Source organism: Chromobacterium alkanivorans (assembly GCF_016937655.1).
Taxonomy (GTDB): Bacteria; Pseudomonadota; Gammaproteobacteria; order Burkholderiales; family Chromobacteriaceae; genus Chromobacterium; species Chromobacterium alkanivorans.
On the sequence record NZ_JAFHKL010000016.1, the window covers coordinates 55355 to 104736 of the forward strand.

Annotated in this window: 60 protein-coding genes (1 of these 60 cut by a window edge); 42 read left to right on the top strand and 18 right to left on the bottom strand. The window is 61.4% G+C overall.

The window, feature by feature from the left end:
- The 5 genes in view from JW897_RS21680 to JW897_RS21700 are tightly spaced (at most 15 nt apart) and all read right to left on the bottom strand, a layout consistent with a single transcriptional unit that may run on beyond the window.
- Positions 1-528, bottom strand: partial view of an ExeA family protein gene (locus JW897_RS21680; protein ID WP_205467592.1) — the 5' end (the start) only. The gene continues 666 nt to the left of window position 1, outside the view; only the first 528 of its 1194 coding nucleotides appear in the window; the start codon lies at positions 526-528; its stop codon lies off the left edge, out of view.
- Between the two features lie 10 nt (positions 529-538).
- On the bottom strand, positions 539-2314 hold the full coding sequence (locus JW897_RS21685; protein WP_240352325.1) for a DDE-type integrase/transposase/recombinase: 1776 nt from the start codon (positions 2312-2314) through the stop codon (positions 539-541).
- Positions 2315-2329: 15 nt separating this feature from the next.
- Positions 2330-3292, bottom strand: a complete 963-nt coding sequence (locus JW897_RS21690) for a hypothetical protein (protein ID WP_240352326.1) — start codon at positions 3290-3292, stop codon at positions 2330-2332.
- Between the two features lie 12 nt (positions 3293-3304).
- Positions 3305-3616 (bottom strand): helix-turn-helix domain-containing protein, encoded by a 312-nt coding sequence (locus tag JW897_RS21695; RefSeq protein ID WP_205467594.1) that lies wholly within the window; start codon positions 3614-3616, stop codon positions 3305-3307.
- Positions 3616-4092 carry a hypothetical protein gene (locus JW897_RS21700; protein WP_240352327.1) on the bottom strand — a complete coding sequence of 159 codons (477 nt, stop codon included), beginning with the start codon at positions 4090-4092 and terminating at the stop codon, positions 3616-3618. Before JW897_RS21700 ends, JW897_RS21695 begins: the two co-directional genes overlap by 1 nt.
- Before the next feature lie 108 nt (positions 4093-4200).
- Between JW897_RS21700 and JW897_RS21705 the strand changes: the two genes are divergently transcribed.
- Positions 4201-4476 carry a hypothetical protein gene (locus tag JW897_RS21705; protein WP_205467596.1) on the top strand — a complete coding sequence of 92 codons (276 nt, stop codon included), beginning with the start codon at positions 4201-4203 and terminating at the stop codon, positions 4474-4476.
- Here JW897_RS21705 and JW897_RS21710 read toward each other — a convergent pair.
- Positions 4449-4691, bottom strand: coding sequence for a DNA-binding protein (locus tag JW897_RS21710; RefSeq protein WP_081555693.1), 243 nt, complete (start codon positions 4689-4691; stop codon positions 4449-4451). The two genes, JW897_RS21705 and JW897_RS21710, sit on opposite strands and share 28 nt — an antisense overlap.
- Before the next feature lie 134 nt (positions 4692-4825).
- Between JW897_RS21710 and JW897_RS21715 the strand changes: the two genes are divergently transcribed.
- The 25 genes from JW897_RS21715 (at position 4826) to JW897_RS21835 (ending at position 22344) form a co-directional block, all read left to right on the top strand.
- A complete protein-coding gene (locus JW897_RS21715; RefSeq protein ID WP_205467597.1) occupies positions 4826-5275 on the top strand; it encodes a helix-turn-helix domain-containing protein in 450 nt (149 codons plus the stop codon).
- An 8-nt stretch (positions 5276-5283) separates the two neighbouring features.
- Entirely contained in the window at positions 5284-6192 is a 909-nt protein-coding gene (locus tag JW897_RS21720) for a hypothetical protein (RefSeq protein WP_205467598.1), read from the top strand.
- Positions 6193-6215: 23 nt separating this feature from the next.
- Positions 6216-6728 carry a hypothetical protein gene (locus JW897_RS21725; RefSeq protein WP_205467599.1) on the top strand — a complete coding sequence of 171 codons (513 nt, stop codon included), beginning with the start codon at positions 6216-6218 and terminating at the stop codon, positions 6726-6728.
- Positions 6729-6758: 30 nt separating this feature from the next.
- On the top strand, positions 6759-7781 hold the full coding sequence (locus JW897_RS21730) for a hypothetical protein (protein ID WP_205467600.1): 1023 nt from the start codon (positions 6759-6761) through the stop codon (positions 7779-7781).
- A gap of 623 nt (positions 7782-8404) precedes the next feature.
- A complete protein-coding gene (locus tag JW897_RS21735; protein WP_205467601.1) occupies positions 8405-8809 on the top strand; it encodes a M15 family metallopeptidase in 405 nt (134 codons plus the stop codon).
- Positions 8809-9039 carry a hypothetical protein gene (locus JW897_RS21740; protein WP_205467602.1) on the top strand — a complete coding sequence of 77 codons (231 nt, stop codon included), beginning with the start codon at positions 8809-8811 and terminating at the stop codon, positions 9037-9039. Before JW897_RS21735 ends, JW897_RS21740 begins: the two co-directional genes overlap by 1 nt.
- Positions 9040-9227: 188 nt before the next feature.
- Complete coding sequence (locus JW897_RS21745) at positions 9228-9794, top strand: hypothetical protein (protein ID WP_205467603.1); 567 nt, start codon at positions 9228-9230, stop codon at positions 9792-9794.
- Positions 9794-10006: a TraR/DksA C4-type zinc finger protein gene (locus JW897_RS21750; protein WP_205467604.1), complete on the top strand. Its 213-nt coding sequence runs from the start codon at positions 9794-9796 to the stop codon at positions 10004-10006. The genes JW897_RS21745 and JW897_RS21750 overlap by 1 nt, the downstream gene beginning before the upstream one ends.
- Positions 10003-10344, top strand: coding sequence for a hypothetical protein (locus tag JW897_RS21755; RefSeq protein ID WP_205467605.1), 342 nt, complete (start codon positions 10003-10005; stop codon positions 10342-10344). The genes JW897_RS21750 and JW897_RS21755 overlap by 4 nt, the downstream gene beginning before the upstream one ends.
- Positions 10341-10655 (top strand): hypothetical protein, encoded by a 315-nt coding sequence (locus JW897_RS21760; RefSeq protein ID WP_205467606.1) that lies wholly within the window; start codon positions 10341-10343, stop codon positions 10653-10655. Before JW897_RS21755 ends, JW897_RS21760 begins: the two co-directional genes overlap by 4 nt.
- On the top strand, positions 10655-11224 hold the full coding sequence (locus tag JW897_RS21765; protein WP_205467607.1) for a DUF3486 family protein: 570 nt from the start codon (positions 10655-10657) through the stop codon (positions 11222-11224). Before JW897_RS21760 ends, JW897_RS21765 begins: the two co-directional genes overlap by 1 nt.
- A complete protein-coding gene (locus JW897_RS21770; RefSeq protein WP_240352328.1) occupies positions 11221-12825 on the top strand; it encodes a terminase large subunit domain-containing protein in 1605 nt (534 codons plus the stop codon). The genes JW897_RS21765 and JW897_RS21770 overlap by 4 nt, the downstream gene beginning before the upstream one ends.
- Entirely contained in the window at positions 12822-14288 is a 1467-nt protein-coding gene (locus tag JW897_RS21775; protein ID WP_205467608.1) for a DUF935 domain-containing protein, read from the top strand. Before JW897_RS21770 ends, JW897_RS21775 begins: the two co-directional genes overlap by 4 nt.
- Entirely contained in the window at positions 14281-15114 is an 834-nt protein-coding gene (locus JW897_RS21780; protein WP_205467609.1) for a phage head morphogenesis protein, read from the top strand. The genes JW897_RS21775 and JW897_RS21780 overlap by 8 nt, the downstream gene beginning before the upstream one ends.
- Positions 15111-15635 (top strand): phage virion morphogenesis protein, encoded by a 525-nt coding sequence (locus JW897_RS21785; RefSeq protein WP_338030583.1) that lies wholly within the window; start codon positions 15111-15113, stop codon positions 15633-15635. Before JW897_RS21780 ends, JW897_RS21785 begins: the two co-directional genes overlap by 4 nt.
- Before the next feature lie 532 nt (positions 15636-16167).
- Positions 16168-17289: a peptidase gene (locus JW897_RS21790; protein ID WP_205467610.1), complete on the top strand. Its 1122-nt coding sequence runs from the start codon at positions 16168-16170 to the stop codon at positions 17287-17289.
- Between the two features lie 19 nt (positions 17290-17308).
- Positions 17309-18235, top strand: a complete 927-nt coding sequence (locus tag JW897_RS21795; protein WP_205467611.1) for a major capsid protein — start codon at positions 17309-17311, stop codon at positions 18233-18235.
- Between the two features lie 14 nt (positions 18236-18249).
- On the top strand, positions 18250-18441 hold the full coding sequence (locus JW897_RS21800; RefSeq protein ID WP_205467612.1) for a hypothetical protein: 192 nt from the start codon (positions 18250-18252) through the stop codon (positions 18439-18441).
- A complete protein-coding gene (locus JW897_RS21805; RefSeq protein ID WP_205467613.1) occupies positions 18438-18770 on the top strand; it encodes a DUF2190 family protein in 333 nt (110 codons plus the stop codon). The genes JW897_RS21800 and JW897_RS21805 overlap by 4 nt, the downstream gene beginning before the upstream one ends.
- A gap of 1 nt (position 18771) precedes the next feature.
- Positions 18772-19209 (top strand): gp436 family protein, encoded by a 438-nt coding sequence (locus tag JW897_RS21810; protein ID WP_205467614.1) that lies wholly within the window; start codon positions 18772-18774, stop codon positions 19207-19209.
- A gap of 1 nt (position 19210) precedes the next feature.
- Positions 19211-19675 carry a Gp37 family protein gene (locus tag JW897_RS21815; protein ID WP_205467615.1) on the top strand — a complete coding sequence of 155 codons (465 nt, stop codon included), beginning with the start codon at positions 19211-19213 and terminating at the stop codon, positions 19673-19675.
- Positions 19672-19968: a hypothetical protein gene (locus tag JW897_RS21820; RefSeq protein ID WP_205467616.1), complete on the top strand. Its 297-nt coding sequence runs from the start codon at positions 19672-19674 to the stop codon at positions 19966-19968. Before JW897_RS21815 ends, JW897_RS21820 begins: the two co-directional genes overlap by 4 nt.
- 3 nt (positions 19969-19971) lie before the next feature.
- Positions 19972-21402, top strand: a complete 1431-nt coding sequence (locus JW897_RS21825) for a phage tail sheath subtilisin-like domain-containing protein (RefSeq protein ID WP_205467617.1) — start codon at positions 19972-19974, stop codon at positions 21400-21402.
- 2 nt (positions 21403-21404) lie between these two features.
- Positions 21405-21929, top strand: a complete 525-nt coding sequence (locus JW897_RS21830) for a phage major tail tube protein (RefSeq protein WP_205467618.1) — start codon at positions 21405-21407, stop codon at positions 21927-21929.
- A 148-nt stretch (positions 21930-22077) separates the two neighbouring features.
- Complete coding sequence (locus JW897_RS21835) at positions 22078-22344, top strand: phage tail assembly protein (RefSeq protein WP_048410729.1); 267 nt, start codon at positions 22078-22080, stop codon at positions 22342-22344.
- Between the two features lie 98 nt (positions 22345-22442).
- On the opposite strand, the gene JW897_RS21840 is transcribed toward JW897_RS21835, so the two are convergent.
- Entirely contained in the window at positions 22443-22703 is a 261-nt protein-coding gene (locus tag JW897_RS21840; RefSeq protein WP_081555575.1) for a hypothetical protein, read from the bottom strand.
- Between the two features lie 29 nt (positions 22704-22732).
- Here JW897_RS21840 and JW897_RS21845 point away from each other — a divergent pair, with 29 nt between their 5' ends.
- The 5 genes from JW897_RS21845 to JW897_RS21865 are packed head-to-tail and all read left to right on the top strand — an operon-like array spanning position 22733 to position 28213.
- Positions 22733-25273 (top strand): phage tail tape measure protein, encoded by a 2541-nt coding sequence (locus JW897_RS21845; protein ID WP_205467619.1) that lies wholly within the window; start codon positions 22733-22735, stop codon positions 25271-25273.
- Positions 25273-26199, top strand: a complete 927-nt coding sequence (locus JW897_RS21850; protein ID WP_205467620.1) for a phage tail protein — start codon at positions 25273-25275, stop codon at positions 26197-26199. Before JW897_RS21845 ends, JW897_RS21850 begins: the two co-directional genes overlap by 1 nt.
- A gap of 3 nt (positions 26200-26202) precedes the next feature.
- The gene (locus tag JW897_RS21855; protein ID WP_205467621.1) at positions 26203-26415 is read left to right on the top strand and encodes a tail protein X; all 213 of its coding nucleotides are present in this window, start codon (positions 26203-26205) and stop codon (positions 26413-26415) included.
- Positions 26403-27608, top strand: coding sequence for a phage late control D family protein (locus tag JW897_RS21860; RefSeq protein ID WP_205467622.1), 1206 nt, complete (start codon positions 26403-26405; stop codon positions 27606-27608). The genes JW897_RS21855 and JW897_RS21860 overlap by 13 nt, the downstream gene beginning before the upstream one ends.
- Positions 27605-28213 (top strand): phage baseplate assembly protein V, encoded by a 609-nt coding sequence (locus tag JW897_RS21865; RefSeq protein WP_205467623.1) that lies wholly within the window; start codon positions 27605-27607, stop codon positions 28211-28213. Before JW897_RS21860 ends, JW897_RS21865 begins: the two co-directional genes overlap by 4 nt.
- Here JW897_RS21865 and JW897_RS21870 read toward each other — a convergent pair.
- The gene (locus tag JW897_RS21870; protein ID WP_205467624.1) at positions 28210-28854 is read right to left on the bottom strand and encodes a DUF4145 domain-containing protein; all 645 of its coding nucleotides are present in this window, start codon (positions 28852-28854) and stop codon (positions 28210-28212) included. The genes JW897_RS21865 and JW897_RS21870 overlap by 4 nt on opposite strands.
- A gap of 79 nt (positions 28855-28933) precedes the next feature.
- On the opposite strand from JW897_RS21870, the gene JW897_RS21875 reads away from it, so the two are divergent.
- From JW897_RS21875 to JW897_RS21905, 7 genes are all read left to right on the top strand, one after another.
- The gene (locus JW897_RS21875; protein ID WP_205467625.1) at positions 28934-29281 is read left to right on the top strand and encodes a GPW/gp25 family protein; all 348 of its coding nucleotides are present in this window, start codon (positions 28934-28936) and stop codon (positions 29279-29281) included.
- Positions 29278-30384, top strand: coding sequence for a baseplate assembly protein (locus JW897_RS21880; protein WP_205467626.1), 1107 nt, complete (start codon positions 29278-29280; stop codon positions 30382-30384). Before JW897_RS21875 ends, JW897_RS21880 begins: the two co-directional genes overlap by 4 nt.
- On the top strand, positions 30377-31036 hold the full coding sequence (locus JW897_RS21885) for a phage tail protein I (RefSeq protein WP_205467627.1): 660 nt from the start codon (positions 30377-30379) through the stop codon (positions 31034-31036). Before JW897_RS21880 ends, JW897_RS21885 begins: the two co-directional genes overlap by 8 nt.
- A gap of 2 nt (positions 31037-31038) precedes the next feature.
- On the top strand, positions 31039-31755 hold the full coding sequence (locus tag JW897_RS21890) for a phage tail-collar fiber domain-containing protein (protein ID WP_205467628.1): 717 nt from the start codon (positions 31039-31041) through the stop codon (positions 31753-31755).
- Positions 31752-32474, top strand: a complete 723-nt coding sequence (locus tag JW897_RS21895) for a hypothetical protein (RefSeq protein ID WP_205467629.1) — start codon at positions 31752-31754, stop codon at positions 32472-32474. The genes JW897_RS21890 and JW897_RS21895 overlap by 4 nt, the downstream gene beginning before the upstream one ends.
- 11 nt (positions 32475-32485) lie before the next feature.
- Complete coding sequence (locus JW897_RS21900; RefSeq protein WP_205467630.1) at positions 32486-32716, top strand: hypothetical protein; 231 nt, start codon at positions 32486-32488, stop codon at positions 32714-32716.
- Positions 32717-32873: 157 nt separating this feature from the next.
- Positions 32874-33650: a DNA adenine methylase gene (locus tag JW897_RS21905; RefSeq protein WP_205467643.1), complete on the top strand. Its 777-nt coding sequence runs from the start codon at positions 32874-32876 to the stop codon at positions 33648-33650.
- 350 nt (positions 33651-34000) lie between these two features.
- Here JW897_RS21905 and JW897_RS21910 read toward each other — a convergent pair whose 3' ends face one another.
- From JW897_RS21910 to JW897_RS21945, 8 genes are all read right to left on the bottom strand, one after another.
- Complete coding sequence (locus tag JW897_RS21910) at positions 34001-34291, bottom strand: hypothetical protein (RefSeq protein WP_205467631.1); 291 nt, start codon at positions 34289-34291, stop codon at positions 34001-34003.
- A gap of 555 nt (positions 34292-34846) precedes the next feature.
- Positions 34847-35560: a 5'-methylthioadenosine/S-adenosylhomocysteine nucleosidase family protein gene (locus tag JW897_RS21915; protein WP_048412231.1), complete on the bottom strand. Its 714-nt coding sequence runs from the start codon at positions 35558-35560 to the stop codon at positions 34847-34849.
- Positions 35561-35628: 68 nt separating this feature from the next.
- A complete protein-coding gene (locus JW897_RS21920) occupies positions 35629-36183 on the bottom strand; it encodes a DUF1120 domain-containing protein (RefSeq protein ID WP_205467632.1) in 555 nt (184 codons plus the stop codon).
- Between the two features lie 14 nt (positions 36184-36197).
- A complete protein-coding gene (locus JW897_RS21925; RefSeq protein ID WP_205467633.1) occupies positions 36198-38651 on the bottom strand; it encodes a fimbria/pilus outer membrane usher protein in 2454 nt (817 codons plus the stop codon).
- Between the two features lie 45 nt (positions 38652-38696).
- Positions 38697-39377, bottom strand: coding sequence for a fimbria/pilus chaperone family protein (locus JW897_RS21930; RefSeq protein ID WP_205467634.1), 681 nt, complete (start codon positions 39375-39377; stop codon positions 38697-38699).
- Between the two features lie 151 nt (positions 39378-39528).
- Positions 39529-40185 carry a DUF1120 domain-containing protein gene (locus tag JW897_RS21935; protein ID WP_205467635.1) on the bottom strand — a complete coding sequence of 219 codons (657 nt, stop codon included), beginning with the start codon at positions 40183-40185 and terminating at the stop codon, positions 39529-39531.
- 215 nt (positions 40186-40400) lie between these two features.
- A complete protein-coding gene (locus JW897_RS21940; protein ID WP_205467636.1) occupies positions 40401-41237 on the bottom strand; it encodes an alpha/beta hydrolase in 837 nt (278 codons plus the stop codon).
- Between the two features lie 301 nt (positions 41238-41538).
- The gene (locus tag JW897_RS21945) at positions 41539-42171 is read right to left on the bottom strand and encodes a response regulator (RefSeq protein WP_048412228.1); all 633 of its coding nucleotides are present in this window, start codon (positions 42169-42171) and stop codon (positions 41539-41541) included.
- A 115-nt stretch (positions 42172-42286) separates the two neighbouring features.
- Between JW897_RS21945 and JW897_RS21950 the strand changes: the two genes are divergently transcribed.
- Positions 42287-45238 carry an ATP-binding protein gene (locus JW897_RS21950; protein WP_205467637.1) on the top strand — a complete coding sequence of 984 codons (2952 nt, stop codon included), beginning with the start codon at positions 42287-42289 and terminating at the stop codon, positions 45236-45238.
- A gap of 222 nt (positions 45239-45460) precedes the next feature.
- Positions 45461-45790 carry a DHCW motif cupin fold protein gene (locus JW897_RS21955; protein WP_205467638.1) on the top strand — a complete coding sequence of 110 codons (330 nt, stop codon included), beginning with the start codon at positions 45461-45463 and terminating at the stop codon, positions 45788-45790.
- 7 nt (positions 45791-45797) lie between these two features.
- On the opposite strand, the gene JW897_RS21960 is transcribed toward JW897_RS21955, so the two are convergent.
- Positions 45798-46643 carry a restriction endonuclease gene (locus JW897_RS21960; RefSeq protein WP_205467639.1) on the bottom strand — a complete coding sequence of 282 codons (846 nt, stop codon included), beginning with the start codon at positions 46641-46643 and terminating at the stop codon, positions 45798-45800.
- Positions 46644-46924: 281 nt separating this feature from the next.
- On the opposite strand from JW897_RS21960, the gene JW897_RS21965 reads away from it, so the two are divergent.
- Entirely contained in the window at positions 46925-47632 is a 708-nt protein-coding gene (locus tag JW897_RS21965) for an aspartate/glutamate racemase family protein (RefSeq protein WP_205467640.1), read from the top strand.
- Between the two features lie 247 nt (positions 47633-47879).
- Positions 47880-48308 carry a TOBE domain-containing protein gene (locus JW897_RS21970; protein WP_048413803.1) on the top strand — a complete coding sequence of 143 codons (429 nt, stop codon included), beginning with the start codon at positions 47880-47882 and terminating at the stop codon, positions 48306-48308.
- A 42-nt stretch (positions 48309-48350) separates the two neighbouring features.
- On the opposite strand, the gene JW897_RS21975 is transcribed toward JW897_RS21970, so the two are convergent.
- Positions 48351-49100 (bottom strand): hypothetical protein, encoded by a 750-nt coding sequence (locus JW897_RS21975; protein WP_156187807.1) that lies wholly within the window; start codon positions 49098-49100, stop codon positions 48351-48353.
- Positions 49101-49382: the final 282 nt, after the last annotated feature.

Below are 49382 nucleotides of genomic sequence, written 5' to 3' on the forward strand. Positions count from 1 at the left end.
CAGGATGCGGTCCTCCAGATCGCGCATCAGCGTGGTTTTGCCGGCGCCGGATTCGGCCACCACCGCCAGCAGGCCGCCGTGTTTTGCAGTCTGCAGCATCGCTTCGCGGACATAGCGGATGTCCGGGCTGACGTACATATCCTCGTGCGACTGGATGGCGTCATCGCCAAATGGGTCGCGGAATAAGTTGAAATGCTTGCGGGTCGCTGGAAACAGCGCTTGTTTACGCAGTAACATGGATTCCTCCTGGTTGGACTCTGTAGCGGTTTTCGACGGGGAGACCGAGCGGGCCGCGTTGGCGCGCGGCTCGCTCACCTCTTCAAAGACGCTGTCGATGTCGCCATCGGCCGCGCCGTGCGCCTGCAGATAGCGGATGATGCTTTCCTGCAGATCGGTTTCATCCAGGCTCTTCGGCCATTCGCCGTGATTGACGATCTGGGCCACCGAGGCTTGGGATAGGCCGAGGTGTTCGGCCAGATCGGACTGCTTGCGGCCCACGGCCTGCAGTACGCTTTTCAGCTTCAACATGACACTCTCCTTATGCCGTCTTCACCACGCGAAGCGGCGACTTCATGCCCGCAGAGGGGCTGCATAGCTCGGCCACAATCGCGTCGAGCTGGTCTTCTGGAACACCGGCCGGGTTGCGTTGGGCTAGCCACTGGAAACGATCCGCCGTCCATTCGCCGCCGGCGGCGGTCACGCGCTGTTTCAGCTGCTTGGCGGCTTCGATCAAGGTCAGCGGCGGGAACTCGACCTGAGGCGCGGCCAGCCCGTGTTCGGTGCCACGACGCGGCAGGTAGGCCGGCAGTTCCGCCTCTTCGATATGCTTGTAAGGGTCCAGACGGCCGCCAAAGGGAATCTCCTTGGCTTTGCGCGCGGCCTCGGCCGCCGCCGGGCTGTCGGTGCCGGTGACGATCTGTTCGATCTGCTTGAGCGCGGCCTGGGCCGGTGTCTCGGCGTGCTGTTTGTACGACTCGCCCAAAGTGGCGGCCGTCGTGGCGAACCCGAACTCGTTTTTCAGCACTTCGTTCACGACATGGAACACCTCGCGTCCGTCTTCGCCCACCAGGACGACTTGGGCGGCGTCCTGGCGCCACGGGTTGCGGGTGACCATCAGCTTCTCGCCCACCATCACGTCCGGCACCGTCGACACGTCGTACTCGCGGCCTTGGAATGACACGCGCAGCTTCGGCGATACCTTGCGGCTTTCCGGCTGGGCCACCGCCAGTTCGCGGCACACTTCCACAGCGGGCGCCTTGATCAGTTGGCTGACCTGGATGGCCATCCAGGCCTGGCTGCGGGTTTTTCCATGGCGGCTATGGATGGCGGTGGCGTTGAAATGCATGCGCCACCGCTTGGCCAGCGCGTTGAGCTCGTCCAGGCTGTTGACCGGCTGAAACTTCAGGCCAGGCTCCAGCTTGCGTTCAATGATGTTGCGCGCGTTCTCCACCTGGCCGGTGGCGCGGGCATTGCCCACCTTATGGACAAGAAACTCAATGCCCAGCGCGCGGCATAGATTGCGGGACATCGCGGCGGTGTTGGCCGAGCCGGCGTCCAGCATCAACTTGCGAGGCACGCCGTGCAGCAGATCGGCGCCGCCGCGTTCCTGCATCGCATTGATCAGCACCGAACACAGGTTCTCGCCGGACTCCGCGCCCATCACATACTCGACATAAATCCAGTCGCTGGCGTGGTCGGTGATTTCGTAGCTCCACACCCGGTCACTGGCAATGCGCGCCACGTTCTTCGGCTTGTTCTTGTAGAACTCGGTGTGATCCATCACCCGCAGGCCGTTGGCGCGGATATCGGCCGAGGGCTTCAGGTAATAGAGCACGCACAAGCTGGCGTCGATCTGCCAGACATGGTTCGGGTGCAGGCTGGCCAACTCGGTGACAGGTGCCGGGGCCAGCAGTTGATCCGGGTGCAGGCCATAAGTGCGCAAGGCGCGGGAGATCGTGCTTTCCGACAGCGGCCGCAGCTCGCCGGTTGCGGTATCCAGGAACTCGGCCCGGATCATGCCGTTGGCCCGCAGGGTCTCGATGGCGTCCGCCACCGAGTACAGCCGCTTGCCGTTCTTCCGGGTGGATTCCATCAACAGCGCCGAGATCAGCAGCGCCTCGTCGCGCTCCAGCGCGCTCTGGCCCGCGTCTGAACGGCGCTTGCGCGGCGACGTCAGCGTCAGTTCCTTGATCTTCTTCATCAGCGTGGCGCGAGAGATGCCCAACTCGCGGCAGGCCGCATCGTAAATGGCACCCTTGTCGCCATGCCCGGCTGTGCGGGCGGCCAGGGCCGCAGCCACAACACGTTCGTTCATGACGGCGCTCATGGCTTACCCTTCCGCCCGCAGCAGGTCGAGCTGACCATCATTGGCCGGCAGCACCGGCTCAGGGTCGCGCAGCCAATCCGGTGTTTCCTGCCCGTCCGGGCGCTCCTTAATGCCGAACTCGCTGCGCAACTGCCGGGTGGACAACTCCAGTTGGCCAATCAGGCCGGCCATGAAGTCATCATGCGGCAGCCCGTGTTTTTCGGAGTGCTCAACCAGGGCCTGGAAGGCGGCATGCAGCTTGCCGCGCACCACGGACTCAGCCTCGAACGCAAACTGGCTGGCCTCCTTGCGGATATCCGCACCCTCGACATCCGGCGGCGGCACTTGGACGCGGGCCTTCTTGGTGGACAGCTTGGCCGCCAGCTCGTCGAGCTTGGTGTTTTTGTCGGATAGCAGCCGGGCCTGCGCCTCGGCGTCCTCACGGGCCTCGCGCAGCTTGGCGCGCAGTTCCTTGACGCTCATGGTGGCGATGTCGTCGAGCGTCAGCTCTCCAGTCTGGCCAGACAGCTCCAACTCTTCGATCTGCTCGTCGTCCAGGACCAGCATCTCGAACAGCTTGGTCTGGTTACCTGCGGCTTTCAAAAGCGGCGTTGACGCCGCATTTGAAAACTTGGCGGCAGAAGCCATGAATTTCTGTGCCACACGGACTTCGATGCCTAGTGCATCGATGCGGGGAATGAATTGTCCATGTTCGCAGGCCTCCTTCAATACCCGCAGGCCGCGGCCGACTTCCAGGCAGGCCTCAACGCTGCGGCGCATATTGGCCGCAATGTCGCGTTGGATCAGATCGGGATCAGTGCAGTCGGCGGGCAGTTGATAGCCCAGTTGTGCTGCCACGGCGCGCACCGTCGCCTCTTGCTCGGCGTGCATCACCGCAAGGCGATTAGCGGCTTCGGCCATGGCGGGCAGCGCCGGCAAGGTGTTGTCGGTGGCTTGGGGTTGGGTTTCTGCAGCTTTACGGGCCATGTTCTTCTCCGATTACAGATAGTTGGTTGCCAGGCGGTTCTGGATTTCGTCGATGCGCTGCTTGGCGCTGTCCAGGCTGCGCAGGATAGCCACCGCGTGCTGGGCCAGCTTCACCGAGGGGCGGATGCGGCCGGTCTCGGGGATGCGCTCGACAAAGCCCTTTTCTTCCAACGTGGCAACGTAGCGGGTGATGTTCGACGGCGACAGGTCGGTGGCTTTGGCCAGCTCTCCCGGTGTCAGGCCGTGGGCGAAGTGCCCCAGCAGCACGGTCAGGACTTCCAGCACCTTTTCGGCGCTCTTGGTGGTTTGGCTTGGCGCGCTCATCAATAGCCTCCCAGTTCCAGTTCGGGTTGCAGGTGTTTTTCGACATTGCCGCGATGCCAGGCCAGGCCTTCCATCGCCTGCTGGATGGCCGCCAAGGTATCGGCGGCTTGAGCCTTGCCGGCGTAGAACTGCAGCAGCCTGCCGGCGGCATCGTTCAGCACGCTCTGCAAGGTCTGCATGTCTTCGGCGGAGGCGTTTCGTCCAGACGGAATATCGATCAGCAGGCTGCCGCCGCTGGCGGCCAGCCACCGGGTGGCGTAGTTGATGCCACACACTGTTTCGTAGGCGCGGATCATGTTGGCGGGGATGCGTCCGGTCTGAATCCACTTGTAAACCGTCCAGTGGTCGCTCAGCCCCATGCGGTCGGCAATGCGCTCAACCGACAGGTTATGCCGCTCTTTTGCGTAGTCCTTGCACAGCTCCAGCGCATTGCGCAATGAGCTTGGCTGGACACGCTTCCAATTGCGCTTGGTCATTGGAATACCTCCGGTAAAGCGGCTTCCAAACAAAGTGCGGTTTTGCATCTGTCGCAAGACGTTTGCGCCAAGTAGCATGAAAAGCGGATAATTCGCACAAGGAAGCCAATGATGTCCGCACTGGAACAACGACTGCAGGCCCAGATCACCGCGCAGAATCTGGTGATCGAGATGCTGCTGGATGCCACCTTCAAGGCCGGCGTGCTGGATGCCCAGCAATTGGTCGACAGGCTGGAGCAATATGTGGCGGCGCCGAAGGCAGCCGGCTTAGAGCCCGGAGCTGTGGCGGCGCTGACCGATGAAGTGGATGCGTGGGCGGACATGGTGTTTGACCTATATGGAAATCAGGCGGCCAGTCACGCAGCGGAACGGCGGCGGGTTTGACACAAAGCGTTGGCAGGGTCGGTACAGATTTCTCCGGCCTTCATTCCCAACTTGATGGCAATCTCATGGGCTTGCCCACGGACGCATTTTTTGCGGCCACCCAAAACCTCGAATACCAGGTTGGGAGAGAACTTGTTGGCGATCGCCCACTGGGTGATCGAGATGCCTTTGGACTGGAGCTCGGCACGAGCTTCAGCAGCGGTACGCAGTATCATGTTGGCTCCTGTAGAGGGGCTGATGGCGCTTAATTTGGTGCCGGTTAAGTTGCCGTTCGTGGTGGGACGGTGTGATCTGATTATTGTGCAGAAATCTGCACAAGTCAAATGTATATATGTGCGGAGATTTTCTCTTGATTGATGTAAGGCTTAGAGAAGAGCGGGACCGATTGGGGCTAACCCAAGAGGTCTTTGCTGATGCAGCAGGAGCCAAGCGCCGCACGCTTGTCGACTGGGAGAAAGGTGTCTCCTCTCCAACTGCAGTACAGCTTTCCGCATTGGCTGCAGTGGGAGTCGACGTTCAATACGTCCTGACCGGGCAACGTAAGGGAAGTGGATTCGGGGAGTCTGCGGTGCATCAAGCGGTACTTGATGCCGTCGATTTGCTGTCGTTAGAGAAGAAAGTGGATGCAGCTCAGTTGGCTAAGGCTGTCGTCAAACTTGTGATGAAGTCTGCTCCATCAACCGAAAGCAGCGCTTCGGTGCAGGTTGCTGGAGACTTCAACGGCCAGATGGTCGAAGGAGATGCAATCAATACAGGCACAATGAATTTTGGTGGGAAGCATCGACATAAGAAGAGCTAAGAGGTTGTATGGAGACGAGCAAAAAACAAATCATATACGGCGACTTCAACGGGCAGCTGGCAAATGGCAACATCAATAACCATATCCACCACGACCAAGGACGACCGCTCACAGGCAAAGAGCGAGTAGAGATAAACAATAAAGTCAAGATTCTGCATGAGAAGTATGGTGAGCATGGCGGGCGGACTTGGACGTTTCTGCACAAGACGATTGGGGTCGAAAACGTTGATGCAATGTGCTTGGGGCATCGTGATGCCGCGCATGCCATCGTCGATCTGCTGCTAGAACGCGCGGAGTTGGCGTACCAGCTAAAACAAACAACGAGTGCGCTGCAGCAGCTGACGGAAAAGCATACCTCCTTCTCAGACCAGCTTAAATTTGCACAGCAAGCCAAACACAAGCTTGAGCAGCGGCTTCTTCAACAAGAGAGAGCGCTAAGCGAGGCACAGAACAGCGTTGCCTACCTGAGAAGCCAGCGCACGCCATCTCACTGCACCCAGTGTGCATCAGCAGCGGACATACTTGGACAGACTAGGAAGAACCTTGCTGTTCTGATCGCAATCACTGTGGTTGCCATTGCTGTGTCGGTCTTCTTTGGATATCAGCGTTACTCTTTGGCTGGACAATTGCAGTTCGCCCAGCAGCAACTGGTGCGCTGTGAGTATGGTGGCAGCCTATTCACGGTTGGCAGCATCATCGACAATAAGAATGCCACCGACCTTCGGTGTGTATCTGGCAAAGATGGTTTCGCCCCACAGTGGCAGGCTATTTCTCCCAAGAGCCCACAGACCAAAAGTAAAGCTTTGCCAAAAAAACAAGCCAAGCCCAAGCGCCAACAACGAGTAGAGCCTGAACCGATTCCCGAGATGAATTTAGAACAAACCTCCCCGGCCGATGGTATGGAGAAACTGTTCTAGTAGCCTTTAAAAAGGAAGCTGAGATGCGATTTTTGGGTTTAGCTGCACTGTTCATTGCAGGTCAAACATTTGCAGCCAGTCCGCTGGATGCAAGCAACTACATTCGTGATCTTGATGTGGCGACCAAGGCTGCGGAGCCCATCTTGAAGTCAGGAGATCAGAAGACCATTCATGAGCAGAGCAAGCGTATGAGTAGGCTCAAAGAGGATGGGAAAAAGTTCGGCACCTCTGTCTTTGACCGTCCGTTTGGTCGTTGCTTTGCCGCAGGGGTTCATGCTCAAAGCTGGTGGCTGGCCAAGCTTGGCACGGCCCAAGCTGGCAAAGAATCTGTGCTTGGATCTGTAGCTGGAACGTGGAAGGAATACCAGACGCAGCGTGGCGAGTGCTTAAAAATAGCCAAGACTGGTGGAGAGGCTCCCGCAACAGAGCAAATCGCTTCTACTAGTGAGACACCTCCACGGCTAGGATGTTTGAAGGTATTAGGTATACGTCCTGATGGAAGCGTGGGCACAGTTGCCTATACTTGTAAAAAGTGACTACCCATTCCCTGAAAAGCACGCCTAAAAATGACTGAAAAAGCAAAAATTTCATTTTACAAAATTAAAGAGTGTGGATTTTATCGCCGGGGGGAAAGTACCCCTGCCTTCGGGTCTATCGATGCACTCTTGAGTGATCTGCAACGCTGGAGTTCAAACAAGAACCTGGTTCAAACCAAGGTGTTTGAACCCAGAGATGGGCAGGACATACACCCCGCCTACCTCTTGGATATCAAAAACAGTGGTGATAGTTGGGTCGTTACAACTTGGAATCAAACCCCTGCCAATGAGGCAGGTGTCGCCTCGATAAAAGGAGAGTCTAATGTTGGTAGTGCTGAAGTAGTAATAAATGAAATTGACCCAGGCAGTATCCCTGGGTTTGCTACATATTTCTGGTTTTTGCCTCGGCAAAACATCTTTGCAAGTGTGCGATTTCAACACCTATGGACAGGTCAGAAGTCACTACAGAACTACTTCGACTCTTTTTTGGGTTCGTTCTCTCGGTATGTTGTATTTGATAACACATCAAGTGGTGCCGATGTTGAAGTTATTGGCTACAGGGATGATGAAGATGATCCTCCTATGAACCTGTTTCCAAGGTTCAAAACAGCACTAGAACAAAAGCCTGGGCGCAAAGACTACATTCGTCAAAGAGCACAACGCATTCGAAAAGTTATACGTAAGAGTGTCTTGAGACTTCAGAGAACCCCAGATTTTGCATTGTGGCAAACTTTTCTGCATAAGATGCACATAAGCCCCCCCTCCACTCGAAATGAAAACGTCAAAGTGCAGTATGAGGTCGCTACTACTGTGCAGGTCTCAGATGTGGATGCGATCATTGCTGAGTGGGAAGAACATCATGAGCGAGAGTGGGATGACTATGGTTTTGAGTTCAAGGGTGAGGCTAATAAAACTTATTGGCTTAGCCATAGTCTAGCAAGAGGTGAGTTTGATCTAGACGTGGTACGGGATCACCCTGAAGTTGTAAACAGTGAGTCGCTCTTGTCTGCTTTACATGCAAAGAGGGAGCACATCTTGAGCATTTTGAGATGAAAGTAAGGTGTATGCGCCTAATGGCAAGCATCTTAGTTCTGATACTGCTTGCCCTCGCGTATCAGTTCGGAAGGGCTATACCATTTGTGGAGCAGTGGCCTTTGTTCGAGGCCCTTAGAACTACAGCAGCGATCATCTTTGCAGTAGTTGGAGCATGGCTTGCCATTGTATACCCTGAGCGATTGAAGTTATCTTTTAGACGTGATGACCCAACCCCAAGCTTAGCTAATGGTGGCATCGGCCAACTCTTGTCCCCTGCGGTTCATTCTACGGCGATTCTGTCGATCGTTTTGATCGTAGGAGTCACTGCCCCTGTCTTGAAGCGCATTGCCGTGCTTCATGTCTATAGCGTAGAGATGAGGGGGCTCTCGTACACGCTACTCGTATTTTTAACCTTATGGCAGTTATGGACCGTCATTCTTACTCTGATCCCAGCAGATCGAGTAAAAGACCATGCAGATGCTCAAGATAGCTTCAATAGCACTGTGAGCAGCTATAAAGCTTTAGGCCACAAAGTCGACCCAAAGCGCTCCCCTCCTGAGCAGCATTAAAGAAGATTAAAAGTTCCTCCGAACATGCCACCTGAAAATAGGTGGCATGTTTCATTTTGACAGGAGGAAAACATGGCCAGCCGTCGTATTGAAGACCTGCACCCCGACTTGCAGACCCTCTGCCGCGAGTTCGTGCGCCGCTGTGAAGCTGCCGGGGTCACCGCTCTGATCACCACCACCTGGCGCTCCGGCGCGGAGCAAGACGAGCTCTACGCCCAGGGACGTACCAAGCCGGGTTCCAAAGTCACCAATGCTCGCGCCGGCCAATCGGCCCACAACGCGATGATCCAGGGCAAGCCGGCCGCGCGTGCGTTCGATGTCGTGCCCCTTGTGAATGGCAAGGCAATGTGGGATGCCAAGCACCCGGCCTGGCAGACGATGGGCCGGATCGGCATGGAGCTTGGGCTGAACTGGTACGGCCGTCCTAATGCGCCGTTCCGCGAGTTCCCCCACTTCGAACTGGCGCGGGGTTACTAATGAGCCTAGGCGACCTGTTCACGAACCCCGCATCCAACCGGTTGAGCCATAGCAAACTTTGGGCGAACGTGGCCTGCGGTGCCGCCACCGGCATGTTCATCTACCAAGGGGTAGCCGGCACGCTGACTGCCGAAGTCTGGCTGATCTACCTGGGCGTCGTCGGTGGCTACTCGGCGGCCCGCAGCTGGATCGCCACCCGCCGCGATGCCAAGGGGGGCGCCGATGCTTAAGCTCATTCAGCGGCTGGTGAGCTGGGGGCGGCGCTTGCTCGCGCCCGCGCCCGCTGCGCTCCCGCACCGCGCCATTTTCCTGGCCGTTCCTGTATGCCTCAGCTGGCCGCTGCCGCGCCTGGGTAAAACCGGCGTGGCGGCCATCCGACGCGCCGCAGCCAAGGCTCGCAACCGCTGGAGGGCGCGCCATGTTTGATATCCGCCCCTACATCAAGCCGCTGGCCATCGCTGCCGTTGTTGTCCTGGTCTGGGGCGGCGGCTACTACTCCGGCCAGCAGGTGGCCGCGTCCGCCGCCGCTGCCCGACTGCAAAGCGTCCAGCTCGCGCATGAGCAAGAGCGTTCCCGCACCGCCACGGCCAAGGCGGACGAACTGGCCGCCGCGCTGGCCGACCAGCGGCAGCTCGCCGAGCAGGCCAACAAGCTGGGCTGGAAGCTGTTGCAAACCCAGGGCCAGTTGGCGCAGAGCCAGGCCCAACTCCGCGAAAGGATAACCGATGCGACACGCAATGATGGCCAGGCTTGGACTGGTCTTGGCCCTGACAGCTTGCGCGTCTACCGCGCCGCCCTCGGTTACACCGAGTCGGGTGTGTCCGCAGCCGACACCGGAGATGCTGCAAAAGCCGGTCAAGCCGCCGCCGCCGATGCCGGGATACCACCGGCCGACCTAATCGCTCACGCGGTCGACTACGGCCGCTGGTGCCAGGAACTGGAAGCCAAGTTCGATGCCCACGCCGCACTGCAGGGGGGCCACTGATGGATGACTTTGACCGTGCCCAGGAACTGGAGGCCTTCCAGCGCGAGACGGCCATCGCGGCGGCGCTGAACCGTGGCGGCGCTGAGTCCCTGGCCGAGTGCGACGACTGCGGCAGCGATATCCCGCAGGCCAGGCGCCTGGCGGCGCCGGGTTGCACGCGCTGCATTCATTGCCAGGAGCGTCACGAACAACGACTGCGGGGGTATGCATGACCCTGCAGCTGGAATTCGGCGTGTTGGTGTCTTGGCTGACCGCCTTCTTGGGGCTGCTTATCGGGGCCGGCAAGGTGCTGCTGGCCCAGATTGATCGCCGTCAGAGCGAGCGCGACGCCAAGCAAGAAGAGCAGATCAAGGCGTTGCTGGATCAGATTGGAAAGCAGGCCGAGAGCGTGCACCGGCTCGAACGTGACTTTCTGAAATTCCAAGCCGACCTGCCGCTGGCTTATGTGCGTCGCGAGGACTATGTGCGCAATCAGACGGTGATCGAGGCCAAGCTCGACGCGGTGGCGCTCAAGATCGAAAACATCCAATTGAAAGGGGCTCAACGATGAATGTGGATCAAGCCAAGGTGCGCCGCGAATTGCTGCGCTGGTATCTGCTGCTGGCGTTGTACAACGCACGGCCAGAGGAGGTCTGCGAAGACGTGGTACAGATGACGATGCAGTCGATCTACCCCGACGTAACGGCGCTAGAGGTCCGCAAGGAACTGGATTACTTGGCTGACCGTGTGCTGGTCAGCCTGCGCAAAGAGCCCTCCGGGCGTTGGTGGGGCGACCTGACCCGCTGCGGTGTGGACATCGTGGAGTACACCATCGATTGCGAGCCGGGCATTGCCCGCCCCAATAAGTACTGGGGCAAGTGATGGCGCGTCGCAATAGTGTCGGGCAGTTGCCCCAGTCCGTGCGCGAGTGGCTGGACAAGTCCCTGGTCGAGGGCAATTTCAGCGGCTACCAGCTGCTGGAGGAAGCGCTGCGCGACAAGGGCTTTGCAATCAGCAAGTCGGCGATTCATCGCTACGGCCAGAAAATCGAACGCCGCTTCGCCGCGATCAAGGCTTCGACCGAGGCCGCCCGCATGCTGACGGAAGGCGCGGCCGACGACCAGGACGCCCGCTCCGAGGCGGTGATCGCCCTGGTGCAGACCGAGTTGTTCGAGTCCATCGTCAGCCTGCAGGAAGCCAACGAGGAAGACACCAAGCCGGAGGAGCGCATCGCGCTGCTCTCCAAGGCCGCGAAGAACATCGCCACCCTGGCCCGCGCCAGCGTCAATCAGAAACGCTTCCGCTTGGACGAACAGGCGCGCATTGAGCGGGCCGCGCGCGACGCGCTGCGAGCCGAGCAGGAGGAGAAGCTGGAAGAACTACGCGGCGCCGATGGCATGAGCGAGCAGATGGAGGCTCGCATCCGCCGCATTCTGTTGGGTAAAGAATGATGGCGCAGCCACCGCTCAAGCCGCTGGGCACGCCGCGCAAGATCAACCTGGCCGAGGAGATGGAGCTGGCCGGCGTGGTGGTGCCGCTGGACGTGGCGGACGCCATCCCGGCGGAGGAGCCGGTATTCCTGCCCTACCAGCAACGCTGGTTCGAAGACGAGTCCCCGATCATGTTCGGGGAGAAATCGCGCCGCACCGGCATCACCTGGGCGGAAGCTGGACGCAACGTGGTGAAGGCCGCCCGGCCGCGTCGGCGAATGGGCTGCAATACCTTCTACGTCGGCAGCAAGAAGGAAATGGCGCTGGAGTACATCGCCGCCTGCGCTTTGTTCGCCAAGGCCTTCAACGAGCTGGCCCAGGCCGATGTCTACGAGCAAACCTTCTGGGATGAAGGCAAGCAGGAAGAAATCCTCGCGTACATGATCCGCTTCCCCAAGAGCGGCTTCAAAATCCAGGCGCTGTCCAGCCGGCCGTCCAATCTGCGAGGCCTGCAGGGCGATGTGGTTATTGATGAAGCAGCCTTCCACGACAACCTGGAGGAACTGCTCAAAGCGGCGCTGGCACTGACCATGTGGGGCAACAAGGTGCGGCTGATCAGCACCCACAACGGCGTCGAGAACCTGTTCAACCAGTACATCGAGGACGCTCGCGCCGGCCGCAAGGACTACAGCATCCACCGCATCACCCTGGATGACGCCATCGCCGACGGCCTGTACCAGCGCATCTGCTACGTCACCGGCCAGACCTGGTCGCCGGAGGCGGAAAAGAAATGGCGCGACGACCTGTACCGCAACGCGCCCAATACCGAATCCGCCGATGAAGAGTATGGCTGCATCCCGAAGAACAGCGGCGGCGCCTGGCTGTCCCGAGCCTTGATCGAATCCCGCATGTCGGCCGACACGCCGGTGCTGCGCTGGGAGTGCAAGCCGGGCTTCGAGTTGTTACCCGATCACATCCGCGCCGCCGACTGCCGCGACTGGCTGGAGGCGAACCTGGCGCCGCTGCTTGCCGAGCTGCCGGCGGACGCCATCTCCTTCAACGGCGAGGACTTCGGCCGCAGCGGTGACTTGTCCGTGCATGTGCCGCTGATCCAGCAACAGAACCTGGTGCGGCGGGTGCCGTTCATCCTGGAGCTGCGCAATGTGCCGTTCCGCCAGCAAGAACAGATCGCCTTTTACCTGATGGACAGGCTGCCGCGCTTCATGGGCGGCGCCTTTGATGCGCGCGGCAACGGTCAATTCCTGGCCGAGGTGGCCATGCAGCGCTATGGCGCCAGCCGTATCCAGCAGGTGATGCTGTCCGAAGGCTGGTACCGCGAGCACATGCCGCCGGTGAAGGCCGCGCTTGAGGACGGCGAACTGGTGGACCTGCCCAAGGACGCCGACGTGCTGGCCGACCTGCGCGCCGTCCAGGTGATCAAGGGCGTGCCGCGCATCCCGGACACCCGCACAACGGGCGAAGACAAGGGCAAGCGCCACGGCGACGTCGCCGTCGCTGTGGCCCTGGCGTATTACGCCAGCCGTGAACTCAACAAAGGCTTGGTCACGGTGAAATCGCGCCGCCGCCGAGCCGCCGCCCGCATTACACAGGGGTACCAATGAAAACCAAAGGCCTATGGGTGACGCCCACCGAGTTCGTCCAGTTTGGCGAGCCGAGCCAGTCCCTGTCCGACCAGATCGCCACGCGCGGCCGCAGCATCGACTTTGCCGGGCTGGGCATGTATCTGCCCAACCCGGACACCGTGCTGAAAGCGCTGGGTAAGGACATCAAGGTGTATCGCGAGCTGCGCGCCGATCCGCATGTCGGCGGCTGCATTCGTCGCCGCAAGGCGGCGGTGAAGGCGCTGGAATGGGGGCTGGATCGTGACAAGGCCAAGAGCCGTGTCGCTAAGTCGATAGAGGACATCTTCGCCGATCTCGACCTGTCCAGGATCATCACCGAGATGCTGGACGCGGTGCTCTACGGCTATCAGCCGATGGAAGTCATCTGGGGCAAGGTCGGCGGCTACCTGGTGCCGGTCGATGTGATCGGCAAGCCGGCGGACTGGTTCATCTACTCCCCGGACAACGAGCTGCGCTTCCGCTCGCGCCAGGCCATGATCCAGGGCGAAGAACTGCCGCAGCGCAAGTTCCTGGTGCCTCGCCAAGACCCCAGCTATCAAAACCCCTATGGCTTCGCCGACTTGTCCATGTGCTTCTGGCCGACCACCTTCAAGAAGGGCGGCCTCAAGTTCTGGGTGCAGTTCACCGAGAAATACGGCGCGCCCTGGGTGATAGGCAAGCACCCGCGCAGTGCGTCGGATGCAGAGACCGACTTGCTGCTGGATCGGCTGGAAAGCATGGTGCAGGACGCGGTGGCGGTGATCCCGGACGACTCCAGCATCGAGATCAAGGAAGCGGCCGGCAAGACCGGCAGCGCCGAGGTGTACGAGAGGCTGCTGCATTTCTGCCGCTCCGAGGTGTCGATCGCGCTGCTGGGCCAGAACCAGACCACCGAGGCCACCGCCAACCGCGCCTCGGCCCAGGCCGGACTGGAGGTCACCCGCGACATCCGCGACGGCGATAAGGCCATCGTCGAGGAAGCGTTCAACACGCTGATCCGCTGGGTGTGCGAGCTGAATTTCAACGACGGCGCGCGGCCGGTGTTCTCCTTGTGGGAGCAGCAGGAGGTGGATCAGGCAATGGCCGAGCGCGACGAGAAACTGACGCGAGCCGGCGCGAAGTTGACCCCGGCTTATTTCAAGCGCGCGTACAGCCTGCAGGATGGCGACTTGGTCGAAACGGCTACCCTGGAGGCCCCGGCGGCTGAGTTCGCCGAAGCAGTCGATGCCGCCGACCAGGAGGAGCTGGACGCCGCCCTGGACGCGTTGTCGGCTGATGCTCTCAACGCCGACGCCCAGGCACTGCTGGCGCCGCTGCTCAAGCGCGTGGAGAACGGCGCGCGACCTGACGAGTTGCTGGGCACCTTGGCCGAGCTCTACCCTGAGATGGACGCCAGCGCGCTGCAAGAGCGGCTGGCCCGCGCGCTCTTTGTAGCCGACCTGTGGGGACGTATTCATGCCTAACGTGGATCTCGCCTACTGCATGAAGCTGCCGCCGAAGAAGGCGATCGAATATCTGGTCAGCAAGGGCTACGCCGTCACCTGGGACTGGGAAGAGCTGTGGCAGGATGCCCAGGCCCAGGCGTTCACCGTGGCCAAGGCGACGCGGCTGGACATCCTGCAGGACATCCGCGACGCGGTGGAGACCGCGATCAAGGAAGGCAAGACGCTGGCCTGGTTCAAGAAGGAACTGACGCCGGTGCTCAAGGCCAAGGGCTGGTGGGGCAAGCAAGAACAGGTCGACCCGAACACCGAGGAAGTCAGCCAGGTGCAGCTGGGCAGCCCCTGGCGCTTGCAGACGATCTACCGGACCAACCTGCAGACCGCCTACATGGCCGGCCGCTACACCGAGCAGTTGGCCAACGTCGACGATCGGCCGTACTGGCAATACGTGGCCATCCTGGACGGCAAGACGCGGCCGAGCCATCGCGCGATGAATGGCAAGGTGTTCCGCTACGACGACCCGTTCTGGCAGTTCTACTACCCGCCGAATGGTTGGGGCTGCCGCTGCCGCGTGGTGGCCTTGTCGTTCCAGGATGTGATGCGGCTGGGCATCAAGGTGGACAGTTCGGCGGGCAAGCTGGGTAGTGCCAAGAAGCTGGTCTCAGAGAAAACCGGCGAGCTGCGGCCGGTGGCCACCTTCCGTGCGATTGACCCGGTCACCCGCCGCGAGATCACGGTATCGCCGGATGTGGGCTGGAGCTACAACCCCGGCGCGGCCGCCTGGCAACCGGACCTCAAGCGCTACACCGGCGAGTTGGCCGGCTTGGCCAGAAAGGAATTGTCGTGAGCGACTTTGTCAGCATCACCATCGACGACCGCCAGCTGCAGGCGACGTTGCGCAATCTTGAGCGTGCCGGCGGCGACCTGACGCCGGCGATGCGCAAGATCAGCCAGACGCTGCTCAAGATCACCGAAGACAATCTGGAAGCCGAGGGCCGGCCCAAATGGGCGCCGCTGGCCGAGTCCACCAAGCTGGCGCGCCTGGGCGGCAAGAAGGCCTTCAAGAAGAACGGCGAGCTCAAGGCCTCGGCCCAGCGCCAGTTGTCCAACTTCCGCATCCTGCAGCACTCCGGTCAATTGGCAAGCTCGGTGACGCCCGACTACGACAGCACTCAGGCCGTGATTGGCAGCAACAAGGTCTATGCCGCGATCCAGCATTTCGGCGGCGAGGCCGGGCGTGGCGGCTCGGTCGAGCTGCCGGCGCGACCTTACTTCCCGATGACGGCGGACGGCGAGCTGCAGCCGGAGGCCCGCGAGGAAGTGCTCGATACGGTGCTGCGCCACCTGAAATCCGCAGCGGGCGTTTAGCCTGCCAGGCGATTTGGCGGCGCTTGGGATGCGCAGCGGTAGTCCACTGACCAGATAGCCACACCGTAAAGCTTTATAAAGGCTTTATGAGTTCGGTATATTGGTCGCTCCTCTATCCCAAAGGAGCAGGCATGAAGGTTACTTTGTGTTTTGTCCCACCAGGTGGTGGCGAAGCCGGATTACCAGCTAGAGATGGAAGTCCCCGCAGTTCCGCAGCGGGGGGATTACATCTGTGTGGTGCGTGAAGATCAAATCGGAGCAGAAACTTTTATCGTTCGGCGCACTTGGTGGCATTTCGATTGTTCCGCACAAGGGGAAAACGGCAGGTCGACATTGATTACAGTCGAATGTGAGTTTGCCGACTGGCCGCTTGCCTCCGAGTCTCACAAGCGAGCATGTGCTCGTTACAATGCCCCCTCTTTTGAAGACACCGCTTACTAAAGCCAAAGGACGGAAGGCTTGTTCTTCCGTTTTTCTCAAATATTAATCCCAATTAAAAGTCCCTCCCGCTGACGCCGTTCACCATGACGGCATGAACGCGACCAAACCCCTGCACATCTTCAAGCCCGGCCGCCAGACCGCACTGTCTGGCGCGGTGCTTGATTTCTCCGAGTCCGATCTCGCGGCCAGTGCCCGCGCTTACGATCCGGCGCTGCATGAGGCGCCCATCGTGGTCGGCCATCCCAAACTCGACGCCCCGGCCTATGGCTGGGTGAAGTCGCTGGCCGCAGGCGACGATGGCTTGAACGCCGAGCCGCACCAGGTCGACGCGGCCTTCGCCGAACTGGTGGCCACCGGCCGCTTCAAGAAAATCTCCGCCAGCTTCTACCTGCCCGACGCCACCAACAATCCGGTCCCCGGCGTGTACTACCTGCGCCATGTCGGGTTCCTGGGCGCGATGCCGCCAGCAGTCAAAGGCCTCAAGCAAGCCGAGTTTGCCGATGCCGAGGATGGCGTTGTCGAGTTCGCCGACTGGGGCATGGACACCAATGCCTCGCTGTGGCGCCGCGTCCGCGACTGGCTGCTGACCCAGTTCGGCCAGGAAATCGCCGACCAGGTAGTGCCCGACTGGCAGGTCGAAGCCATCCGCGAGGCCGCGCGTGACGACGATGAGACCCGCGCCGCCTTTGCCGACCCTTCCGTTTCCCTAGCAACAGCAACCACTCCTGAGGAGAACCATGCAGTGACCCCTGAACAAAAGGCCGCGCTGGAGGCCGAGAACGCCCAGCTGAAACAACAACTGGCTGCGGCCGAGGCCGAGAAGAAGGCAGCGGCGGCGGCCAAACGCCACGGCGAACACCTGGCTTACGCCGAGGAACTGATCAGCGGCGGCACGCTGGCGCCGAAACACAAGGGTGCGGTGGTGGCTTTCCTGGGTTTTGCCGACGGCGAGACCTCGGCTGAGTTTGGCGAAGGCGACGACAAGCAGCCCCTGGCCACCGCCTTCAAGGCCTTCCTGGGCGATATGCCGAAGGTGGTCGAGTTCGGCGAGTCCGCCACCAAGGGCAAGGCCGGGCAGCAAGCGGCCGGCGACTCGCTGGAATATGGCGAGAACGTCGATCAGGACCGTCTCGCCCTCGACCGGAAGATTCGCCAGTACATGCAAGAGCACAAGGTGGATTACGCCACAGCTGCTTCCTGCGTAATCAAGTAATCCCACTTAGGAGATTTCAATGGGTCGTTTATCCAACCTGCGGGTCGTTGACCCGGTTCTGACCAATCTGTCGATCGGCTACAGCAACGCCGACTTGGTGGGCGATGTCCTCTTCCCCTTCGTCCCGGTGGACAAGGAAGGCGGCAAGATTCCCAAGTTCGGCAAGGAAGCCTTCAAGATTTACAACACCGAGCGGGCGCTGCGGGCCAAGTCCAACCGCATCAATCCCGAAGACGTGGACAGCGTCACTGTCTCCCTCGACGAGCACGATCTGGAATACCCGATCGACTACCGCGAGAGCGACGAGGCCGCCTTCCCGCTGGAAGCACACGCCACCCACGTCGTGACCGAGGGCATCCGCCTGCGCCACGAGAAGAAGGTCGCCGACCTGGTGCAGAACACGGCGAACTACGCCGCCAGCAACAAGATCGTCCTGGCCGGCACCAGCCGCTTTACCGACAAGCAGAACTCCGACCCGATCGGCGTATTCGAGGACGGCAAGGAAGCCGTGCGCGGCAAGATTGGCAAATACCCGAACACCGCCGTCATCGGCGCCGCCTCCTGGAAGGCAATCAAGCAACACCCGCAATTCCTTGAGCGCATCAAGTACAGCATGAAGGGCGTACTGACCGTCGATCTACTCAAGGAAATCCTGGAGGTCGAGAACATCGTTGTCGGCCGCAGCGTGTTCTCCAACGACTTGGGTACCTTCGGCGACATCTGGAGCGACAACATCGTGCTCGCCTACGTCGCGCTGCAGCGCCAGGGTTCCGAACGCACCCCCTACGAACCATCCTTTGGTTACACGCTACGCAAGAAGGGCATGCCCCAGATCGACACGCGCACCGAGGACGGCAAGCTGGAGCTGGTGCGTAACACCGATAATTTCGAGGTGTTTTTGCTCGGGGCCGAAGCCGGCTACCTGATCGCAGACACCAACGCCTGACGGGAGCCGAGCTGATGGAAAAAAAATCCTACCAGGTCGGCGCCACGCCGATCCTCCTCGACGGCGAACGCTCCGAGCCTGGCGACCTCGTCGGGCTGACTGACAAGGAGGCGGCCCGCCTCGGCGAGCACGTGTCCCCTGCGGCATCCGAGGCCGCTGATGTTGGCAGAGACTCCAAGACCACCAAGAAAGGCGGTGAAGCATGAAGACCCAACAAATCGGCCTGACCACCTCGGTGACGGCGACGGGGGCTCTGACCCGATTGCGCTTCGTCGGCCTGCTCGGTGCTGTCTGCGCGGCTGGCGCCAAAGCTCTCGGAACGGCTGAAGCCAACACGGATATTGGCGAACAGGCCCCGGTGAACACCCACGGCATTCTGCAGGTAGAAGCCGGTGCAGTCATCGCCGCTGGTGCCGAGGTCGAGTCCGACGCCAATGGCAAGGCAATTACCAAGGCGGCGGGTATCGGCAACGGCTTCGCCCTGGATGCGGCATCAGCATCGGGTGACATTATTCGCATCGTGCGGGGCATCTGAGATGCGTTACTGCTCGCTGGCCGACCTGCAGCTGGCGGTTCCGCTGCAGACGCTGATCTGGCTGTCCAACGACGACGAGTCGGCCGGCGCCATCAACGCGGCGGTGGTCGAGGAAGGCGTCCGCCAGGCCGAGGAGCTGGTCGATGCCCACCTGCGCGGGCGCTACAACCTGCCGCTCGACCCGGTCCCGTCCGTCGTCAAGGACATGACGGTCAACCTGACGCGGCACTGGCTGTACGCCAGGCGGCCGGAGGGGCGCGAGCTGCCCGACGCGGTCACCCGCACCTACAAGTCCGCGCTGCAGATGCTGGAGGCAATCCGCGACGCCAAGCTGACCATCGGCGTGCCCAGTGGCGAGGCCGCGCCGGAACCGGGCGAGATGAAGGTGCGCTCGCGGTCGCGCAGCTTCGACGCCGCGTTGCTGGATCGGTACCGCTGACATGGCCACCACCTTGCAGATCATCGACGCGGTGGTGGCGCGGCTGAAGGCGAAGCTGCCGCAGTTGGCGGTCGAGTACTTTCCCGACCGGCCAAGCGAGTACCGGCTCAATCACCCCAAGGGGGCTTTGCTGGTCAGCTATCCCGGCAGCCAGTTCGACGGCACCGTGGACATCAACTATGTCGCTCAGCCACGCGTGGTGCGTGTGTCGGTGGCGGTGCTGCTGCGCCAGCTCAACGGCAAGGGGGGCGCGGTCGACGTGGTGGACGATGTGCGCCGCGCGCTCGTCGGCTGGCGGCCGCCGGATTGTCGCAAGGTCCAGGCCAAGGCCGAGACCTTCCTCGGCGAGATGGCCGGCATCTGGCAGTACACCGTCGAGCTGACGTCGCAATGCATGTTGGTCGAGGACGCCGACGTCGATACCGAGTCTCCCCTGACTCAAGTCACTTATGAGGAAGCCCCATGAAAACGAGCGATAGCGAAGTTTCTGCGTTAGCTAAAACGAGCGCCAGCGAAGTTTCTGCGTTAGCTAATTACCGCTACAGCGGCCCGACCAGCGGCGTGACGCTGCAGGAGGGCGAAGTCGTTCGCGAGGTGATGCTGCACGCCGGCGCCGAGGTCGAATTGCCGGTCGAGCACGAATACACCAAGACCTTGCTGGCCCTGCAGTACCTGACCCCGGTCGACGACAAGGGCAAGCAGGCCAAGCCGCCGGCGCGCAGCGGCGCCGATGAAACCTTGCAAACCAAAGGAGCGTAAGCGATGGCTGCAAACTACTTGCATGGCGTGGAAACCATTGAGGTCGAGCGCGGCCCGCGTCCGGTGCGCACCGTCAAGTCGGCGGTGATCGGCCTGATCGGCACCGCGCCGGTCGGCGCGGTCAATGCCGTCACCCTGACCTTGTCCGAAAAGGACGCCGCCGTGTTTGGCCCCCAGTTGCCCGGCTTCACCATTCCGCAGGCGCTGGACGCGATCTACGATCACGGCGCCGGCACGGTCATTGTGATCAATGTATTGGACCCGGCCATCCACAAGACGGCGGTGGCCAGCGAAGCCCTGGCCTTCGACGCCGCGACCGACCGCGTCAAGCTGGCCCACGGCGCCGTGGACGGCCTGGTGTTGAAGAGCAGCGATAGCGCGACCACCTACGTGGCCGGCACCGACTACAGCGCCAACCTGGTCACCGGTGAACTGGTGCGCATCAAGGGCGGCGCCATCAGCGCCGGCGCCAGCGTCAAGGCCAGCTATGACTATGCCGACCCGACCAAGGTCACCGCCGCCGACATCATCGGCGCCGTCAACGCCGCCGGCGCGCGCACTGGCCTGAAGGCGCTGAAGGATACCTATAACCAGTTCGGTTTCTTCGCCAAGATTCTGATCGCGCCGGCGTTCTGCACCCAGAACTCGGTGGCGGTCGAGCTAATCGCGATGGCCGATCAGTTGGACGCGGTGACCTATATCGACGCGCCGATCGGCACCACCTATGCCCAAGCGTTGGCGGGTCGCGGCCCGGCCGGCAGCATCAACTTCAACACCTCCAGCGACCGCGTGCGCCTGTGCTACCCGCATGTGAAGGTCTACGACCCTGTATTGAACACCGAGCGTCTGGAGCCGCTGTCCGCCCGCGCCGCCGGCCTGCGCGCCAAGGTCGACCTGGACAAGGGCTTCTGGTGGTCCAGTTCCAACCAGGAACTGGCCGGCGTCATCGGGGTGGAGCGTCAGCTGTCGGCGATGATCGACGACCCGCAGTCCGAGGTGAACCTGCTGAACGAGCAAGGCATCACCACGGTGTTCTCCAGTTTCGGTTCCGGCTTCCGCCTGTGGGGCAACCGCACCGCCGCCTGGCCCACCGTCAGCCATATGCGCAATTTCGAGAACGTGCGCCGCACCGGCGACGTGATCAATGAGTCGATCCGTTACTTCAGCCAGCAGTTCATCGATATGCCGCTGAACCAGGCCACGATCGACGCGCTGGTGGAGTCAGTGAACGGCTACGGCCGCAAGCTGATTGGCGACGGCGCGCTGCTGGGCTTCAAGGCTTGGTTCGACGTGGCGCGCAACCCGGAAACCGAGCTGGCCAATGGTCACCTGCTGATCAGCTACAAGTACACGGTGCCGCCCCCGCTGGAACGGCTGACCTTTGAGACCGAGATCACCTCGGAATACCTGCTGACCCTGAAGGGAGGGAATTGATCATGGCTGGCAAGATCGAAATCAACCGCATCACCAATGCCAACATCTATGTGAACGGCAACTCGCTGCTCGGCCGGGCCGACGAGGTCAAGCTGCCGGACGTGTCCGCCATCATGCAGGAGCACAAGGCGCTGGGCATGATCGGCAAGATCGAACTGCCGGCCGGCTTCGACAAGCTGGAGGGCGAGATCAAGTGGAATTCGCTGTATCGGGACGTGGCCAAGACCGTGGCCAACCCATTCAAGGCAGCGCAGCTGCAGTGCCGTTCCAGCATCGAAACCTACGGCGCCCAGGGACGCCTGCAGGAGGTCAGCCTGGTCACCTTCCTGACCGTGATGTTCAAGAAGAACCCGCTGGGCACTTACAAGCAGCATGACAACGCCGAGTTCGGGTCTTCCTTCTCCGCCACCTACATCAAGCAGGTGATCGACGGCGAGGAGGTGCTGGAGCTGGACTACCTGGCCAACATCTTCCGCGTGGGCGGCGAGGACATGCTGGGCACTTACCGCAACCATATCGGCGGCTGAATCTAATCGCTTGTTCCCCCCGTTGGGGCCACTCCGGTGGCCCCCTTTTTTATTAAAGTCGTTTAACTGCTTCCCGCCCGGCATCCGCCGACAATCCTCCTTGCACCTACTGACATTGTTCAACGTTCACCCGCATGGAGGATTCCTCATGAAAGCACTCAAGCTGCAATTCCCGTTTACCAACGCCGCCGGCGAGCGCATCGAATCTCTGACGATCACACGCCTGAAGCGCGGCGATCTGAAGGCCGCCCACCAGCACAGCAAGGACGACGCGGACCAGGAGGATTTCCTGTTCGCGCGCATGACTGGCCTGCTGCTGGAAGACATTGATCAACTCGACATTGCCGACAGCCGGGTGCTGGCCGACTGCTTTCGCGCCATGGTGGGCGGCGGAGACGGAGCTGCGGAGGCTTGACGGCTACCTGCTGACGGTGCTGCGGATACAGCCGTCGGAGATCGACGGGCTGGAGATGGAGGATTACTGGGGCTGGATCGAGGAGGCCGAACGCGAGGTCAAGCGGCGGAACGAGACGATGCAGTCGCTTTACGGCCTATGACGACCAGCACCGCGATTAGCAAGCCGCCCAACAGCGAAGCGCCGGCCGCCAATGGCGCGCCGGCCAATGCCGTCAACACCAGGGCGATGGGCAAGGCAAACACAGCCCCCCAGAACGGCAGGTGCGCAAAGCACAGCCAGGCCAGGAAGGCGATGCCGCAACAAACGATGAGCCCGTATAGGACTTTGGCGGCGATGAGGGCGGTTTTTTCAAACATGGTTTCAGGATAGCAAAAGGCGGCACGGCATGGCCAATGAACTGCTGGTTGGGGTGAAGATTGGCGCGGCGTTGGCGGGCTCGTTTCAAGCCGCATTCGCCTCGGCGCGCGGCACCACCCAAAAGCTCGGTCAGGTGGCGGACGAGCTCCGCGTCAAACACAACCGGCTGGGCGACGCGATGGCGCGGGCAATGGCGCATCCAACCCGCAATGTGGGCGAGCTGCGCCGCCAATACGAGCGGCTGGGCCAGACCCTGGACCAGCTGCGCGTCAAGCAGGAAAAGCTGGCCGCCAGCATCGCGCGCGGCGAGACCTTGAAGGCAGGCCGCGCCGATCTTCGCGGCCAGGCGATGGAGACCGCAGGAACAGCGCTCGCCCTGGGCGCTCCGGTTGTTAAATCGGTGGGCGCGGCTGTCAATTTTCAGGACCAGATGCGAGACATTGCCATTACGGGCGAGTTTTCAAAGGCTGAGGAGGCCAAGCTCGGCTCGACTATCCGTAATGCCGCGCTCAAGTGGAACCAGTTCCAGGATGAAATCGCACGCGGCACCTCGGTGTTGGTCGCCGGTGGCATCCAGGATGCCAAGGCATTGGAGAAGTACGCCCCGGTGATGGCCAAGGCGGCGACCGCGACCCGCGCCAGCATGGACGACCTGGGCAGCGTGGCGATCGCGCTCAAGGACAACCTCAAGGTGGGCGAGGATGGCTTCGAGGGTGCGCTCAATATGCTGGCCTATGCTGGCAAGCGCGGCCAGTTCGAAATCCGCGACATGGCCAAGTGGCTTCCGGCCCTATCGCCATCCTTCCAGGCGCTGGGCGTCACCGGCAAGGAGGCCGTCGCCGAGATCGGCGCCGCGTTGCAGATCGCCCGCAAAGGCGCGGGTTCGAACGACGAGGCCGCTAACAATTTCAAGAATTTCCTGCAAAAGATCACCGCCCCTGACACCCTCAAGGACTTTGCAAACGCAGGTATCGACTTGAAGGGCAGCATGATGAATTTGCGGGCGCAGGGACTGACGCCTGTGCAATCCATGTTGGCCATCATTACCCAATACATGCAGTCCAAAGGCCCTGCTGCGGCAGGCCAGTTTAAACAGGCGATGGCGATCAAGGATGACAAGGAGCGCCAGGCGGCGCTGCAGCGGCTGTCGGAAGCCTACAAACTGGGTGAGTTGTTTCAGGACATGCAGGCCATGTCGTTCATTCGACCTGCAATAGCTAATCAGGGAGAAATGAAGGATATCCAACAAGGTAGCATGGATGCCGCCGACAAGGGCTTGCTGGATCAGGACTGGCTAAAGCGGATGGATACCGCCAAGTCTCAGCTCGACAAGTTCAAAATCGGCACCGCTGAGTTAGGACTCACCATTGGCGATGCACTGTTGCCATCGATTTCCGAGATCATTGTTGAGGTCATGCCGGCTGTTAAGGCATTCGGTGAGTGGGCCAAGGAAAATCCTGGCTTGATCAAAGGCATTATCGGCCTGGTCGGTGGTCTATTGGCCGGCAAGATGGCCTTCATCGGACTCAAGTACGGCCTCAACCTGGTGATGTCCCCGTTTAATGCCTTGGGTACATCCATCTTGACCCTGTCCAGTAAATGGACGCTGATGCGCGCCATGCTAATGGGCGGCTCTTCCCGACTGACCGTCCTGTTTCGACTATTTGGCGCCGGACGTAGCAATGCGGTCCGGCTGGCGGCCGCGTTTGGCTCCATGGGCCGAGGCATCGGCTCGGCGGGGCGGTTGGTCGTCCGCTTGGGCCGCGCGCTGGGCGGTCAGTTGTTCAGCGGCCTGCGCTTGGCCGGCCAGGCGGTGCTGTGGCTGGGCCGCGCTTTGCTGATGAACCCGATCGGCCTGCTGATTACCGGCATCGCCATCGGCGCCTACCTGATCTACCGCCATTGGGACAAGGTCAAGCCATGGTTTCAAGGGCTGTGGGCTGGCGTCAAAGCAGCCTTCGCCGGCGGCATCGGCGGAGTGGCCAAGCTGATCCTGAACTGGTCGCCGCTGGGGCTGTTCTATAAGGCGTTTGCCGGGGTGATGAAGTGGTTCGGCGTCAGCCTGCCCAAGAACTTCACCGACTTTGGCGGCATGTTGATCGGGGGCCTTCTAAACGGCATCAAGGCCAAGATCGGCGCGGCCAAGGATGCCATTGTCGGCTTTGGCCAGGATGTGAAGGGCTGGTTCGCCAATACCCTGGGCATCAAGTCGCCGTCGCGCGTGTTCATGGGCTTTGGCGACAATATCGCCCAGGGCGCGGCGATCGGCATTGGGCGCTCGTCGGGGCTGGCGTCCAAGGCCGCCGCCGGCATGGCCTCACAAACAGCCGCGGCTGCGGCGGTAAAGCGCCTGGGCGCGGCTCAGTCCGCCAGGGGCGGCGGTGCGGCCGCCGGCGGCGCGGGTGGCATGAGCGGCGTCATCATCCACTTCAGTCCAACCATCCAGATTCATGGCGGCGCGGCCGAGGGTGTTAAAGGCCAGGTCAACGAGGCGTTGAAGCTGTCGCTGCATGAGCTGGAGCAGCTGATCAAGCGCGTGACCGCGCAGCAAGCGCGGAGGACCTACTGATGTTTGCGCTCCTGGGCGACGTCCAGTTCGACCTGATCACCTACTTTGACGGCTTCGAATCGCAGTTTGGCGTCGACTATGCCGAGCACGCGTTGATCGACGGCAAGCCGCGCCTGCAGCGGGTCGGCGACAAGCTGGACGAAATCCGCATCCAGCTGTCGTTCCATAGCCAGTTCTGCGACCCGGAGCAGGAACTGGTCAAGTTGCAGACGGCTTTGCGCGCGCACCAGGCCATGGCGCTGGTGCTGGGCAATGGCGATTACAAGGGCTGGTTCGTGTTGACCGAGCTGCAGGCGACCAGCAGGCAGACCGACCAGGCCGGCACGCTGATCGCGCTGGAGGCCAGCCTCACCCTTCGCGAGTTCGTCGGCGACAAGAAAACCCCGCTGGCGCCGCCGGCGGTACAGGCCAAGTTGCCGCCGGCGGCCGCCACCGCGCTGCCGGCCAGCGTGGCCGCCAAGGCCGCCGATCTCAATGCGAGCGTGGGCGGTGCCATCGGATCGGTACGCGACAGCGTGCGCCAGGTGGTGACTTATGCGAACCAGGCCCAGTCTGCGATGCGGACCGCGATGGATGTCGCGCGGGTGGCGCAGAGACTGCGCGACAACCCGCTGGCGGCGCTGGGCCAGGTGCCGGGCCTGCAGGGAGCGCTGAAGCAAGTGAGCGGCCCGCTGGAGAAGCTGTCGCCGGTATTGGGCAAGCTCAGCGGGCAATTACCCGACGCGGCGGGCATCCTGCGCGCCGGCAATAGCGCGCTCGATGCGGTGCGCAATGCCCAGGGCGCGTTGTCCGCCGTCACCGCCGGCAATGTTGTCGGCCGCATCGACTCCATGGCCAGCCAGCTTGCGGCCGCCAGCAGTGCGTTGGAGTCGGTGGCGCCCAATATCAGCAAGCTGGCCGGCAAGGTCATCACCAGGGCGATCTAGATCATGTTCCTGACCCATGTCACCACCGAGGGCGAGCGCTGGGATCAACTGGCGGCCCGCTATTACGGCGACGCGCTGGCTTACGAGCGCATTGTGGCGGCCAACCCCCATGTGCCGCTGGCCACCGTCTTGCCGAGCGGCCTGGTGCTGTCCATCCCCATCATTGAGCAGGATGATCTATCCGAGGACGAGGAGCTGCCGCCATGGCTGCGTTGACACAGGCCGTATCAGAGCCGACGGCGGTGGCCGCCGTACCCCACCCGGTGTTCATGCTGTCCTACGGGCACAAGAACATCACCAACGACGTGTCCCCGTATGTATTGTCGGTGACCTATACCGACTATCTGTCCGGCCAGTCCGACGAGCTGGAAGTGCAACTGGAGGATGCCGACGGCCGTTGGCTGCGCGCCTGGTACCCTGGCAAGGGCGACGCGCTGTCGCTCAAGATCGGCTACGACGCGGCGCCGCTGCTACCGTGTGGCTCTTTCGAGATCGACGAGATCGAGATCGCGATGCCACCGTCAACGGTGACGATCCGGGCGCTGTCGACCGGCATCAAGAAGTCGGTGCGCACTCGTTCCGGCCGCGCCTATGAGAACACCACGCTGGCGGCGATCGCCCGGCGCATCGCCAAGCGCAATCAGCTGACGCTGACCGGCAAAATCCGTGACATCCGTATCGACCGCGTCACCCAGTACCAGGAACGCGATGTGGCCTTCCTGACCCGCCTGGCGCGCGAGTACGGCTACGCCTTCAAGATTGTTGGCAGCAAGCTGGTCTTCACCGAGTTGGCCGATTTGCGCGACGGCAAGGCGGTGGCCACGCTGCAGGCCGGCGATCTGATCTCGCTGCGGCTGCGCGACAAGATCAAGGACATCTACCAACAAGCCAAGGTGAAGTACCACAACCCGAAGACCAAGAAGCTGGTGGTGTACGGGATGAAGGCGGACGGCCAGGTGGGCGCCGTGGGCCAAACCACGGTATCCACCAAGAAGCGCGGCGCCGGCCAGGCCGCCAGCGGCGACACCTTGAAGCTGTCCACGCGCTCCGGCTCCAAGGCGGCCGCGCAGGCCAAGGCCAAGGCGGCGCTGGACAAGAGCAACCAGGAACAAACCGCCGGCAACTTGACCCTGTCGGGCAACCCGAAGCTTGTCGCCGGCGTGACCTTCGACCTGGCCGGGTGCGGCAAGCTCGACGGCCGCTACCTGGTGGAGTCGGCGCGCCACCGCGTCGACCGCAGCGGCGGCTACACCACCGAGCTGGAGGTCAAGCGCGCGGCGATCTCGGTTGCCAAAGGCAAGGGCGGCGGCGCGGCGAAGAAGAAGTCCGGCAAGTCCTTGAAGGTCTACGGCATGAAGGGCGGCAAGGTGGATGTGGTCGGCACAACAACGGTGAGCAAGAAGAAATGAACGATACCTTCGATGAGTTCGGCGCCAGTCTCAAGTTCGGCACGGTCAGCGCCAGCAAGCCTGGCTTCGCCCGCGTGCGACTGCCGGACCTCGACAATATGCGCACCATGTGGCTGCCGATCGCCTACCCGAAGACCCTGCAGGATCAATGCTGCTGGACCTACGATAACGGCGAACATGTCGCGGTGCTGCTGGACGCGCGCGGCGAGGACGGCGTTATCCTGGGGGCGGTGTATTCCGATGCGGACAAGCCTCCGGTGACCGACCCGAACAAATTCGCCATTCGCTTCAAGGACGGCGCGCTATTGGAGTATGACCGGAGCACTCATGTGCTGACGGTGACCGGGGTGCAGAAGGTGGTGGTCCATGCCGACGCCGAGATTCTGCTGCAGGCCGGCGCCAAGGTAACGGTGAACACGCCTGAGGCGGAGTTCACCGGCAACCTGACCGTGCAGAAGAAATTGACCTTCCTGGGCGGCATGATGGGCTCTGGCGGGGGCGGCGCGTCGGCGGTGATCAGTGGTAAGGTGGAGGTCGACGGGGACATCAACGCCAGCGGGTCCGTGATGGATGCTGGCGGGAACTCGAATCATCACAGCCATTAGGGTTTGGGCTTATCCCTGATGGCAATGCCTTGCTTTCTCGACTCTGGGAGGCATTCAAACACATCATCAATTTCTTTTGGCTCAGAGATCATTTTCTCCACGATGATGTTCACCAACTTGAACAACGTTGTAACCGTGTCCTGTTTATCCTCTATGTCCATGATGCCGGGATGGAGGGATGCATTGCCAATGACCCGAACAGAGTCCAGTGCTTGCTGTATGCGTTTAGGAAGTCCATTCTGCACCAGCAAGGCAATATTCTGATTGATGTCCTTAGATGGGTCTCCTAGTTGATGGCATAGCTTTTCAACCACCAATCGAAGTAAGGCGGCTGCTGCGCGAGGAGACTGTGCTGCAATCGCGCGAGCTTCCTCATAGTCAGGCCGACAGTCATCCGGCATGTCTTTTGCTGGTAATGGCACCGTTGAAATAGATGGGTAGATCATCTTCATTTGCAGCGGCTTACTACTACGTATGTGCCAATAAGAATTTTTCTGGCATCTAAGGCAGGTGGCTTGATTGATATGTGAGGGGCGATCTCTCCCATAGTCAGAAAGGTTAACCCAGCGCATTTGGGCATAGGCACTGCAGTGAGGGCAGTTGAAAGCATCTTGTTGAGGTGCTGGCGCAACATAGTCCATCGGTTTCTCCTGTTTTACATTTCCCCCATTTTAATCCGCTTTACTATCACGTGGGACCGCCAGATATGACGATAGCCGCATGACCCGGCTATCTGACTCCCTTCACTGGCAACCCGCCCTCGGCGGCCTCGGCATCGTCGAGACCGTAGCGGACATTGACCAGTCCATCCGCATCATCCTGCGCTCACCCAAGGGCTGCGACCCGCATCGCCCGGGTTTTGCTTCCAGCCTGCACCTTCATCTCGACAAGCCTATCAACCAAGCAATTCCGCACTTGGTGCGCGAGGCGGTAGAGGCCATCCGCAAGTGGGAGCCGCGCTGCGACCTGATGAAGGTCACGCCAGCGGTGCAGGACTCTCAAGTCACCCTGCGCGTGCGCTGGAAGCTGGCGGACGGTGTGCTGCGCGAGACGGAGGTGCAGTTATGAGCCTGCCCGAGCCAAGCTTCATCGACCGCAACCCAGACGCCATCACCGCCGAGATCGTCGCCCAGTACGAGCAGCTATCGGGCAAGACCTTGTATCCGGCCCAGGTGGAGCGGCTGCTGATCGACGTGATCGCCTACCGCGAAAACCTGGTGCGTATCGGCATACAGGAGGCGGCCAAGCAGAACCTTGTGGCCTATGCCCGCGCGCCGATGTTGGACTACCTGGGCGAGCTGGTCGGCGTGACGCGTCTACCGGCGCAGCCGGCCAAGACCACGCTGCGCTTTACCGTGGAGGCAACGTTGGCCTCCGGGCTGTTGATCCCGGCCGGCACCCGTGTCGAGGGTGGCGATGGCGTGGTGGTCTTTGCCACCGATATGGACGTCACCTTGCCTGCCGGCCAGCTATCGGTCAACGTGGCCGCTACCTGCGAAGAGGCTGGCACTACCGGCAATGGCTGGCAGCCCGGCCAGATCAATAGCCTGGTCGACGAGTTGGGCGATATGGAGGTGGTGGCCGCCAACACCTCGGTGACCAGTACCGGCTATGACGAAGAGGACGACGAGCGCTTGCGCGAGCGCATCAAGCTGGCGCCGGAGTCGTTCACCAATGCCGGCAGCCGCTTGGCCTACCGTTTTCATGCCCTCAAGGCGCATCAGAGCATCGTCGATGTTGCGGTGCTGTCGCCATCCCCTGGCGTCGTTCACCTTTGCCCCCTGACGGCAACGGGTCTGCCTGACTCCAATTTGCTTGCCTTGGTTGAGGCCACTTGTTCCGCCGAGAAGGTGAGACCGTTGACCGACCGGGTGCGCGCACTGGCGCCCAGCCGCGTCGACTATGCGATTGAGGCTCAACTGGTGCTGTATACCCAGGCGGATTCGCGCTCGGTACAGGCCCAAGCAATGGCACAGGCCAAAGCCTATGTCGATGGCCGGGCGGGCGGCTTGGGGCGCGACATCGTGCCAAGCCAGGTGATTGCCGCGCTGCAGGTGCCTGGCGTGTACCAGGTCACGCTGAATAGCCCAACCTTACGTGTATTGAGTGAAAGCGAATGGGCGCACTGCACCCAGATTTCCATCACTCCGGCGGGAGTGGCAAATGGCTGAGACCTTGCTTTTGCCTCCCGTACTGGCCAGTGACCCGCGCTTCCGCGCGCTGGGCCAGCTGACTGGTCGTATCAGCCAGCAAGACTTGTCGCCGCTGCTGGTTTACCTGGTGGATCAAGTCGACACCGAGTTGTTGCCGGTTCTGGCTGAACAATTCCATGTGATGGGCGATGAAGGCTGGTTGCTGGCCAGCGATGAGCGTCAGCAGCGCGCCTTGATCAAAAGAGCGATCGAACTGCATCGATACAAAGGCACCTTGTGGGCGGTTCAGGAAGTGTTCCGCGTGCTGGGTATCGATGCCGAATTGCTGGAGTGGTGGCAGCAGCAGCCGGAGGGTGCCCCCTACACCTTCAGTTTGAAGCTGTGGGCCAACGACAACTGGCAGGATAAGAACCCTTTATTGAGCGCTGAGCTATATCACCGGCTGAAGTGCATGGTGGATGAAGCGAAGCCGGTCCGCTGTTCTTATGCGCTGCATGTCGGCGCACGCTTCGATCAAGGAGTGTATCTCGCCTCGGCGGGCCAGGCGCGTGCGATACGTCGCGCGGATGGCTACTGCCTGCCGGCCCCCGCAAAGCCGATTTTTCAACCCGCACAGCTTGCCAGCGCTGGACGCGCCAGGGCAGTGCTGCGCCTTTCAATGGAGGGCTAGAGATGACTACTACGCTCATCCCGCAACTGTTGGATGCGGGCTTGTCCGCCATCCAGCTGGCCAGCGGCGATGGCATTCAGTTGCGGATAACCCACGTCGCCCTGGGCGATGCAGGTTATGTGCCCAACGCCGGACAGAGCGGCTTGCGCCACGAAGTTGTCCGCTATCCCGTCGCGGACGGTCGCATCGTTGGCCCGCGCCAACTCCACTTGACCGCTCTAGCGGACGATAGCGCCGAGTTCTGGGTACGCGAAGTCGGCTTCATCCTGGAGAGCGGGGTGTGCTTGGCGGTGTGGAGTGATTCAAACCGCGCGCTGGCATACAAGCAAGGTGGGCTGGAGTTGTTGTTGGCCTATGACTTGACCCTGGCCGGCGTGCCACCTGACAGCGTCACCGTGCAATCCACGGGAGCGGGCCTGAACCTGCATCTAGCTGAAGAGCTTGCCAGCCTGGCCAGTGCCCAGATCGCCAGTCAGTTGGTCGACCTGCAGCAGGATGCGCTGCTAACGGAGCATGGCCGAGCGCTGTCCACGCTGCACAGCGATCTTGCTGGCCAGTTGGCTACCCTTGTCGAATCTGACCGGCAAACAGCGCAGCGTTTCGACCAACTGGCCGGCCTACACACGGCCGAACACGACAGCCTACTGGAGATTCAAGCCGCAAACGCGGCGGCCATTGTGGACCTGCAGAACCATTACTTGAAAGGAGCAACAGCATGAGCCTGGAATCGAGCATTGCCGGTCTGGTCCGCGCCTCGACTGAATTGACCGGCACCGTGCGCGGCAAGTCTGCCGAAATAGACGGCAAAGTCGCCGCGAAGATTGCCGAGCTGGACAACTGGCGTAGTACGGCACGATGGGAACTCCCATTTCACCGTGTCACCAAAAATCAGTTTGGAAACATTCTGAATGGCGCGCTACTGGGGTGGTCGGTCGATGCTGGAACGACCGTCACAGTAGCCGTTAAACGGGACATCGTTTCCGGGGTTGCGTGGGGTTCTCGTGATCCCGAGGAAGTCGCAATTTTGACCGCGATGGGTATGACCGGTGTACGAGACTTTTGGCCCGGGATTATCCGGGTGCTTTCGCTCACATGGAGCAAAAACCCAGGAACCCCCAATGCACTGTTGCCATTTCAAGTGCTGCCGATGCGTCAGGGCGTGACGGTTGCAAGCTACGCAAGATTGATCAGCGGTGCAGTGGATGGCAGCTACCTGAGTGGCATCTCGTCAACGTGGAAACAATGTGGTGCGTACATTGGGCAATACCACGGAGGGGGTTACGCTCACATTCATCCGATAGCGAGTACTGATACTGGCTCAATAGAGCTGATCCTGCCCGCTGCTGTCGCAGGGCGCTACCCGGTCGACCCTTCCAATCCGTCCTGGGGCTGGTTTGATCATCGGAGTGCAGTGGCAAATTTTGACACGTCGATTTGAGGAGATAAGCGATGGACAACCCTATCAGCGCCAGCGCAGCCGCCATCATGCAGGAAGAGTACTACCGCAACTTGGCAAAAGCCCGCATTGAGGCGGTTTACCCTTTGTTCAAGCAGATAAACATCTTGCGATCAGGCAGCACTGCGGAGAAGGACAAGATGGGCAAATATATCGACGCCATTCGAAGCTGGAGCAATGGAGATAACCCAGCCCTGGCAGAGCTGGAAAAAATTCAGCCGTAGTTTTCAAGGAGAAGACAGCGACCGGACAAGTGTTGGAGCACCTGTCCGGCCAGCTGACCCGCAGTCATAGCCTGCAAGTCATCCCAAGGCTGTCTACCGTAGGCCTACGGTGAAACAAGCCTAAACGGGAATTGCATCCGTGGAAAGAACCTTGCAGATGTTACAAATCACAGCTAATCCCATTATTCCATGGATCGGCGGCAAGCGCCGTCTATCCAAGCTCATTCTCCCTCTGTTCCCGGAGCATACCTGCTACGTTGAGCCGTTTTGCGGCGCGGCCGCGCTTTACTTCCTGAAAGAGCCAGCCAAGGTTGAGGTGATCAACGACGTCAACGGCGAACTGGTCAACCTGTACCGTGTAGTGCGCCACCACATGGAAGAGTTCGTTCGGCAATTCAAGTGGTCTTTGAGCTCGCGGCAAATATTCAAATGGCTGCAGATCACGCCGGAAGAAACACTGACCGATATCCAGCGGGCCGCCCGATTCTTCTACCTGCAGAAGATGGCTTTCGGCGGTAAGGTTGATTGCCAGAGCTTTGGCACGGCCACCACCAGTCCGCCCAAGCTCAATCTGCTGCGGCTGGAAGAAGACCTGTCTGCTGCTCATCTTCGCCTCAGTCGTACCTACATCGAAAACCTGGACTGGGCGGATTGCATCAAGAAGTATGATCGTGAGCACACGCTGGTCTACTGCGATCCGCCGTATTGGGGCACAGAAGGCTATGGCGTGGACTTCGGCCTGTACCAGTACCAGCGCATGTCCGAGCTGGCCAGGACCATCAAGGGCCGAATGATTATCTCGGTCAACGACATCCCAGAAATGCGCCAGACCTTTGACGGGCTGACCATCGAACGGGTGGACATCAGCTACTCCGTTGGCGGAGCCGGTCGCAGCAAGGACAAGAAGGGGGAATTGATCATCCGTAACTGGTGATCAGTAGTAGAAAGTGATGAGGGGCCTTGTGGCCCCTTTGCTGTCAAAAGTGAAATTCTTTTGCGAATGCTGGAAAATGATCTCCACCCGACTTATCGCGCAAAATGGTGCTCAGTTTTCGCGCCGCGCTTCATCATGCGGTCTCCCCTGCTTTGAAGCCGCGGGCCCCCACCCCCTGCGGCTTCCCGACCGATGGCTGGCTGCGGCGCAGACCAAGCTGATGACATTCCGACATAGCGACCTCCTGGCTAAATGCGATGGATGACGAGAGCTCCCCGTTGGATGCGCGCAAGCGCGGCGGCCGCCTCTGGATGTCGGGCGGCGTCTGGTTTTAAAAACGGCCGGCGTGTTCAGCCTCGGCGTATCGCCTTGAAGTCGTTGTCGGCCTTTAGCTGGAAGGCTTGCAGGCGGGCGACGCAATCGTCCAGCGCCTCCAGCGACAGGCGCGCCAACAACTGCAAATGAGAGGAATCGTCACGGCGGCCGCTGGCCTGGATCGCCGTCAGCGTGGAGCGCAACACGGCGAAGCCGTTCAAGGCCAGGGCGCAGGCGTCCATGGTTTGGGACAACAGGTATTGCTGCTCTTGGCTGACGGCCGGGGAGGGTTTGGCGCAAGCGGCGGAGGAATTAGGGGGAGTCATCGCCGTCTCCAAATCCGCCTGGAAGCCTGCTCGGAGATGAGCAGGGGCGTGACAAGGCGGCAAGACCGGTTCTCCGTGATGTCGACCGGCAGCCCCGAAAGGCTCCCTGCCACGCCCTGCTCAGATGCGGCGGCTGGGGGTGGTTTGGCTAAAGGAAGAAGGGAAAACAGTGGAGTCATTGCAGTCTCCAAGTCAGCTTTGAAAGCCTGCTCGGATACGAGCAGGAGCGTGACAAGGTGGCAAGACCGGTTCCATTGTTAAGACCGGCAGCTCCAGAGGAGCTCCCTGCCACGCCCTGCTCAGATGCAAGTGCGTGGCAACAGACGTGCGGGGTCCTGGCGGACTCTGCGGGTCTGCGAACAATGGAATTAATAGGCTTGCCTGCCCGGCGCGGCGTTATTTGGCGCAGCGCGAGGCAAAGAGTACTGAGACGGGGGCGGAGCGTCAAGCCGGAGACGGCCGCCCGGCCAGGCGGAAAGCGGGAGGGGAGGTTTAAAGAACCTGTTCAAAGCCCTGCGAGCCCAAGCGGGACTTTGAACAGGTTCTTGGCGGGCTTCAAATAGTGGACAGCAGCTTCAACACGGCGGCCGACAGCCTTTCCGCGCACAATCCGATGCCATGCTCGGGCGTGCCCTTATCCCGGCCTTGGCCGTCAATGATATTGCTGACCGCCCGCAAGACCAGCACCGGCGTGGAACCCACCCGTCGGGCGGCGCGCATCACGCCGGAGGACTCCATTTCAATCACGCCGCGGCCCAGTTCCAGCATTGCGGGAAACTTGTCGGCGGGCACCGGGAACTGATTGCTGCTGAAGATCAGCCCCGGCTTCACCCTGGGCAGGGCTTTCAGCTTCGCCAGCCAATAGGGGTCCGCGTCCCACTCCGTTTCCAGCTGGCCATGCGTATTGCTGTTAAACAGGCAGGACTCAAACGGCGTGCCTTTCAGGATCTTGTCGATGCCGTAAAGATCCATCTGCACGACCTTGCTGCCGGCGACGACATCTCCGATCTCCCAGCCATCCCCCACCGCGCCCGAGGTCCCCAAAAACAAGACCAGGTCAATCTCGCGCTGCTGCAGCACCGCCAGCGTGGTCAAGGCGGCGTCTTCCGTGCCCACGCCGGTTTCGGCCAGGTAAAGCTGGTGGAGATTGTGCCTAAGGCTGCGACAGGACAAGGCGCCGAGCATGGGGTCCGGCGACCAGGTCGCGGACAGCTGTTGCGACAGGTGGGCGGATTCGGCGGGGAATGCCGACAATAGCAAGATGTTCATGTAGTGCCTCAATCGTAGGTGGTTTAACTGCGAAATCTCGCCGAGGATACGGCGAGTCCTTCCAATCCTTAGCCTGCGCCTTCCAGCAGCAAGCGCCCGCCGCTGTTCAAATGCTCCACATCGCGCGCGCGCAGCGCATCCACCGCCACCTGCGCGTCCACCCAGATTTGCGCGGTGAACAGCTTGCCGCGCGCCGGCTTGCCGTCCGCCACCGCCCATATTCTATGTTCGGCATCCACGGCCACCTCCGCCGCGGCAGGCTCCAGCGCCGCCTGCTCGGTGCGCACGGCGGCCAGCAGCACCGGCTGGCCGTCCAGTTGCGCCGCGCCCATAGTCATCCGGTAATGGCCCTTGCCGTTCCACAGCGCCATGCCCTTGGCGGCCGGCTCCGCTTCCAGCCGCAGCCGGATGGCGCTTGGCGCCTCGCATTGGATGCTCAGCGTCATCCGCCGCTTGCCCAAGGCCAGCACCCCGGCCTGGGACCGCCCAAACTGGCCCTTGTTCAACACGCCGTAATCCAGTTGCTCGCCGCTCAAGCGCATCACGCAGTTGTCGGCCAACACGGCCTGGCACAAGAGCAGGCCGGCCAGACCGGCCGTTGCCCGCTTAATCATCGACTTCATTCCTTGCTCCTCGCTCACGCTTCCGCCCGGCATACCGCGTCCAGCTGCTCGTAAAACACCTGCTCGTCCACCGTTTCCGGCAGCGCGAAATCCAGCTGACAACGGTTGCCGTTAGGCGTAGTCACGGTCAACGCCTGTCCCGGCTCGGCATTGTCGAGGAAGACCTTGCCGCCTTCCACCACGGTGGTGACGAAACGATTGTCCGCCGTCAGCACCGACCCGCCGGCGCTCAGCGGCTGGCCCAAACCGTCCTTGACTTCCAGCAACACGCGGCGGGTCTGGAACACGTCGAATTCGACATGACGCACCGCGCCGCGGCTGACTTTCAGCTCCTTGTAGCCGTTTTTCAGCTCCACCGAGCGCGGCAAGCTCTTCACGTCCACTTCCAAGCGGCTGACGTCGTAAGCCGTCAAATTTGGGATCACCGCGCGGCCGCCGGCGTCGGTCCACACCGCCCCGCCCGGCGTGTTGACCCGCACCCCGGACACCTTGCCGGTGGACAACACGCCGAAACTGTCCTGGATCTGCGCCGGTGACGCGGTGACGCCGTCGCGGTGAAAGGCCAGGCCGCCGCTCAGCCCGGCGGAAAAATGACGGCCGGCGTAGTTCTGCCCCATGCCCAGCCGGGCGCTGGCGTAACGCGGCTGCACATGGACATTGGCGCTCACCCCGGTGCCGCGGCGGCTCTGTTCCGCAGTCAGCTGATAGCCCCAATACTCGTTGACGGTTTCGCTGACCGAGGTATTCAGGCTGGCGTCGCCGCCGCTGCTGCGCACGGTGCTGTTGATGCGGCGTTTTTCCAGCGGCAGGCTGAAGTTCAAATACCAGGCTTGATAACGACGGCCGTCAAAGGAGTTGCGGCCGTTCTCCACGTTCAGATTCAAGGACATCCGCTTGAAGGAGCGGCCCCAGCTGCCCAGCCAGCGGCTGCTGACATGTCCGTCGAAACTGCGGCTGGAGGAGTAGGACAGCCGGAAGCTGCCCGCGCGCTGATGGCTCCAGCCCAGAGAAGCGGAATACTGGGCGCGAGTGCGGCGCTTGCGCGCTTGGCCGGCCTGTTCTCGACCATAAGCCGTCATCGCCTCGCCCAGATCGCGGTAGCCCTCGGATTGAAACGAGGCCGATACGGACGCGCTCATCGCCTCGCTCATCCGCGTGCTCATCGCCCAGTTGGATTGATGGCCGAACACGCCCTCTTCCCGCGCATGGGAGCTCACGCCGCGCACGCTCAAGCTGGTGTCGGCGCTCAGGCCGACATCCGCCCCCAGGCCCAGGGCCTGGTATTGCGGCGTACCCAGCGCGCCCAGCGTCCCTTGCGCCCGCGCGCCTAGCGCCCAACTGCCGGAGCCGGTCAACAGCAAGGGGTCCTCGCCGTCGTCGGCATAGTCGCGCAAGCGGCCCATGGCCAGCGAATAGCCCAGCGGCGCGGCCGCATCCAAGCCCAGGCTTGCCGCCGGCACGGTGAAGCGCCGCTCGCCGCCGTCGCTCTCCGCCACCGTCACTTCCAGATCGACATGACGGTTGTTGAGGCGGATATGGTCAAAAGAGAAGGGCCCGGCCGGCACTTGCGCGACATGGATCAACACCCCCGCCTGCCGCACTTCCACCCGCGCCACACTATTGGCGATGCCCTCCACCCGCGCGCCGGGGCCGCCCTGCTCCAGGCCGCTCTCCGGCGTCCATTGCGCGCCCAGCAACTGGCCGGCGGCAAACAGCGGGCTGTCGACATTGATCACCCCCAGTTGCAGGCGCGCGCGCTGGGAGACGAAGGAGCGTTGGGCGTAAGCGCCCAGATCGCTGAACTGTCCCTGGCCGTTATTGGAGTAGTAGAACTGGCGGCTGCGCACAATCCAGTCGCCGACGTTGACGCCGGCCTCGGTATCCAGCGACAAGCTGCGGCTGCCACTGCCCAGACCCTGATAGCTGCTCGCGCTGAGGTCGTAGTTCAGCATGCCGCCGACGCCGCCGCTTTCCAGCTGGATCTCTTCTTGCGGCTGCGGCAGGATGGCCGCGGTGGGCACCAGCAAGGCCACCCGGTTCAGATTGGGGTTCAGCTGCACCTGGGTCTGCGGCCAAGCGCCGACAAAGTCGTAACAGCCCGGCGCCACGGAAATGCCCTCCGCCTCATCCGGCGGCGGCCCTTGCAAACGCGCTCGCTCCAGCAAATCAGGGCTGAAGCACAGCTGGCCTTGCGCGTCGAACTCAGCCTCCACCTCGCCCAGCACTTCGCCGTTGCGCGACAAGGTCACCAGCTGCCGGCCGACAGCAAAACGCGGCTTGCCGCGAAAGTACTCGGCCAAGGCCGGGTCCAGACCGCGCGCGCGCAAGACATCGGCGTCGAACATCGCCTCGTCGGCCACTCCCGCGGCCAATGCCAGCGACGGGGTCGCGCCCAGCGCCAGCAGCAAAGCCGCCGCCAGCGGCCGCCTACGCCAACGCCTTACCGGCGGGCCCAAATCTGCCCACACCTCCCCGCGCCCACATTGAGCCAGGAGCTCTTGCCAAACCGCCAATTAGCCGGCCTTGGCCGTCAAAGGCGCGTCGTAGCTGTCCACCGTATAGCTATACAAGGTCGCGGGATACAACGTAACCGCCTCGGCCTCAGTGTCCGCTACTGGAAATGACAGCTTCTGCCCAGGCAACACATAGTTATGCTCCAGTTGAACCGGGGTCCCTTGCGGTTTGAGGTGAACAACCTCCGCCAAACGCACCACATAGGGGCTGTCATTTTCCATTACCAATCGCCCAGCCTCCAACGACCACTTCAGCAACTTCCATGGTTCGCGATGAACAGCCAAGCCCTTGGGATGAATCACCAAGGGTAAGTTTTGCCGCACGGCAACTCCGACCTGCGCAGCCCCTCCTTCCAACTGTTGCGGGATACCCTCAAAAATCACTCGTTTCAAACGCTGAGTTTTTAACGGCTGCTGAAGCTGCAACATGAAGCGCACCTGCTGCCACTCCCCAGCCTCAACCCGGGCCACAGGCGGCGTAAGCATCACCAATGGTTTCTCGTCACCATCCTCCGCCAAGTTTTCAATTTTTGAATACAACAATAATGGCTGCTCATCCGTATTTTTCACCAACATTGCGCCACTGCCATCAGCCTCGTCCAGCAGGAGTAACGAAGTCTCAGGCATAACCCCTGCCGCCCGACTATCATTAACTGCCGCTAAAGTTAGTACCGACAACATCACCACTATTACTTTGCCACCAACCCGCATCGCCTCACCTCACCCCTCTCTATCACAGAGTAATAGAGAGGGGTAGAACTATCACTCAATTACCTAATCACAGGTCAACATTTTGACAAAAAAACAAGAACGCACAAACATGCAAATACAATTAATAATACAATTCCATGGTAACCACCCCACGAAACTCTTGCTCATCCGTCAAACCCAGCCCTTTTTTAATAGCAATCTTCGAAGCAATACCAGCCGTAAGGGTTTTAAATGAAACAGGAACACTATCGCCATCAATAGGGGTATAGTAGTGCAGGTTTTCCACCCAGTCACTACCTGCTTTTTTCCACACACCTTGATCCTCACTTACCCCATAAGCAACCCCTGCAATTTCACCTCCACTCTCATCAAAAGCTTTCATATCACCTTTGAATTGAAAGTAATGAAAGCCTATTTCTTTCCCATCAGCCGTCTTATTGAATCCAAAAGTTCTTTTATCGGAACTACCCTCACGGCCTACCGCATCCACAAATCTAACGCGCACACTCGCGGGGCTTTCACATTTAATATTCATATTATGAACCCCCCCTTCTTTCCTGAACATTGCTTCAGGGTATTCTGCTATTTCCCTCTCTTGAATTACACCATAATCCCAAACATTTCCTTCAGAAAAATTTACATTACATGCCGCCGGCTTAATAATACCTTGCACTTCAAATTTGGAACTACCCTGAATCACCGTTGACTCATCCGCCTTTACAAAGCTGACACACAGCACACTGGAAGCCACCAAAACCTGCACCATACACTTCAACATAATAAATCACCATACAAAACAGTTATCAGGAAAACCAATTTTACAAGAACAACTCCAAAAAAACATATGACCAGTACGAAAAACACCAACACAAACTAAATATCCATAAAAAATCCAACCACACTCACACCCACGAAAGGCAAATAAAAAAACTCACATCTAACCCTTTTAAAAAATCAGCACCACTCAGTTTTCACAGCGAAATAATTTATCATTTAAAACACATCACTTTTGCCCGCCATACTGGCAACCCATGCCGCCCACACCTCTCCATCACGCCGATAACAAGCATCATGATCGCCACCCTGCATAAACAACCTGGCTTTAGGCTGAGGACTGAGTTGATATAGACGTTCGCCCAATGCCATCGGCACCACTTCGTCGCCGGAGCAATGAATGAATAGTTTTGGCGCGGCAATGGCCGGCAATTTGGAATAGGAGGAGAAGTTATGGCGGATCAGCGCGTCAAACGGCAGCCATGAGGCGGTATAGGATTTGGCGATGTCCGCGATAGACAAGAAACCGCCGTCTATAATCACCCCGTCCACGCCCAGCGACACCGCGGCCATGTCCATGGCGATGGCGCCGCCCAGGGAGTGGCCATACACCAGATGCTTGGACGCTTGGGGCGACAGCTTCTTGAACGCTTGCCAGGCGGCCCTGGCGTCGGCGTAGACCGAACGCTCCGACGGCAAGAACCACGCGCCGCCGCCGTAGCCGCGGTAATCGATCGCCATCACCGCCAGGCCCAGCCGGCGCAGGCTGAGGATCAAATCGATATCGGTGTGCAGCGTGCTGTCGTTGCCGTGCAAAAACAGTACCGCCGGCGCGGTGGGCGATTCGGCCGGCAGCCACCACGCATGCACCAGGCCGCCGCCCTCCGCCTTGGGAATCGGCAGCCAGGCTTCTTGGTAACGCACCCCGTAATCTTGCGGGGTTTTGCCGGTCTGATACGAAGGGCTGAGGATGAAATAGCGCTGCGCCAGCTCCCACAAGCTCATCGCCAGCAGGATGGCGGCCGACAGCGCCAGGATTTTCTTAAACGCGCCCATGCGCGCCGCCACACTTTGCTACATCACAAGCCATCAAGAACACCAGCCTCAAAATAAAAGCCATCTCCGCCCAGCCTGGGCGAAATCCAACCTTGAAGCATAGCCTTGCTCAGAATGAGGGGATATTTGACCAGTACGAAATGCGCGCCCAGGCAGTACCAGTGGTGCGACAAGGAGGCTCAACGCAGGATCAGGGGTTTTGTTAGCCGGTCTTAGCGACGAGGAAGACAAATGAGGATGGCGGGAACCCTCAGCCGGAAAGCGGCACCAAGGAGGGTGCCGCGGGCGGAAAGGAAAAATGTCAGGACTTGAACAGCAACAAAAGATCGGCGTCGCGTTCCGCGCCCAGTTTGCGCATGGCGCTGGCTTTCTGGGTGCTGATGGTTTGCTTGCTGCGCTTGAGCTTGGCGGCGATGTCGTTCACCGTCAGGCCGGCGACGAAGAGCCTCACCACCTCGGCTTCGCGCGCGGTCAACGCGCGCTTGGCGGTGGATTGGGCCAGCCCGTCCGCCTCCAGCAAACGCTCCACCGCGGGAGAGTAGTACGGCGTTTTGGCCCTGGCGGCGTACAAGGCCGGCAGCAGGTGTTCGATGGCGTCCGATTTACTCAGGATGCAGTGAATGCCCAGGCCGCGCAGCGAGCGCACCACCAGCGCGTTGTCCATCATGGTGAGCACCACGATGCCCAGCGTCGGATACAGGCGGCGCAAACGCTCGAACATGGCCGCACCGTCGCCGGACTCGCAGCCCGGCATGGAATAATCGGACACCAGCACATCGCAAGGCTGGCTGGCCAGCAAATCCCACAACGCAGTTGCGCTGCTGGCCTTGCCCGCCACGCGGACGGCGCGCCGGCTTTGCAACACATGCTCCAGGCCGCTGAGCACGGTGGGGTGGTCGTCCGCCAGCAATACCTTGATTTCCTCTGTCTCCATGTCGCTCACATAAAAATGATATTTATTGTCGAGAAACTCTATTTTTATAGATAAGCAAACATCCTGAGCGCGGTCAACTCCCCGCCCAGCAACTCCGCCACCGTCAAATCCACGCATGCCAGACTCACGCCCAAACTCATCCACCCTTCGTCCGCTCAGCCGCCTGCGCCGCATTCAGCGCGCCACGCTGTTTGGCGGCGGCATTGTCCTCTCGCTGGCGCTGCTGGCTTTGACCGCCCTGACTTTGTGGTCCTCCGGCAAAGCGATGCTGTCCGACCGGCAGCAGGTGTTCGACGCGGAAAACACCGCGCTGAAAGTCATCCTCCGGGGACACGCGATCGACCTCTACCATCAGGTCAGCCAGGCGGAGGCCAACTGGAAAGCCCAGATCAAGGCCAGCCCGGCGCTGGCGCGCCAGTTCGACGCCGACCAGGGCCAGGCCTGGCTGCCGGCCAGCTCCGGTCATCCCTTGGCGCTGGCGCTGGGCCCGCGCCCGGGGCTGCCGGCCGCCACCCGTTTAGGACCTTATCTGGCGCTGGCGGAACAAACGGTCGACACGCTGTGCGGCGGCGACTGCGAGTTGAGGAAGTCTGAAACCGCCTATCTGTACAGCCCGGACCGGCAGTTCCTGACGATAGCCTCGCCGCTGCTGTCTCCGCTGGCGCTGACCCCGCCCGGCGCAAGAGCCCGGCTGAGGCAGGAGGTGTTCACCGGCATGCCCAGCCCGGCCGTGCCGACGGCCAACGGCCAGACCAGCCGCAACCCGGCCTGGCTGGCCACCGCCGCCGCGCCGCTGACCGGCCGCCCCGCCATCCGCCTGGCGCAAACCGCCGTGGTCGACGGCATTCCCTTCGCCGTGTTCGCCCGGGACATCCGCATCGACACCTTGCTGAATACCTGGCGCCCGGACGTCAATGACGAAACCACCTTGCTCGCCAGCCCCTCGGACGCGTTCTATTTGGGCTTTGGCTATCAGGCGGCCCAGGGTTCACAGCTGATCGCGACGCTGCGCAAAATGGCTTTGCCGGCGCTCAACGAAGCGGTGTCCGATCTCCAGTACCGCGACGGCCTGTTCATCCTGCGCGCCCGCCTGCCGGCGCCGGCCTGGATTCATATTCAGGTGTTTGCCTGGCATGCGCTGCTCAACGATCTGCGGCTGTCGCTGATCACCAACCTCAGCGCGCTGCTGTTTGCCCTGAGCTGTCTGTGGATTCTCATCCTGTTGCTGGACCGGAGAATCTTCAAACCCGCCTTCAGCAGCGCCCAGCGCATTTTCGAAAGCGAGAACCTGAACCGCATCATGGTGGATACCGCCCCCTCCGGCCTGACGCTGCTGTCCATCGCCGACGGCACCGTGCTGCTGGAAAACGAAGTGATGCGCCAGTGGGCGCGGCAGGGCTGCATCGCCCGCCCGCCGCTGCATCTGCAATTGCTGGACACCCACCAGACCGCGTCCCCGCTCGGCACCACGCCTTGCCACCGGGACATCCAGTTTGCGATGGCGGACGGCAACGCCATGGAGCTGCACAGCACCACCATGGCCACGCGCTATCAGGGCATCCGGGTCCTGCTGTGCAATGTGGTGGACATCACCGCGCGCAAGGCGCTGGAGCGCCAGCTGGAAAGCGCGCGCCAAACCGCGGAAGCGGCCAGCCAGGCCAAGTCTTCCTTCGTGGCCATGGTCAGCCATGAAATCCGCACCCCGCTGCACGCCATCGTCAGCAGCCTGGACTTGCTCGGCCGCGCCCGGCTCGCCGCGCCGCAGCAGCAGCGCCTGGCCGTAGCCAAGCACTCGTCCCAGGCGCTGCTGGCCATCATCAACGACATCCTGGACCTGTCCAAGGTGGAGTCCGGGCTGATGAGCGTGGAGACCATTCCCTTCGATCTGGCCGCGCTCGGCCATGAGGCCTCGGCCAGCATGGAACCGCTGGCCCGCGCCAAGGGCCTGGAATTCTCCTGCATGATAGACGCGCAATTGGCGCCGGCTTATCTGGGCGACCCGGGCCGCGTCCGGCAAATCATGCTGAACCTGCTCGGCAACGCCATCAAGTTCACCCTCAGCGGCGAGGTGCAGCTGGAGATCTATCTGCAGGACGACAGCCGCGCCGACTCGCCGGTAATCATCGGCGTGAGCGACAGCGGCGTGGGCATTCCCGCCGAATACCACGACCAGGTGTTCACTGAATTCTCCCAGGCCGACGCCTCCATCACCCGCCGCTTCGGCGGCACCGGCCTGGGCCTGTCGCTCTGCAAGAAGCTGGCGGAGTTGCTGGCGGGAACGATTGAATTCACCTCCAGCCCCGGGGTGGGCAGCACCTTCGTCGTCACCCTGCCCTTGCCGCCCTGCGCCGCCGCGCCTATCGCGGCGCATCCCGCCGTCTCTCCGGGCCCGGCCTCGCCGGCGGCCCGCATCCTGGTGGTGGACGACCACCCGGCGATCCGGGCGCTGATTCAGGACCAGCTCCGCGAGCTGGGCTACCAGGCGGACATCGCCGCCAACGGGGCCGCCGCGCTGGCGCTGGCCACCCGCCAGGATTACGCCTTGGTGCTGACTGATCTGAGCATGCCGGACATCAGCGGCTACAGTCTAGCCCAGGCCCTGCGCGACAACGGCTTCTCCGCCCCCATCGTCGCCATCACCGCGCAGGCCGGCAACGCCGAACTGCCGCTCTGCGCGCAGGCCGGCATAGACGAGCTCATGCTCAAGCCCTTTACCCTGGAGGAGCTGGACGGCGTGATCCGCAAACACCTGGCGCTGCGCCCGGCCAGCGTTCGCCCGCCAGCCGGCCCCGCCGCGCCCTTGCCCGCCGCCCGGCGCGCAGAACTATTGAGCGCGCTGGACCACTCCATCCAGCTGATGCGGCAGGCGCTGGAACGGATGGACCAGCAAGTGTTGATGCAGCAATTGCACGCCACCAAGGGGGCTTTCGCCATGGCGGGACAAGCGCCGGTGGCGCAGTTGTGCGCGGAAATTGAACAGTTGGTCCAGGCCGGCCGACGCGAGGAAACCGGCATGCGGCTGGACAAGCTGGCGGAGCTGGCGCATGCGCGATTGGCCCAACCGTGAAAGCGCTATCGCCGCCTGGGCGGCATGAGCGACAATGGTCAAACGCTTAGAAGCTGTTTACGATCTGCTGCGCATCGGTAGAGACATTGTGCGATGAGTGCCCGCTTCGAAATGCTCATGTACCACGCGTACATTCCGCTTTCTCAGCTGTTTTCGCCTTGTCTCGCTCTTGCTCGCGAGATCGTAAACACGTTCTTGAGAGCCCTTGCAGAGGAGCCGCCCATGAATATATCCGACCTCCCGTTTGGAATCAGCGACTGGTCCGCGCTGGAGCCCACCCAGCATGCCGGCGAAACCGGCTGCGCCTATTGGCGTACCCGGCATTTCGGCGACATCCGCGTCCGCATGGTGGAATACACGCCGGGCTACCGCGCCGACCACTGGTGCGTCAAAGGCCACATCCTGCTGTGTCTGGAGGGGGAGCTGCATACCACGCTGGCGGACGGCCGCAGCTTCACCCTGAAGCCCGGCCTCAGCTACCAGGTGGCCGACGACGCCGAGCCGCATCTGTCCCATACCGAAACCGGGGCCAAGTTGTTCATCGTCGATTGACGCTGGTTCAGGCCGCCGTTGCCTCCTGCCGCCTCATGCCCAGCACCCGCTTGCAACGCGGATAATTGCAACAGCCCCAGAAGTCGGAGCGGCCGGCCTTGCCGGCGACATGGCGCATCGGAACACCGCAAGCGGGACATGTTGGGGTGCGGTAGTCGCCGGCGCAGGCGAAGTCCAGCAACTGCTGGCGCGCGGCGCCGGGCAGGCGCTCAATCAGCATCAACAGCATCTCGCCATCGATCAAGGTAATGTGATTGCTCTGCGCCACGGTCTTGGCGTCGTCGGAAAATTTGCCGCTGGTCATGAAAAAGGCCTTGGCGATTTTCTCGTGGGTCATCACGCCCAGCAATTCGCGAATAGGCTTCACGCCGACATAGCGTTCGCCCCAGGCCTTGCATTGCACCACCGATGTGGCGCGGCCGGAATCATCCTGAAACAAGCGGATGTCGATGCCGCCGTCCGGCCCCAACGGCGTGGTTTCAGAACGAATGCCTTTCAACTCGTAAAACTTCTGGCAAACATCCTCAAAACGCTTCCATTCGATGTCGCGGATCAAAGCCAGCGTCCATTGCGCGGGCCGCTCCGCGCTGGCCGTCTCTTGAGCGCTCCACGCTCTGTTCTCCCGCTGCGCCTGGACCGGCGACGACGCGCTTGGCGGCGTCTTTCGCGGCGTCGCCGGATCGATCTTGAAGCTAAAGCGCGGCTCCGCGGCCTGCCGCATCAAGGACAACACGGCCAGCACCAGGAAGAACAGCGCAATGGGCCAGCCCAGCGCGGAAAGCCCCTCGGCCAGCGGCTTCAGCATGACATTATTGGCCCAGAGCGCCGGCAGAATCCCTTTCAAACCCAACAAGCTGAGTCCGGCCAAGACAGCGCTGACATACCAGGGCGCAGCGATGAGAGTCGGGGCAAAGCGGTTCTGGACTTGCCGATATCTACGTGCCATAGCTCACTCTTTTATTATTCCAAATGCATTTTAACTGTCCGGCACACATGCCCGCAAATGGAACGCTCAGCCAAGCCGCCGCGACAAGAGCATTAGCCCCTCCCTGCCCAATGACATACTCTGGGAATCCGGGCCTCATCAAACGACATTCAAAACACCATGTTTCGCAATAACCATCAAGGAAGGTCATGAAAAAACTCGGTCTGCTGGGCGGCATCAGCTGGGTATCGACGCTGGATTACTACCGTTACCTGAATGAAGGCGTCAACGCCGCGCTGGGCGGCCTCAATTTCGCCGAGTGCGTGGTGTACTCCCTGAATTTCAACGATATCCAGCGGCGCGGCTGGGACGACTGGGACCACACCTATGCGCTGCTGCTCAAGGGCTGCCTGCATTTGAAAGCCGCCGGGGCCGAAGCCATCGTGCTGTGCGCCAATACCGCGCACGTCGTGGCCGAACGCCTGGAAGCGGCGGTCGGCCTCCCCATCATCCATATCGCCGACGCGACGGCGCGGGACATCTCGCGGCAACAGCTGCGGACCGTCGGCCTGCTCGGCACCAAGTTCACCATGGAGTTACCGTTTTTTCAGGACAAACTAAGCCGGCACGGCATCCGCGCCTTGATCCCGGAAGCGCAGGACACGCGCGACTTCATTCAGCGCACCCTGCGCGACGAATTGGGCCACGGCATGGCGTCGCCGGCCACCAAGAGCGCCTATCTGGAGGTGATTCGGCAGCTAGTCGAACGCGGCGCCGAGGGCATCGTCTTCGGCTGCACCGAACTGCCGCTGCTGTTGAGCCAGGCCGACGTGCCGGTGCCAGTGTTCGACACCACCCGGATTCACATCCGCGCCGCGCTTGAGTTCGCGCTCGCAGATGCGGTGCTCAAGCGATAGGAGAAGCTGTTTACGATCTCGCGAGCTAGAGCGAGACAAGGCGAAAACGGCCGAAGAAGCGGAGCGTGCATAGGATAGACGAGCATTCTGAAGCTGTGCTCGCCATGCCGCGTCTCACAACAGGCAGCAGATCGTAAACAGCTTAATTAGATCGAAAGAGCTACAGGCGCGGCCCCCGCTTCCGCATATACTTTCCGCATATCGCAAACGGCGATATCACCCACCCACCCGATACCAAGGACATCCCATGCTCACCAGCGCCCGCAATCAGTTCGCCGGCAAAGTCGCCGCCATCCATCCCGGCGCCGTCAACGACGAGATCGACATCGCCCTGCCCGGCGGCGACGTGATCACCGCCGTCATCACCCAGCGCAGCACCGCCAACCTGGGGCTGTCCGTGGGCTGCGAGGCGCTGGCCATCATCAAGGCGCCCTGGGTGATCCTGGCCAACCCCGAGGCCGGCATCCGGCTCTCCACCCGCAACCGCCTGGAAGGCCGGGTATCCGCGCTGCGCCAGGGCGCGGTCAACACCGAGGTGGAAATCCGCCTCAACGGCGGCGACGCCCTGGTGGCCATCGTCACCAAGGAGAGCGCGGACGATCTGGAGCTGGCCGTTGGCAAGGCCATCGTCTCCTTCTTCAAGGCCTCCCACGTGATTGTCGGCGTCCGGATCTAAGAATCTGTTCAAAGTCTCGCGGGCAAGGGCGACTTTCTTGGATTAAGCCCGCCCCGCGCGCCGCCTATCGCGCAGATAACGCAGCACGCCGTTCAGGATGGCCGTCGGCGACAGCTCGGCCATCGCCAGCAAGCCGTGGCCCTGGTGGTAGTCCGGGTTGTGCTCGACAAAATAACGCGCCGCCGGACGCGGGTGCTGCAGCCAGAACTGGCGGTCGGTCTGGCTGTCCCGGGTCAGAATGCCCAGCTTCACCACATAGGGCCGCTCCGGCGCGGGCGCCGCCATGCCGAAGCTGCCGCACAACTCCGCCGCCAGCCGCCCCAGCGGCTGCTCCATGCCCCGTTCCGGGCTGGGCCACATGCCGGCGGCGTACTTATGCATCTGGATGAAGCTGGACGGATGGATCATCGCGCCCAGAAAGTACATCGGCCGCCACGGGCTGCGCAGCCAGTAGCGCAGCATGCAGCCGGCCAGAAACGGCATATTGCTGTTGCGGCCGCGGTAGTCCTTGAGCAGCCCGGCCTGGCCGCGCAGGATTTTGACCTCGCGCCCCGCCGCCCGGCGCTGAAACAGGTGGACGGCGCAATAGCCCACCGCCTGGCCGTGCTCGCCGCGATGCAGCAGGATGCTGCTGTGCTCGGACTCCGGCAGCACCATCTTGCGGAAGGCCGCCCGGTCCAGGCCACTGAAGACGGCGTCGTGCACTTGGTAGGCTTCGTCGACCAGGCGCTCGCGCCCGGCCAAGGTCAACAAGTGCGGATAAAGAGTGTCTGAGTGAGTGATGGTGCCCATGGGTCCTCGCGCGGAATGGCGACGTCGAAACGCAGCGCATGGTAAGCAGCGGGTCCGGACACAACCACTGACAGATATGCCACTGTTGTTGTTTCTTGATGGAACCGTCCAAACGCGACTGGCTGCGCCCGCTTTGACCGTCGGCGCATGATGCCGCCGCAAAAAAACCCCGCCGTTCGGCGGGGTTTGTCGTTTCATGCTGCGGATCAGGATTTGGCCGGCGCTTCCCAGCCGCCGCCCAGCGCCTTGTACAGGCCCACTACCGCATTCAGCTGGTCCAGC

What these genes read in the sequence shown, in the direction of transcription:
- JW897_RS21860 (WP_205467622.1), top strand. Translation starts at nt 26,403, where the DNA reads ATGGCTGCGTTGACACAGGCCGTATCAGAGCCGACGGCGGTGGCCGCC.
- JW897_RS21810 (WP_205467614.1), top strand. Translation starts at nt 18,772, where the DNA reads ATGCGTTACTGCTCGCTGGCCGACCTGCAGCTGGCGGTTCCGCTGCAG.
- JW897_RS21745 (WP_205467603.1), top strand. Translation starts at nt 9,228, where the DNA reads ATGTTTGATATCCGCCCCTACATCAAGCCGCTGGCCATCGCTGCCGTT.
- JW897_RS21855 (WP_205467621.1), top strand. Translation starts at nt 26,203, where the DNA reads ATGTTCCTGACCCATGTCACCACCGAGGGCGAGCGCTGGGATCAACTG.
- JW897_RS21690 (WP_240352326.1), bottom strand. Translation starts at nt 3,292, where the DNA reads ATGGCCCGTAAAGCTGCAGAAACCCAACCCCAAGCCACCGACAACACC.
- JW897_RS21740 (WP_205467602.1), top strand. Translation starts at nt 8,809, where the DNA reads ATGAGCCTAGGCGACCTGTTCACGAACCCCGCATCCAACCGGTTGAGC.
- JW897_RS21735 (WP_205467601.1), top strand. Translation starts at nt 8,405, where the DNA reads ATGGCCAGCCGTCGTATTGAAGACCTGCACCCCGACTTGCAGACCCTC.
- JW897_RS21805 (WP_205467613.1), top strand. Translation starts at nt 18,438, where the DNA reads ATGAAGACCCAACAAATCGGCCTGACCACCTCGGTGACGGCGACGGGG.
- JW897_RS21705 (WP_205467596.1), top strand. Translation starts at nt 4,201, where the DNA reads ATGATGTCCGCACTGGAACAACGACTGCAGGCCCAGATCACCGCGCAG.
- JW897_RS21965 (WP_205467640.1), top strand. Translation starts at nt 46,925, where the DNA reads ATGAAAAAACTCGGTCTGCTGGGCGGCATCAGCTGGGTATCGACGCTG.
- JW897_RS21935 (WP_205467635.1), bottom strand. Translation starts at nt 40,185, where the DNA reads ATGTTGAAGTGTATGGTGCAGGTTTTGGTGGCTTCCAGTGTGCTGTGT.
- JW897_RS21895 (WP_205467629.1), top strand. Translation starts at nt 31,752, where the DNA reads ATGAGCCTGGAATCGAGCATTGCCGGTCTGGTCCGCGCCTCGACTGAA.
- JW897_RS21695 (WP_205467594.1), bottom strand. Translation starts at nt 3,616, where the DNA reads ATGAGCGCGCCAAGCCAAACCACCAAGAGCGCCGAAAAGGTGCTGGAA.
- JW897_RS21835 (WP_048410729.1), top strand. Translation starts at nt 22,078, where the DNA reads ATGAAAGCACTCAAGCTGCAATTCCCGTTTACCAACGCCGCCGGCGAG.
- JW897_RS21885 (WP_205467627.1), top strand. Translation starts at nt 30,377, where the DNA reads ATGGCTGAGACCTTGCTTTTGCCTCCCGTACTGGCCAGTGACCCGCGC.
- JW897_RS21755 (WP_205467605.1), top strand. Translation starts at nt 10,003, where the DNA reads ATGACCCTGCAGCTGGAATTCGGCGTGTTGGTGTCTTGGCTGACCGCC.
- JW897_RS21970 (WP_048413803.1), top strand. Translation starts at nt 47,880, where the DNA reads ATGCTCACCAGCGCCCGCAATCAGTTCGCCGGCAAAGTCGCCGCCATC.
- JW897_RS21940 (WP_205467636.1), bottom strand. Translation starts at nt 41,237, where the DNA reads ATGGGCGCGTTTAAGAAAATCCTGGCGCTGTCGGCCGCCATCCTGCTG.
- JW897_RS21875 (WP_205467625.1), top strand. Translation starts at nt 28,934, where the DNA reads ATGACCCGGCTATCTGACTCCCTTCACTGGCAACCCGCCCTCGGCGGC.
- JW897_RS21920 (WP_205467632.1), bottom strand. Translation starts at nt 36,183, where the DNA reads ATGAAGTCGATGATTAAGCGGGCAACGGCCGGTCTGGCCGGCCTGCTC.
- JW897_RS21900 (WP_205467630.1), top strand. Translation starts at nt 32,486, where the DNA reads ATGGACAACCCTATCAGCGCCAGCGCAGCCGCCATCATGCAGGAAGAG.
- JW897_RS21760 (WP_205467606.1), top strand. Translation starts at nt 10,341, where the DNA reads ATGAATGTGGATCAAGCCAAGGTGCGCCGCGAATTGCTGCGCTGGTAT.
- JW897_RS21930 (WP_205467634.1), bottom strand. Translation starts at nt 39,377, where the DNA reads ATGTTGTCGGTACTAACTTTAGCGGCAGTTAATGATAGTCGGGCGGCA.
- JW897_RS21825 (WP_205467617.1), top strand. Translation starts at nt 19,972, where the DNA reads ATGGCTGCAAACTACTTGCATGGCGTGGAAACCATTGAGGTCGAGCGC.
- JW897_RS21700 (WP_240352327.1), bottom strand. Translation starts at nt 4,092, where the DNA reads ATGACCAAGCGCAATTGGAAGCGTGTCCAGCCAAGCTCATTGCGCAAT.
- JW897_RS21950 (WP_205467637.1), top strand. Translation starts at nt 42,287, where the DNA reads ATGCCAGACTCACGCCCAAACTCATCCACCCTTCGTCCGCTCAGCCGC.
- JW897_RS21890 (WP_205467628.1), top strand. Translation starts at nt 31,039, where the DNA reads ATGACTACTACGCTCATCCCGCAACTGTTGGATGCGGGCTTGTCCGCC.
- JW897_RS21850 (WP_205467620.1), top strand. Translation starts at nt 25,273, where the DNA reads ATGTTTGCGCTCCTGGGCGACGTCCAGTTCGACCTGATCACCTACTTT.
- JW897_RS21750 (WP_205467604.1), top strand. Translation starts at nt 9,794, where the DNA reads ATGGATGACTTTGACCGTGCCCAGGAACTGGAGGCCTTCCAGCGCGAG.
- JW897_RS21975 (WP_156187807.1), bottom strand. Translation starts at nt 49,100, where the DNA reads ATGGGCACCATCACTCACTCAGACACTCTTTATCCGCACTTGTTGACC.
- JW897_RS21955 (WP_205467638.1), top strand. Translation starts at nt 45,461, where the DNA reads ATGAATATATCCGACCTCCCGTTTGGAATCAGCGACTGGTCCGCGCTG.
- JW897_RS21730 (WP_205467600.1), top strand. Translation starts at nt 6,759, where the DNA reads ATGACTGAAAAAGCAAAAATTTCATTTTACAAAATTAAAGAGTGTGGA.
- JW897_RS21710 (WP_081555693.1), bottom strand. Translation starts at nt 4,691, where the DNA reads ATGATACTGCGTACCGCTGCTGAAGCTCGTGCCGAGCTCCAGTCCAAA.
- JW897_RS21820 (WP_205467616.1), top strand. Translation starts at nt 19,672, where the DNA reads ATGAAAACGAGCGATAGCGAAGTTTCTGCGTTAGCTAAAACGAGCGCC.
- JW897_RS21945 (WP_048412228.1), bottom strand. Translation starts at nt 42,171, where the DNA reads ATGGAGACAGAGGAAATCAAGGTATTGCTGGCGGACGACCACCCCACC.
- JW897_RS21880 (WP_205467626.1), top strand. Translation starts at nt 29,278, where the DNA reads ATGAGCCTGCCCGAGCCAAGCTTCATCGACCGCAACCCAGACGCCATC.
- JW897_RS21865 (WP_205467623.1), top strand. Translation starts at nt 27,605, where the DNA reads ATGAACGATACCTTCGATGAGTTCGGCGCCAGTCTCAAGTTCGGCACG.
- JW897_RS21830 (WP_205467618.1), top strand. Translation starts at nt 21,405, where the DNA reads ATGGCTGGCAAGATCGAAATCAACCGCATCACCAATGCCAACATCTAT.
- JW897_RS21815 (WP_205467615.1), top strand. Translation starts at nt 19,211, where the DNA reads ATGGCCACCACCTTGCAGATCATCGACGCGGTGGTGGCGCGGCTGAAG.
- JW897_RS21905 (WP_205467643.1), top strand. Translation starts at nt 32,874, where the DNA reads ATGTTACAAATCACAGCTAATCCCATTATTCCATGGATCGGCGGCAAG.
- JW897_RS21915 (WP_048412231.1), bottom strand. Translation starts at nt 35,560, where the DNA reads ATGAACATCTTGCTATTGTCGGCATTCCCCGCCGAATCCGCCCACCTG.
- JW897_RS21725 (WP_205467599.1), top strand. Translation starts at nt 6,216, where the DNA reads ATGCGATTTTTGGGTTTAGCTGCACTGTTCATTGCAGGTCAAACATTT.
- JW897_RS21775 (WP_205467608.1), top strand. Translation starts at nt 12,822, where the DNA reads ATGAAAACCAAAGGCCTATGGGTGACGCCCACCGAGTTCGTCCAGTTT.
- JW897_RS21780 (WP_205467609.1), top strand. Translation starts at nt 14,281, where the DNA reads ATGCCTAACGTGGATCTCGCCTACTGCATGAAGCTGCCGCCGAAGAAG.
- JW897_RS21845 (WP_205467619.1), top strand. Translation starts at nt 22,733, where the DNA reads ATGGCCAATGAACTGCTGGTTGGGGTGAAGATTGGCGCGGCGTTGGCG.
- JW897_RS21910 (WP_205467631.1), bottom strand. Translation starts at nt 34,291, where the DNA reads ATGACTCCCCCTAATTCCTCCGCCGCTTGCGCCAAACCCTCCCCGGCC.
- JW897_RS21770 (WP_240352328.1), top strand. Translation starts at nt 11,221, where the DNA reads ATGATGGCGCAGCCACCGCTCAAGCCGCTGGGCACGCCGCGCAAGATC.
- JW897_RS21685 (WP_240352325.1), bottom strand. Translation starts at nt 2,314, where the DNA reads ATGAACGAACGTGTTGTGGCTGCGGCCCTGGCCGCCCGCACAGCCGGG.
- JW897_RS21800 (WP_205467612.1), top strand. Translation starts at nt 18,250, where the DNA reads ATGGAAAAAAAATCCTACCAGGTCGGCGCCACGCCGATCCTCCTCGAC.
- JW897_RS21765 (WP_205467607.1), top strand. Translation starts at nt 10,655, where the DNA reads ATGGCGCGTCGCAATAGTGTCGGGCAGTTGCCCCAGTCCGTGCGCGAG.
- JW897_RS21870 (WP_205467624.1), bottom strand. Translation starts at nt 28,854, where the DNA reads ATGGACTATGTTGCGCCAGCACCTCAACAAGATGCTTTCAACTGCCCT.
- JW897_RS21720 (WP_205467598.1), top strand. Translation starts at nt 5,284, where the DNA reads ATGGAGACGAGCAAAAAACAAATCATATACGGCGACTTCAACGGGCAG.
- JW897_RS21840 (WP_081555575.1), bottom strand. Translation starts at nt 22,703, where the DNA reads ATGTTTGAAAAAACCGCCCTCATCGCCGCCAAAGTCCTATACGGGCTC.
- JW897_RS21795 (WP_205467611.1), top strand. Translation starts at nt 17,309, where the DNA reads ATGGGTCGTTTATCCAACCTGCGGGTCGTTGACCCGGTTCTGACCAAT.
- JW897_RS21790 (WP_205467610.1), top strand. Translation starts at nt 16,168, where the DNA reads ATGAACGCGACCAAACCCCTGCACATCTTCAAGCCCGGCCGCCAGACC.